A 56,971-nucleotide genomic window follows, 5' to 3' on the forward strand; every position below is an offset into this window, starting at 1 on the left:
GCGCGACGGTCAGTCTGGTCGCCCGTCGTCATGGCATTGCGCCTAACCAGCTGTTCGCGTGGCGCAAGCTTGCATCGCAGGGTGCCTTGGTTGCCACCGCAGCCGAAGAGGAGGTTGTCCCTGCCTCGGAATACCGGGCGCTTCAGGCTCAGGTGAAGGAATTACAGCGCCTTCTGGGCAAGAAGACGATGGAAGGGGAAATTCTCAAGGAGGCCCTCGAAATCGCCAACGGCCCAAAAAAACGACTGCTGCACTCAATCTCGCTGCCGAAGGACGTTTTGCGATGAAGGCGCTATGCGAGACGTTAGGCGTTGCCCGGTCGAATATCGCTGCACGCGCCACAGGCACCCTTTCCAGAGCCCGAGGGAGACCTCCGCTTCCCGACGCTGATCTGGTTGCTCAGATCAAGGCGGTCATTGAAGAAATGTCGACCTATGGTTATCGGCGCGTTCATGCCATTCTGCGGCGCAAGGCCCGTGAACAGGGGCGTTCATGGCCGAACGCCAAACGTGTTTATCGCGTGATGAAGCGGCATGATCTGCTCCTTCAGCGCCATACCGGAGCTGCCGGTGAACGCAGACACGACGGGCAAGTCACCGTCGAGCGCTCCAATACCAGATGGTGCTCCGATGGCTTCGAGATCACGTGCGACAACAAGGAAAAGGTCCGCGTTGCATTTGCGCTCGACTGCTGTGATCGGGAAGCAATCGCTCATGTGGCCACGACAGAAGGCATCAAGAGCGAAGATGTACAGGACCTTGTCATCACGGCGGTAGAAAACCGCTTCGGGCGCATCAATATGCTGGCAGAGCCCATCCAGTGGCTTACCGACAATGGTTCATGCTTCATTGCGAAAAACACCGCGTCCCTGCTCCGGGATATCGGTATGGAACAGTGCAGAACACCAGTGCGCAGCCCGCAGTCAAATGGAATGGCTGAGGCTTTCGTCAAAACATTCAAGCGCGATTATGTCCGGATCAACCCGACGCCGGACGCCGAAACTGTCATGGCTCAACTGCCATCATGGTTCGAGCACTATAACAATCTTCACCCGCACAAGGCTTTAGGATATCAATCTCCACGAGAGTTCCTGAGCCGAAATGCTCAATCCTGAAAATGTCCGGTTTTTAAGGGGCAACTCCACCGGGCTATCGAAGGGATTGTCGAAACTGACACACCAGCCATCATTGTGACTGACAATATGATGCTGTGTAACGGGATGACCAAATGGCTTGCCGGATGGAAAGCGAGAGGATGGCGGAGACCGGATGGGGCGCTAAAGAATGACGGCCTTTGGAAAGCCCTTGATGCAGCGTGTGAAGGGAAGAGTATCTATTGGCTATGGGTGAAGGGGCACTCCGGCGACCCCTTGAATGAACTCGCTGACACCTTGGCGGACCATGCCGCGCTGGGGAAATATCCGAAAGGACAGGCCAGCATCAAGGTGACAAACCCGGAATGGTTCGAAGACCACACGAGCCGGAGTTGATGGAAATCCTCCCACCACAATAGTGTTGCATAATTAGCACTCACCTTAGGAGGAGCAGCGCCCCGGCCATCATGGTTCGGGGCTTTTGCTTTTCCGGGAAACGCCAACCGCAAGCGACAGACGCTAGGAAGCCATGGATTACGCTACAGAAGTTCTAGACAGGAAGACAGGCGAGCTTATTTCAATCAGCCAAGGGGATTGGATGAGAATGAGCGAACTCGCAGAACTGTTATGTTGCGGTCGCCGGGAAATGACGGCCATTCTCAAAGACCTTGATTTCTTACAGCTCGAAGAATCTGGCCGCTATAGCCGCTACAGATTATCAAATTGGGTTATTGCGAAGGGTTGGGGAAGACGACTTCATTGTAAGGGAAGCAAATACCCTTTTGATGTTGTCAGCCCCGATGCCGCTTTCTGGCTCATAGATCGATGGGAGCAGGCCAAATCTAACTATCACGATAGGACGCACAATGCAGATGTTGTTGCAGCCAAGCAGGCTTTGCAACGGTTTCAGCATGATCGTGGTCGCTGGGATATGTCCGTTCAAGAAATGGTCAGTTGGCTTGCCGATCACCTTCCGGAGCTGTCTCAAGAAAAGATTGCTGCCGTCCTAGACGTGACGCAACAGGTGGTTAGCAAGTTCCTCAAGAGGCGTAGCGAGCAACGGGCAATATTCAAAGCTCTGAGGCGGGATTGTCCAGAGCGAAGAAAGATTCCTGCTGCGATAGGCCTCCAATATGAGGGTCACGTTGGTTCAACCTAGTTGTACGGGGTCTATACACAAGAGTACAACCGCTCGAAAAACGCCCCTGACAGCAGCAGCAATATTGACGAACACAACTTCTATTATTGCAGATCGAGGGCGTTTCTAAGAAAAATCGGCCCCTCGTTGTGGATTGATTACATAAGAGAACGTGATCTCGTCTCGGTCATCATTATGTGACGTTGCTCGAATATCGTGGATATGGATGAGTGCATAGAAGCCTCCCATATTTCGCACCACGGCGATCTCCCCCTCTTTGGGCGTCCTTGCACGGTTGGAAAAATCAAACCGCGAAGCATCCTTGATTTCTGAGAAACTGTTGGCACCGTCCGCAATTGCGATTGAGTCAATATCACTTGGGTCACTGTAAATGTGGATCGAAGATGCGCCAGCATTTGACCACTGAATCGTAAAGGCGGTGTCGCCTGAGCCAATCACGTATTTCTGATTATTGGACATGTAGTTCGTGATCACTCGCCCATGCAACCGCTGCGACCGGTACTTTGGCTTCCATGGCCAGTAACTGGCAAAAAGCGTGGCAAGCCCGCCCACAAACACCACGAGTGGCTCCATAGGAAAATCTAGTTGAAGCCAATCCAAGATGAACCAGATCACGGACATAAACATGAACAGTATGAGCAGGGTATTCAGCGTTATGCCCTGACTGCGACTGAGCTTGTAAGAGAGATTTTGGAAGGCCGACATTCTTTGACCTAGAAGCGATACATGTTGGTACTATGGCTTTGCCTTGAGCAGAGAAAGCCCCAACTCAATCACCACCCATCCGCCAACGAAGAGAGGCTGGTCAAAAACCAAAAATCGAAGACGGTTTATGGCATATCCAGTTTGAAAACCGAAATATTTCCTTCTGGCAGGCCCGTGAACTCATTGAGCAAGGCTATGACGTTGCCGCGCTCGCTCAGGCTCACCGCCCAAAGCACTGACCTCCCGACAATCCAGCTCAATTATTCGCACCTGACAGATAGGAAAAGCGACATGACCATTCATTCCACCAGCATCACCGCAGCGCAGCCAATCGTTTCCGTAAAGGACGGCAAGGTGTTCGCTGACAGCCGTGATGTGGCCGAGTTCTTCGGCAAGCGTCATGATCATGTATTGCGGGACATACGGAGCATGGACTTGTCCCCAGATTTGGGGGCATCTTTGTTCCTCCCTACTGCCCTTTTAGATAAGTATGGGCGGGAGATGCCCGCTTTTGACATGACCCGTGATGGCTTCACTCTCCTCGCCATGGGCTTCACCGGCAAGAAGGCTCTCCAGTTCAAGCTCCAGTACATCGAAGCGTTCAACCGAATGGAAGCCAAGTTCAAGACAGCGCAGCCGGTTCCGGCAGACAACCACGGCCTCCTCATGGAGCTGGTCAGTCAGCAGGCTGAAACCAATCGTCTCCTCCGCGCACTGGTCGAAGGCAACCAGTCGGTGACTTCCGCTGTCCAAGCTGTTCAGCAGGCGCTCCCAAAGCCGAAGGATGAGCGGATGCTGTCCGCGAAGGAAGCACAGTAGGAAGCAGTTTGGTGCTGAGTTCTGGCGGTGCTATGGCGAGTGTTGTCACTATTCAGGAGGACTACCGCACATGATGTTTCTGCCGGATTTTCAGATCGCTCAACAGTTCAGCTTACGCGATGTGCGCTATTTATGCACGGACGTGGGGATGAGAGTAGCTGTCGCTATTCAGGTAGATCGCCTCCGATCACCGGATGGCACTGTCATTAATCTTCATGACGCGCAGACTCTTTATGGCGTGAAGGAAGAGGTCATCGATGAGAGTGACATGATGCATTGCTCGCCGGTTACCGGATAAATACAGACTCACTGAGAGCCTTGAAGTAAGCCTGAGGCATTCCCTCATCCCATCGCTATTTCCCTCTCCACGGGCCTCCCTGAGTCGACCTGAGGGGTGCATTGTGCTGTCCTGAGGGTAGCGGCTATTTTCCCGCAAAAATTCGAGGCGGCAATCGATAGAGTGGCAGCGCGCGTACCCCCCGATGCCCCCTAGCCGTGCCTGACCACTCTCTTGACTTGCCTTCAACCCTCTGAGATTCTTAGGGAATTGCCATATTCATGCAGGGGGTTTAGTGCGGAAAAAGGCTGGTATTGATAACCTCGTTAAGCTGACTGAGATTTACCGACTGCTGGAATCGTTCCGGGAGTTGCGACCAGAGATGCCTATGCAGATGGCATCGGTCTTCCTAGTGATCGCCATGAGGCCGGGGGTGCAGCAGTGTGATTTGCCGGACATTATCGGTGTTAGCCAGTCTTCCATCTCCCGCAACGTCACGGCGCTGACTTCACGGACACGCCACGGCTCTCCGGGCTTGAACCTTATCAAGCGCAGCCTTGACCCTGAGGGCGGAAGGTCGCCAGTCATTTACCTGACCGCAGCGGGGAAGCAATTGACTGAGCGGTTGTTGGACGTTGTGTCAGTCCGCAGCGCGGCCTAATCTTTGAATTGTGAAGCTGTCCGATGCGGAGGTTGACTTCCGTGACGGGGAGGTCTTCATTTTTGTGAATTAAATCAACGCGAACGGTCGAAATGTCATTGGTGAATGCCCAAAATTATCTTGAGCGGTTACAAAGATTCGATTTGGCAAAGCTATTGGAGTTAGCAACCGGCCAAGTCATAGAGGAGCAGTTGCGCCCATGGCATGGTACGCAATCAGTCTTGGAAATTTCCGCACCACAGCCTTACTCGGAAGCCCTCAGTTCTCTGCCTGAATTTGATCGGAAGCGAATTGCCGAAGCTATCTGCGCGAGTGAGGTCGAGTTTCTGGCGTTCAACTTTAAAGACTTCAATGTTGCAACGTCAGGCATGCTTCCAGACTATGACCGGCGAGCGTTACTCCCTGAGCTGATTGTGCAACGAGAAGTCATGATTTCGGTTGCGACAGGAGGAAGCCAGATTCAAGACGTGAATGACTATTACAAAGCACGTCAGGTGCGGATTTCCAGCATCGCGAAGGAGTGTGAGTTTGAATATGCAAACGGGTTCTCCGATTTGTGGGACTGGTATCATTATTACAAGGAACATCTCCAATCATATCAAGACCGTAGAACGCACATCAGGCGTTTATTCGAGCCATTAATCTCTTCTGTGACCGCAAAAACAGAGAGATTCTTCGTTCAGATTCGAGAGACCAGTGGGTGGGACCGAGTCGACAGAGCGTTCACCAAAGCTCGACAGCAACTCGAAACCGCCAAAAATGAAGAGGACTTCCAAGCAGTCGGGCTTCTTTGCCGAGAGGCGCTTATCTCACTGGGGCAAGAGGTCTTTGATCCAACAAAACACGAAAGCATCGACGGCGTTGCCCCTAGTAAGACCGATGCCAAGCGGATGCTAGAAGCCTTCCTGCATTATTCGTTCTCAGGAGCAAGCTTCAAAGAAGTGCGAGCGCATGCAAAAGCGTCCATCGATCTGACGCTCAACCTACAGCACAGACGTACAGCCACCAAACGACTGGCAGAGCTATGCCTAGAAGCAACAGGCTCGACCGTTGCCGTTTTCAAGATTCTCTCCACCAGTGATGACGAAGCATAATGTCATTAGGGTGTACCATTAGCGAACCGCGATGCGTGATGGTTCGATAATATGGATTGACAACTCAAATCGAACCGATAAATAAGAGACCACTTAAAACGAACCAACAGGTCTCTTTCATGTTCACTCGCGCTTATCTCCGTGCCTCGACCAAGGAACAGGACGCCTCACGCGCCCGCGCTGATTTGGAAGCCTTCGCTTCTGATCGGGGCCTGACTATCGCCGCTACCTACACAGAGAATGAAAGTGGCGCTTCCCTTCAACGCCCGGAGTTGTTCCGCCTTTTAGCTGACAGTCGCCCCGGAGACATATTGCTGGTCGAACAGGTTGACCGCCTCAGCCGCTTGAATGCTGCTGACTGGGAGCGCCTTCGCTCCGAGATACGACAGCGACAGGTGAAGGTCGTAGCTCTTGACCTCCCAACGTCATGGCAACTCGCCGCTACCGGGAACGATGATTTCACCGCTCGTATGGCCGAAGCTATCAATGGAATGCTGCTGGACATGCTTGCCGCTATCGCTCGCAAGGATTACGAGGACAGACGCAGACGGCAGGCCCAAGGCATCGCCAAGGCAAAGAGCGATGGCAAATACGCTGGACGCCCGGAGAATACAGAGAAGAATGAAGCAATTATCGGGATGCTTCGCGCTGGTCAAAGTTGGAACGCCATTGTGAAGGCGACAGGCTGTTCCCGGTCAACGCTAGCACGGCTAGCCAAACGTTCGGCTGAGCGGAGTATTCACGCGCTTCCGTCTGTGTAGGCGTATCTGCATTTTTTCACGGCGTCTGCTTTTTTCGCGGTTCACACCGAGGCGCAGGTGGTTTCGCCTCTGGCCGCTTCGCCCATACCTTTAGCATCGCATTGACCTTCGGCTGAACACGCCTTCTGGCTTCCTTCCGGTCTACTCCGTGCAACAGAAGGGTTTCATATTCGGTCATCTGGTGCCGCAGGATGCCGTCAATGGTAATGCCCACGGCACGGCCCAGCTTGACACCTTCCCATTCGCGCTCCGAAATCAACCTAGCTATGTGTTCCACCGCGAAATCAGGACAGCCGGGATGCTTTTTTGGATATGGTGCGCTACGACCTCGAAAGGAAAAAAACATAAATTTCCTTCCCGGCCCCTTGCTAATCTTATGCGGTCAGGTCCGCACTTTGAAAAGCGGGTCAATCATTCCAGATTTCCTGCAACGGCTTGTGCATCCAGCTCGGTCGGACTGGGTATCCGGCCAAGTTCAACGCATCGAGCCAACAGATTGGAAAGGATTCTAGCAGCTTGCAAATACCCTTCCTGCAACAATTTCGCGTCTAATGAGGAACCATGAACTGCCTTAGAACGAATACCGTATGCCTTCTTCACATCGTTGAACCACTGCATCTTCTCAGTGTGACTACCATCCATTAGAAGCGCGGTGTAGAGTGCCAATCGGCGGTTCAGCTCGCCATCGACGGAAAGTAAGCCTTCAATTCCCGACCACAGCAGCATTATTCTTGTATCAAAGTCGATAAGTTGTTGGGCATTGCCATAACATCTCATCGCTCGACTAAACAAAGAGTTTCCGATTAGCTTATCGAATTTTTCACGATGCTTGGAGGCCCATGTCAAGGAGCTCTCCGACACCAATTTGAGGGACTCTATCGGTCGAAATACTATCGTGCGGTTTGCCGCCGTCAGAACAGGCTCAGCACCAACAGCATAGCTGTACAACGAAAAACAAGGTGTATGGGTAGCGACTGACAGAAGGTGAAAATCCCAAAGCGCGTTCCAAGCTTTCGCAGTGAGTTCATCTGGACTATCTAAGCTTGCATGAATTTCAATAGCAAAACTCTGAATCTTTTGGCCCGAAATCACTGCAATATAATCAGCGAAGTTCCTGCAACTCTTCGCCACAACGTCAGGTGATAAAACCGGCACTTCTGGCGTAATGACGATACCGGAAGCGAGTTCGTAGGGTTGCTCCAGCCGAATCCCACACCCAGCAATAACGATAGACCGTGTCCCGCTTTTTTGGGCGATCGTGATCATCTAATCTCTCAAACTGAACGTTAAGCCAAACCCATCCTCGGATTACTAATCGGAAAACTTGACCGGCGCTACAAAAAACACTACAAACACAGGAAATCACCGCAGCGAAAAACCCTTTAATTTCAACGGTTAGGTGACGAAACTGTTGTTTCCCGCCGACCGCACCACAATTTTTCATGCAAAAGCCGCCGTGTTTTCCCGGCGGCTTTTGTTTTGATGGAATACCGTCAGCCGTGCAGTTTGGCGGTGATTTCAGCGACACGCTTGCCCTGAAAACGTGCGCCCTCCAGTTCCTGTGCCGATGGCTGGCGCGAACCATCGCCATCTGCCGTCGTCGTCATGCCGTAAGGCGCACCGCCGCGCACCACATCATTGCCCATCTGCCCCTGATAGGCATAGGAAAGCGGCACAATGATCATGCCATGATGCTGCAACTGCCACTGCGCCGAAATCAAGGCCAGTTCCGCGCCGCCATGCTGCGTCGCCGTTGACACCATCACCGAGCCGACCTTGTTGAGCAGCGCGCCCTTGGCCCACAGACCACCGGTCTGATCGAGAAAATTTTTCATCTGCGCGGCCATCATGCCATAGCGGGTCGCGGTGCCCAATATGATGGCGTCATATTCGACCAGATCGTTCGGCGATGCGATGGCTGCGTCCTGATCGACCTTATAATGCGAGGCCTTGGCGACTTCGAGCGGAACCAGTTCGGGCACCCGCTTGATCGTGACTTCCGCGCCGCCTTCGCGCGCGCCTTCTGCCGCAGCCTTGGCCATCTGCTCCATATGCCCGTAGGACGAATAGTACAGCACCAGAACTTTTACCATCTGACGTCTCCGTTTTCGGTTTTGCGGAACCCCTTTTCCGCATTCACTCAACTAGAGAGCATTTTCATTTTGGGAAGATGACCGAACGGAGGAACATTTTGTCTTTTGCGACAAACCGGTTGCGGCGCGGTGCGCCTGAGGCTTAACTGTCGCCAAATTGAAATGGAGTCTGGGCATGACCGACACTTCGCAGCAGGCCGTCAGGGCTGCAATGCTCGCCATTGGCGACGAACTTCTCTCCGGGCGCACCAAGGACAAGAACATCGGGCATCTCGCCGATCTGCTGACCGCCGTGGGCATCGATCTCAAGGAAGTGCGCATCGTGCCGGACGAGGAAGACGCCATTGTCGCCGCGCTGAATGCCCTGCGTCCGAACTTTGATTATGTCTTCACTTCGGGCGGCATTGGCCCGACCCATGACGACATCACTGCCGACGCCGTTTCAAAAGCCTTTGGTGTGCCCTGCATCTATGATGAAAAGGCCATGAAGCTTCTCAACGACAATTATGCGCGGCGCGGTCTGGAATTCACCGATTCCCGCAAGCGCATGGCCCGTATGCCGCAAGGGTCGGAACATATCGACAATCCGGTCTCTTCCGCACCGGGCTTTCATATCGGCAATGTCTATGTGATGGCGGGCGTTCCGTCCGTATTTCAGGCCATGCTGGACAACGTAATCCCCACCTTGCGGACTGGCCGCAAACTCTTGTCACGCGCTGTGCTCTGTCCCTTCGGCGAAGGCGTCATCGGCGCGCCGCTGGCCGAAATCCAGAAGCAGAATCCCGATACGATCATCGGTTCCTATCCGAAATTCGAAAATGGGCGCTTCAGCACCGAGCTTGTGGTGCGCGGCAGCGATCCGCAGAAGATCGATGCGGCAGCTGCCGAAATTGACGCCATGATTGCCGGGCTGGTGGCTTCCGGCGCAAGCTGACCAAACTGGCATATTCGAAAACACTTCCTTTAAGTCTTGCAACCTTTTGCGTGCGCAACTCGTTGCATTCTATGCTAAAATGGAAACACAGCTGGAAGGAGATCGGTCATGACCTACAAAACGGTGGTTGCCTATTCCCGGAGCGAAGCCGAGCTGAAGCGGGTTCTGTCCGCCATCGCGCTTTTGATGCGAAAAGTGCCCGATCTTCATGTCATCGGCCTCTATTCCATCCCCTCTCCCATCGTATATGCCGATCCCAACGGGTTTATCGATCCCGGCATGTTCGAACTGCATGACAAGCAGCACAAGGAACTGTCAGAGCGGCTGAAACATGTTTTTGAAGAAGAGATGCGCCGTCAGGATGCACACTTCGAATTCCGTATCACCCGCTCGGAAACCGGCACCGCTGCCGATGGCGTTCTGACCTCGTGTCTCGGTGCGGAATTGCTGGTGGCAGGCCAGCCGGATCCCGATGATCCAGCCACCAATGACGAAACCGCCGACACGATTGTCTTCAATTCAAGCTGCCCGGTTCTGCTCGTGCCTTATGCACCTGTGATGCGGCCATTGTCGCTCGACCGGATTGTTGTTGCCTTCAATGGCAAGCGAGAAGCGGCGCGCGCCGCATTCGATGCCCTGCCCCTGATGAAACAGGCTGGCCGTACTGAAATCGTATGGGTTGACCCGCCAGAAGCTGAGGGCGAGGACGAAGCGCTCGCCGGTACCGAGCTGGCTGAATCCATTGCTCGCCATGGTATTGAAGTGAATGTCACGCCGCTCGGTTCGAATGGACGCTATGCGCAGGATGCGCTGCGCGAACATATCATCGCGGAGCGTGCCGATCTGCTCGTCATGGGCGCCTATAGCCATTCGCGTCTGCGCGAGCTGGTTTTTGGTGGCGTGACTCGTTCAATGCTCAATGAACTTCCCGTTCTGACACTGTTTTCGCGGTGATATGTCCGCCCATATCGAGCGGGCAATTATCCCCAATTCGTCGCATCAAGCCGCCTCAAGCCATAACAGACTTGCAAGATCGGTGTTTTTGCGGTTATCAGCACTACCCGGCGCTGACTGTGCCGGGTTGAAGAAACCTTTTCATCGTGTTGCAGCCCCTTAACGTGGGCGCAGACGGCGAAAGCAAAGGTCTACACAGTTCAGCGCGCTTGACGGTGGTCATCGCGCATTTTTGGTTTAGCCAGTCTGTGGGCCACAGCCCACGGACTGTTCCATGGAGCGTTTCGATGTCCTTGCCCGATAAAGCCTTTCCCGTATCCTGGGATCAGTTTCACCGCGATGCCCGCGCGCTTGCCTGGCGCATTTCCGGCATGGGGCGCGATTGGCGTGCAATCGTCGCGATTACGCGCGGCGGTCTGGTGCCTGCGGCCATTATATGCCGTGAACTCGGCATCCGCCTTATCGAAACCGTCTGCATTGCCTCCTATCACGACTACACGTCGCAGGGCGAAATGCAGATCCTGAAGGGCATCGGCGAACAGCTTCTGGAAAATGGCGGCGAAGGCGTGATCGTCGTCGACGACCTTACCGATACCGGCAAGACTGCTGCAATCGTCCGTGAAATGATGCCAAAGGCGCATTTTGCAACGGTTTATGCCAAGCCGAAAGGCCGCCCGCTGGTCGATACCTTCGTGACCGAAGTATCGCAGGACACCTGGATCTATTTCCCGTGGGATATGGGCTACACCTATCTGGAGCCGATTGCAGGCGACAAGCGCGGATAAGTTCCAGCATATCGCACCCCGAGACATTCGAAATGCCAGCTCTAACCGGCTGGCATTTTTTATTGGGCACAATTGTTCTGCGTATAAAACCAGCAGGATGGAGGGCTTTTTTAAAAGAAAGAAGGCACTCTCAAAAAACGCAGAAAACGAAAACAGAAAAAAGGATATTTCTGCCGTAATCGCGTGCTATAAGAAAATGGTCGAAATGGCGCTGGTAGCGGTCAGGTTCGGCGTTGAATAGCAACGCGCCCTCCCTGTATTTCAATAGTAGCTTTAAAATAAAGGACTTTTTCGTCCTTTTGTAAGGTCTGTTGCGCATTTGAGCAGTTGTTATTTTGGCGAATCATTCCATTTTAAGGAAAAGAGGGAATTTCGCAGTGAAGACGGTCGCCAAACAACTTATTGCAACGGAAAAGCGTATTCTTACGCCTTCTGGCCGTTTGCAGCAGGTTGCGGCCCTTGTCTATCGTCGCGAAATGGGCGCTCTTCAGGTGCTTGTCATTACAAGCCGCGGTACGGGCCGCTGGATCATCCCCAAGGGCTGGCCGCAAGTCGGTCGCACACTCGCTGAAACAGCCTTGCGCGAAGCTTTCGAAGAAGCAGGCATTCGTGGCGATGTCACGCCCGAACCCATCGGCAGCTTCAATTACTGCAAAATGGATATGCCGCCAGAGCGGATCAACCAGTTTTCGGTCGCGGTTTATGCTGTCCGCTTTACTGGTCAGGAGAAAAGCTGGCCAGAACAAGATCAGCGCATCTGCGAATGGGTGTGCCCGGATGAAGCGGCAAGGCGCGTCGAAGAGACCGAGCTAAAGCAGATTCTTCTGCGCTTTGGTGATTCGGGTATGAGAGTCGCTGCTGAATAGCGGCGTCATTTCTCCATTAACGCTACATATCTAAGCTTGCTCGGCCTATCCGTAGCGTTTCCAGCGGGAAATCTACCTATAGAGCCTCGTGATCACTATCCGCATCGCTCCCGGAACGAAATTCACAGCGTCCTGTGCAAGGCTTCAATCGCTCACAGCAGACTATTTCGAGCTGCCATCTCACGCTTTTTGCTCAGACCCTGCATCAGAGCGTCGTTCGATCCCACTGTTTTTGCGCAATAATTGCCCTCAATGATTGGTTAAAAAGAGGTAAAAGCGTTTTAGCCGGCTTCGTTCACAAAAGCTTCTCTTCTCCCCGTTATCCACATTAGCCCCAGCGCCTTACGCACAATATCTAGCGTTGGACGCCTTACAACAAACCAATGCTTGACGCTCGCAGCCGAGTCGTTTTTTATGAACTTATCGTTGCGTAAGTGGCGTGGCCGGGCGTCTGAATAGCCGGTCTTTCTTTCAGGTTAGTCAAGTTCTGGAACGGGCGTTGCGCTTATTCAGCGTAGTTGTCGCTCCGGGCTTCGTCGTGCCCGATTTCCGGGCCGGACCACCTTTGGAGAAGCAGATGCAGCCACATGACGAAAGAGCGTTAACACTAGATTTAGTATTTGCGCTCATGCTTCTTACAAGATAGAGTATTTTTCGATCTGCTGATTTGTTGGTTTGCAATACCCCTGACGAGGATAGCTCTGGCTGCCTTGGGGTGTTTTGTTATGCGCCGAATGCAGCAGAAGCAGAATTCGGGATCCCGGTTATGTGCCGGAATCCTCACCAAGAAGCCCTTCCTCGCAGGAGGGCTTTCAAACAGAGACGCGGTACAGACAGCAAGTGGCGGGCCATGGTGGAAACTCACCTTTGGCGCTACTATATATAGAACGTTTGGATGGAAAAGATGAAGATCGAACGCCGTTTCACGAAAGAGAATCAGTCGGCCTATGCGGACATCGCGTTTCGGACTGCGACCAGCGAGATCAAAAATCCCGATGGATCCATCGTATTCCGCCTGGAAAACATCAATGTACCGGCTCAGTTCAGCCAGGTTGCAGCAGACATTCTTGCGCAGAAATATTTCCGCAAGGCTGGCGTGCCCGCCCATCTGAAGAAAGTTGAAGAAAACGACGTCCCGTCGTGGCTGTGGCGCTCGGTCGCCGATGAAGATGCGCTGGCATCGCTGCCGCAGAACGAGCGTTATGGCTCCGAGATGGACGCCTGTCAGGTTTTCGATCGCCTTGCCGGCACCTGGACCTACTGGGGCTGGAAAGGCGGCTATTTCGGTTCGGAAGAAGATGCCCTCGCCTTCCGCGACGAGCTTGCCTATATGCTCGCCACCCAGCGCGTCGCACCGAACAGCCCGCAATGGTTCAACACCGGCCTGCATTGGGCTTACGGCATTGACGGTCCCGGTCAGGGCCATTTCTATGTCGACTGGCAGACTGGCAAGCTGACCAAATCCAAGTCGTCCTACGAACACCCACAGCCGCATGCCTGCTTCATCCAGTCCGTCGCCGACGATCTGGTCAATGAAGGCGGCATCATGGACCTTTGGGTTCGCGAAGCGCGCCTGTTCAAATACGGTTCCGGCACGGGCTCCAACTTCAGCCATCTGCGTGGCGAAGGCGAAAAGCTTTCCGGCGGTGGCAAGTCGTCTGGCCTGATGAGCTTCCTCAAGATCGGTGACCGCGCTGCGGGCGCCATCAAGTCGGGCGGCACGACCCGTCGCGCCGCAAAGATGGTCGTTGTCGACATCGACCATCCGGATATCGAAGAATATATCGACTGGAAGGTGAAGGAAGAGCAGAAGGTCGCTTCGCTCGTCACCGGTTCCAAGATCGTCAAGCAGCATCTGGCTGCGATCATGAAGGCTTGCGTCAACTGCGAAGCCGATAATGATGATTGCTTCGATCCGTCGAAGAACCCTGCCCTGAAGCGCGAAATCAAGGCAGCCAAGAAGAACCAGGTTCCGGAAAACTACGTCAAGCGGGTGATCCAGTTTGCGCGTCAGGGCTATACCGATATTCAGTTCAAGACCTACGACACGGACTGGGATTCGGAAGCCTATCTCACGGTTTCGGGCCAGAACTCGAACAACTCCGTCTCGCTGAAGGACGAATTCCTGCGCGCCGTCGAAAACGACAGCGACTGGAACCTGACCGCACGCAAGGACGGCAAGGTCATGAAGACCTTGAAGGCGCGCGATCTTTGGGAAAAGATCGGTTATGCCGCATGGGCCTCCGCTGATCCGGGTCTGCACTACAACACGACCATGAACGACTGGCACACCTGCCCGGTCGCCGGTCCGATCCGCGCCTCCAACCCGTGCTCGGAATATATGTTCCTTGATGATACGGCTTGTAACCTGGCGTCGATCAACCTGCTCACCTATCGCAACAAGGACGGTTCGTTCGACATTGCGGCTTACGAGCACACGGCGCGCCTGTGGACCATCGTTCTCGAAATTTCGGTGATGATGGCGCAGTTCCCGTCCAAGGAAATTGCCCGCCTCTCCTACGAATACCGCACGCTCGGCCTCGGCTATGCCAATATTGGCGGCCTGCTGATGACATCCGGTATTCCTTATGACTCGGATGAAGGCCGCGCCATCTGCGGTGCGCTGACCGCCATCATGACCGGCATTGCCTATGCAACCTCCGCCGAAATGGCGAAGGAACTGGGTACTTTCCCAAGCTATGAGCCGAATGCGGAACATATGCTGCGCGTCATGCGCAACCATCGTCTGGCCGCCCATGGAGAGACTGAAGGTTATGAAGGCCTCGCCGTCAACCCGGTTGCACTGATTGCTGAAGACTGCCCGGATCAGGACCTGATCACCCATGCCCGCGCGGCTTGGGACAAAGCGCTGGAACTTGGGCAGCAGCACGGCTACCGCAACGCCCAGTCGACCGTTATCGCGCCAACCGGCACGATCGGCCTCGTCATGGATTGCGACACGACCGGCATCGAGCCTGACTTTGCGCTGGTGAAGTTCAAGAAGCTGGCCGGTGGTGGCTACTTCAAGATCATCAACCGCGCTGTGCCGGAAGCACTCCGCACGCTCGGCTATTCGGAAAGCCAGATCGCCGAAATCGAAGCCTATGCTGTCGGCCACGGCAACATCAATCAGGCTCCAGGCGTCAATCCTTCGTCGCTGCGCGGCAAAGGCTTCACCGATGAGAAGATCGAAGCCCTGAATGCAGCGCTCAAGAGCGCGTTCGACATCAAGTTCGCTTTCAACAAGTGGACGCTGGGCGAAGATTTCTGCAAGGACGTGCTGAAGCTCACCGACGAACAGCTGAACGATTTCTCGTTTGAAATGCTGCCGGCTCTGGGCTTCTCCAAGAAGGACATCGAAGCTGCGAACATCCATGTTTGCGGCGCAATGACCCTCGAAGGCGCACCGTTCCTCAAAGAAGAAGACTACGCAGTGTTCGATTGCGCCAATCCATGCGGCAAGATCGGCAAGCGTTACCTGTCGGTGGATAGCCACATCCGCATGATGGCTGCCGCACAGCCATTCATTTCGGGCGCGATCTCCAAGACGATCAACATGCCGAACGACGCGACCGTCGAAGACTGCAAGAACGCCTACATGCTGTCCTGGAAGCTGGCTCTGAAGGCCAATGCGCTTTACCGCGACGGTTCCAAGCTCTCGCAGCCGCTCAACGCCGCGCTGATCTCGGACGATGAAGACGAAGATGATGCAGTCGAAGCGCTGATCGAAGCACCAGCCGCGGCCCGCGCCGTTCAGGTGACGGAACGCATCGTCGAAAAGGTCATCGAGAAGATCGTGCATGAGCGCGAAAAGCTTCCGAACCGCCGTCAGGGCTACACCCAGAAGGCTGTCGTTGGCGGACACAAGGTCTATCTGCGCACCGGTGAATTCGGTGACGGACGCCTCGGCGAAATCTTCATCGATATGCACAAGGAAGGCGCTGCTTTCCGTGCGATGATGAACAACTTCGCCATCGCTGTATCGCTCGGCCTGCAATATGGCGTGCCGCTGGAAGAATATGTGGAGGCATTCACCTTCACCAAGTTCGAACCCGCTGGCATCGTCATCGGCAATGACGCGATCAAGACCGCAACGTCGATCATCGACTATGTGTTCCGCGAACTGGCCGTCTCCTATCTGGGTCGCAACGACCTCGCCCATGTCGACACGAGCGATTTCTCGAACACGGCGCTCGGCAAGGGTATCCAGGAAGGCAAGACCAATCTGGTTTCGACCGGCTGGACGCGCGGCTACAAGCCGACACTGGTGACCAATACGACGCCGGGCAGCGAAGCCAAGGGTTCGTCGGCATCAGCACCGCAGGCTTCGAATGTCACGACATTGAAGTCCAGCGCTACTCCGGCTGGTCGCCCGGCGACCATCGGTCTGGTGACGGAAGGTGCAACGGCTTTCAAGCGTGAGTTTGAAGAGCAGACCGCTCCGGTACAGCAGCAGGAAACCTCGGCTGCAACCGAACTGTTCTCCGACAAGGCTGCTGCCGACGCCGCTTCGGCCCGCGCCGAAAGCGCCAACTCGGCAAAGAAGATCGAAGCCGACCGTCGCATCAAATCGATGATGCAGGGTTATACCGGCGATAGCTGCACCGAGTGCCAGAACTTCACGATGGTGCGTAACGGCACCTGCCTGAAGTGTGACACATGCGGCGCAACGAGCGGCTGCAGCTGATCGAACGGCGGCGATAAGGTCTGAGCATTTCGAAGTGATAAAAGAGCGCCCCTCGGGGCGCTCTTTCTGTTTGTGATGAAGGGAAACAGCCCGTACATTCTGCTGTAAAAGCAATGCCATATGTTTTGTGAGTTTCGCTGCGGATAAGGGTTTCAAACGCGCGACTTGTAGGCATACTGGTCTTCAATAATTTGTCGGCTCACTTCGTGGGCCGGCCCTCCCCATTCCGGTTTTGTGAGGACGCGATGAAAGCGATTGTCATCCACGCTGCAAAGGATTTGCGCATTGACGAGCGTGAGCCCGAGACGCCCGGTCCCGGCGAGGTTGAAATCCGTCTCGCCACTGGCGGCATTTGTGGCTCCGACCTGCATTATTACAACCATGGCGGCTTCGGCACCGTGCACGTCAAGGAACCGATGATCCTCGGGCACGAGGTTTCCGGTCATATCGCAGCGCTCGGCGAAGGCGTTTCCGGGCTAGCCATCGGCGATCTGGTCGCCATATCGCCGTCCCGTCCCTGCGGTCACTGCGAATATTGCCTCAAAGGGCTGCCCAATCACTGCTTCAACATGCGTTTTTACGGATCGGCGATGCCCTTCCCGCATATTCAAGGCGCGTTCCGGGAACAGCTCGTCGCGCAGGCGAGCCAATGTGTGAAGGCCGATGGTCTCAGCGCCGGTGAAGCGGCGATGGCTGAACCGCTCGCTGTCACACTGCATGCCACACGCCGCGCGGGGGAGATTTTGGGCAAACGCGTGCTGGTGACCGGCTGCGGCCCGATCGGTACGCTTTCGATCCTGTCGGCCCGTCGCGCAGGCGCGGCGGAGATCGTCGCGGCGGATATTTCCGGGCCAGCGCTGGATTTCGCGCGCAAGGCTGGTGCGGATCGCACGATCAATCTTTCGCAGAACCCGGACGGTCTGGCCGAATTCAGCCAGAACAAGGGTGCATTCGACATATTGTACGAATGTTCCGGCGCAGCATCTGCTCTTGTGGCAGGCATTCAAGCGCTTAAACCGCGCGGCATCATCGTACAGCTCGGAGTCGGCGGCGAGATGAACCTGCCGATCAACACGATAACGGCCAAGGAACTCGATCTGCGCGGTTCTTTCCGATTCCACGAAGAATTCGGTCTCGCTGTAAAGCTCATGCAGGACGGGTTGATCGACGTCAAACCGCTCATCACGCAGACCCTGCCGCTGGCCGATGCGCTGAGAGCCTTCGATATCGCGTCGGATAAAACACAATCGATGAAAACCCAGATTGCATTCAACTAAAGAACTTCAAAATAAGTGCGAGGCAGGTTCAATCGCTTTGTGCTGACCGAACCGCTTCAGGAGGAACTATGAGCGTCCAACTCTTCGATCTGACAGGCAAACGCGCGCTTGTGACCGGCTCTTCGCAAGGGATCGGCTATGCGCTGGCAAAAGGCCTCGCCGCCGCTGGGGCTGACGTCATTCTCAACGGTCGCGATGCGGCCAAGCTGAAGGCGGCAGCCGAAAGCCTCGGAGTGAAGCATACACTGGCCTTCGATGCGACGGACCATGAAGCCGTTCGCGCGGCCGTAGACAAGTTCGAAGCGGATTTCGGCCCCATAGACATTCTCGTCAACAATGCGGGCATGCAGCACCGCACCCCGCTGGAAGACTTTCCAGCCGACGCTTTTGAACGTTTGCTGAAAGCCAATGTCTCCACCGTGTTCAACGTGGGGCAGGCTGTTGCCAGACATATGATCAAACGCGGCGCGGGCAAGATCATCAACATCGCCAGCGTCCAGACGGCCCTCGCCAGACCGGGCATAGCCCCTTATACCGCCACAAAGGGCGCGGTCGGCAATCTCACCAAGGGCATGGCCACCGATTGGGCCAGATACGGCTTGCAATGCAACGCTATCGCGCCGGGATATTTCGACACGCCGTTGAACGCCGCTCTGGTTTCAGATCCTGCTTTCTCCAACTGGCTTGAAAAGCGCACCCCGGCGGGGCGCTGGGGCAAGGTTGATGAGCTTGTCGGCGCCTGCATCTTCCTTGCGTCCAATGCCTCATCCTTCGTCAATGGCCATGTGCTCTATGTGGATGGCGGCATCACCGCCTCTCTTTGAAGATCAAAGACTGTAGCAATTCGCATATAGATGCCGGTCCGTGGATAATTTAACGGGATCGGCATCTCTTAAAAATACTCCCGGCGGTTGATTTGGAGGCCGCACCGCCTTATTTCGCAATAAATCTCGATGATACAATCATCAAAACTGTGGTGGTCGTTGAACGGCAACCATCAACACTCGCGAAAATACGTCTCGGGAAAATCTATTGTCGGAATTCTTTATTGCACATCCGTGGGCGGAGACGCTTACGGCTCTTGGGGGATTGTTTCTCTCCGCATTCATCGCAAATTTTCTGATCAAGGCAATTCTGCTCAAGCTGCTTGACCGGATCGTTCGGAAAACTTCATTCGGTCAGGACGAAGAGCTGAAGCAGCACAGCGTCATCAGCCGTCTGGCTAATATCATTCCTGCCCTGATCATTTCTTCCGGCATTCTGGCGATCCCGGGACTGCCGGATACCGCGATCACGATCATTCGTAATGTTGCGATTGCCTTTATCATTCTGACGCTGGCCTTAGCGGTCACTTCTGCATTCGGTGTGGTCGACACGCTTTATCATAGACGTCCGGAAGCGCGTTATCGGCCCATCAAGGGTTATATTCAGGTCACCAAGCTGGCGGTCTATATCATCGCCGCTGTCCTTATCATCGCAACCCTGCTTGATAAGTCGCCGGTTATTCTGCTTTCCGGTGTCGGTGCAATGGCTGCCGTGCTGATCCTCGTTTTTCAGGACACGCTGCTCTCACTGGTCGCCAGTATGCAGATCGCCTCGTCAAACATGGTTCGCGTGGGAGATTGGATCGAGATGAAGAACCTCGATGCCAATGGTGATGTGACGGAAATCGCGCTTTATACGGTCAAGGTGCAGAATTTCGACAAAACGATCACCACCATCCCGATCCGCAAGCTCATCACCGAACCGATGAAGAATTATCGCGGCATGCAGGAATCGGGCGGTCGTCGCATCAAGCGTGCGCTTTACATCGATCAGAACTCAATCCGTTTCCTCTCCGAGGATGAACGCGCAAGCATGGCATCCGTCGACTGGCTGGCTGATTATCTGCCCAAAAAGGCCAAGGAAATCGCCGAGTGGAACGACAGGCTAGGCGACCGCGCCAAAAATCCCGTCAACACGCGGCGTTTCACAAATATCGGCACGTTCCGTGCCTATGTGGAAAATTATCTGCGCAATCACTCCGGCGTTCATAAGGGCATGACGCTGCTCGTGCGCCAGATGGACCCGACGCCGGAGGGACTGCCTCTCGAAATTTACTGCTTCGCCAACACCACGGTCTGGGCGTCTTTCGAGCAGATACAGTCCGATATTTTCGATCATCTCTATGCGGTGCTGCCCGAATTCGGCCTGAGTGCCTTCCAGAACCCGAGCGGCAAGGATTTCCGCAAGCTGGTGGATTGATTTTGACGTTTGAATCCCGGCTGACACATATGCGGTTTCAAACGTCAAATTCGAAAAATCCGCTAGATACATATAGTTGCTGGTGGTCTTTATGATTCCAACATCTACTCAGTGCGTGAACCGAGGGATGCAAATGTTGGAATCAGACCAATAGTGCTGGCCGAGTAAAGCTTTAGCGAAGAGCCTCCACGACGCGCGCATCAAGGTTTTGGACGCTATAGCCTGAACGGGTGGGCGTCAGCCCCAGACGCACCACGGCCAGATGCATCGATGGAACGATCATGACGGTTTGCCCGTCATGGCCGGACATCCAGAAAGCATCGTCTGGAATGCTGCCCTCGCCCGCCTTGGCCCCGCCTGCCCGCAACCAGACTTGCGCAGAACCGTAACGACCACCTGAAGCCGATGAAGGCTTGCGCATAAACGAAACGAAATCCACTGGCAGAACCTGCTTGCCATCGATTTTCGCCCCGTCTGCCAGAAATGCGCCCAGCTTGGCCCAGTCGCGCGCCGTCGCATACATATAGGATGAGCCGGCAAACACGCCCGAGGCGTCGGTTTCCAATATGGCGCTGGTCATGCCCAGCGGTTCGAACAGAGCGATGCGCGGATAGACGAGTGCCTCATTCCGGTCGTCAAAACTCTCCATGAACAGCTTGGACAGAATATTCGCCGTACCGCTGGAATAGTTGAATTTCGTTCCCGGTTGCGCCTCCAGCGGAAGCGAAGCCGCAAATCCAGCCATATCTTTTTCGAGAAACAGCATGCGCGTAACATCCGCCACCGTTCCGTAATTCTCGTTAAACCGCAGCCCGCTTTCCATGGCCATCAGATTGGCAACGGTAATCTTGGCGCGCTCGTCCTTTTGCCATTGCGGCAAAAGATTGCTTTTGCCCAGATCCATGTGATTTTCAGCAACGCGCATTCCGATCAGCGTCGCCATGACGGATTTGGTCATCGACCAGCCAAGAAGCGGCGTATCGGCGTTGAAGCCTTCTCCATAGGTTTCGGCGACAAGCTGACCATTATGAATAACCGCGACCGCTCGCATGCCGGAGCCCGCCAGTTCCTTGTCCTCGATAACGCTCTGCACCTTTGCGGAGATTGCGATATCCAGCGATGGCGCTGCCGCTGATGCCGCCTCATCGCTAACCATGCTGCGACTATCCGTCGATTGAATATTGGCGCATCCCTGCCCGGGAAGAAACACAGCTTTGCTAGGCGCGAAGAAGCCAAAAATCCGCACCGTTACGGTGTTGGTGTTGTCGTCCACGGCAACATTGAGGAATTTCAGCAGCGGATTTCCGGGTGCCTGAACATCATCCGCGAGAACGGCGTCGGCGTCGCGCTTGGCGATAAAGACATTGGAGCAGACGATCTTGGCCGCATAACCCGTGCCAACCCGCAAAAGCTCCGGTGGGCTGAAACCAAGCCATGCCGCCGCGCCGACTAGCAGCAGAACGACAAAACCAAAGACGGATTGCAGGAGCCGCTTTAAAAATTTCGACATGAAATACCGTCTTCTTTTCAGAGCAAGAACCGCATCCGTTTCGGGACAATGCACTTGCAAAAAACACGTTTAAACGAAGATCAATGTTGCTGCGCAATCAGGATTGCTTCTGATTTTTCTCCAGCAGGATACCTGACAGAATTTCGATTTGCTGCTGCTGTTTCTCAATCAGCCCTCGCAGTTCGTTCGAGCGCAGTTGATCAAACTTCTCATGCAGAGCCATGATTTCGATTTCGGCTTTCAAATTCACTTCATAATCGTGCGACGCGTCCAGCCGGTCCTTGGCCGCCTGCCGGTTCTGGCTCATCATGATGATTGGCGCTTGAACCGCCGCCAGCATGGAGAGAACCAGATTGAGAAAAATATACGGGTAAGGGTCAAAGGCTCTGGTCGCGAGCAAGCTGTTGAACGCCACCCAGACCGCAAGAATGACACCAAAGACAATGATAAAGGTCCACGAGCCGCCAAATTCGGCGACCTTGTCGGCCAAACGCTGCCCGGTGGTTCGCTTTTCGTCGAAGGATTGGTTGATATCTTGCGCGATGGTCTGCCTTTCGGCCAATCGCTTGAGAACGGACTTTTCCCGGGCGGTTAACGTCTCCGGTGATCGCCCCAGATAGCGCAACACCCTATCGAGAACTTCCTGACGAAACTTGCTGGTTTTATCGTCCGCTTCCGACATGCTGCTCTCCGAGTCTGACCACACTGAGTGCATGTTTCAGCGAAACGGAGATACAGTCAATTACTGACGTTTTACAGAAACGATGTGCACGGCTCACCATATGAAAAGGGCGCTCGCGCGCCCCTCATTATTTTATCGATTGGAACTGCCTGGGCCATTCCACCGGCCACCGTGATGCCGGTGATGTCCACGATAGTAATCGCGCTTGTAATGACGGTGCGATTGCCAGCGGTGATCTCTGTAGTGGCGACGATCGGAACGCCAATGATCCCGTCTGTGGTAATTCCGCTTCTTCCAATGCTTATGCGAATGGTAACCGCGATGGTCGCGAACCTGTTCGACATTGGAGGTTACGCCGGGCTTTGCCAGATTGGCCACTGGCGCAGCGGAAGCCGCTCCGGCACCCACTAACAAGCCTACGCCAACAATTCCTGCGATAAGTCCACTAAAGAGCTTCATTTCCTGTACTCCTCTTGATGGAAGCATCATGAAACTTAGCGCATGAACTCAAAATGAACAGCTTTGACTTTTCAACCATCTGTGATCATCTTAATAAAAGCATCAATATTCTTCAAAATATTTTTAGCGCTATAACAATTAGTTACCGAGACGGAAAAGCCAGGAAATACGCAGCAAATATTCGTTACAAATCTTCGATTGAGATAAATGCGGTCCGCTGTAAATTCATCTTCGGCGGCCCAAGCAACCGCCCCGACTGGAAGACACACCAGTCCGTTAAATTGCGTGTTGCCCCAATGACACGCAATTGACATGGGAGACGCCACGCTGCCCTTGTTGAGCGTCTCCCACTCCATCTTCTCGATGCAACCTGAACGGGTTCATTTTTCTGCCGCCTTTATGCAATCATCTCCACACGCGCTTCGTTGCATCAGCGGTGAAGCGCACCCCGGCGTCATTATGCACCAAACACAAACGTCGGGGTTTCTCCTTTTCCTTTCCGCTTCCCTACAGTTTCAGTCAATCTGATCGCGTTTGGCAACGAACGGTGAACCATCCGGCTATTCGTGCGTTACTCCTCTGTCCCCAAAACGCAAAACGGAGGAAATCCCGATGGACTGGAACCGTGTTGAAGGCAACTGGAAGCAGGTTAAAGGCAAGATCCAGGAACAATGGGGCAAGCTCACCGACGACGATCTGGACCAGATCAGCGGTCGTCGCGAACAGCTTGAAGGCAAGATTCAGGAACGGTACGGCATAGCCAAAGACCGCGCCAAATCCGAAATTGACGACTGGTATGACCGCCAGAGATGGTTGTCCTGAACGAAACCCCGCATTAGCGGGGTTTTTCGTGACCCTCCGCCACCTTTAAAAGTTCATCCTTTCAGCCACTCGACTTATACTTGCGACTCAGTTTTTATCCCGCTCCAATTGCTTTAGCTTTGGAATAGATATGAGGGAAACCATGCGGGGATTTATAGTCGCGGCGCTTTTGCTTGCTTCGGCTTCTGCGGCCAGTGCGGCTGAGAAACCAATCGATTCATATTATGCGCGCCTCAGCGCTGCCGATCATTTCAACTCGTCCGGCGAGCGACTGACCACGGCGGCGGCCATTATTCGTCAGGATCGGGCGAATGTTTATGTCTATGGCAAGCGCGATTCCGAAGACGATCTGGATGATTATTTCAACAACAAGGCCAACCGGGCGCGTCTTGAGCGCATGGTTGCCAATGGCAGCTTCTACGGACGCGCAGAGCACGACATTCTGAACGGCACGCCGTTGATTTATGTCGAGATTTACGACGACAGCGTTGTTGTGTCGGTCAAAGGCGACTGACCTTTAGGGGCATTGCCGCTCCGGATCGGACCAGCAACAATTCGTTACAAATATGCAATTGCGCTCTTCAACCGGCGGAATATCGTTCTCAGCGGGTCATATTGCGGCCTGCTGCGTATTTCGTTGAACTGGTATGCAGCTATAGGGAGACGTGGCATGCCCTTGCCGCGCCTCCCTTTTTATATGGCCAACCGAAAGCCTGCTCGCGTTAGACGCTTGAGCCTGTCCAGCTTTCCCGATATCCAATAGTCCTGACCGTTCCGGTCTGATCTGCATCGCAGGGGTATGAAATGTCACGTAAACTGAATGTTGTTGCTTGTGCATTGGCGCTTCCCGCGCTGGCCTCCTGCACGGCGTCGCCTTCAGCCAACGTCAATCCGCCCAAGCCGCCAGTCGACCCCACCCCGATCATCGGCACGTGGTGCAGCAATGACGACAGGCGCTTCACGATTTCGCAGGAGCGGTTCGATAGCCGTGGCATGCAATGCACCGTCATGAAGCTCGATAACTACAAGGGAACGTTCACGCTCAACCTGGTTTGTGGCAGCGACGCTCAACAGGTCAGCGAGAATGTGACGATCACGCCGATAGGCGACGCTCTTGAAATCGTGTTCCTGTCGAAAGGTGTTCGCCATACCCGCGTAAACCGCTGCGGACCTTCGCCCTCGGCGCCGGTTGTCGCTCCAGTGCAATCCGAGCCTGCTCCGCCTCTTCCACCCGTGCAGTAAGCGGTGATTCCGGTAGTGCGTGATGAATTTATGTTGGCGAAACGTTCCGACAGTTAGCCGGCAATGCACTTTCAATAGCCTTAAATTTCCGCATTTCTTGCTCCAGGCGGCCTATTAGGCTTGCACCAGACGACAAATGCATTACCTGTCTCCTGACAAGCGAAAGCGACGATATTTTTCTTCAGGCCAGAGCCGCGCTTTCATCCACTCAGCTCAATCGGAGGCTTCGCCAATGAAGAAAGCTATTCTCATCTGCATCGCGGCATTGTCGGTAGGCGGCTTCGCGGCCACCAACACAGTTATGGCTGCAACCTCTCCCAAGCAGCGCGCCGCCGAAGTGAAAGCGGTCGTAGACGCGGTTTCTCGCGAACTCCCGAAGAACCCGATCAACACAGTCATGTACATCCGCGCCAACAATTTTGAGGTTCTCGCCGGAACCTGCACGGTGCGGGCACATATCGTCTCTTCCAAAGCGACCAAAACCGGCAAGCCTGACAAGATCAAAGTCCGTCTTAACCGGCAGCGGTGCACGCGATAAGGGCGAGTAGTTTCTACACAAGATTGCTTATTGTTAATATTGCGCATTCTGGCGGATCAAGCACATCCGTGAGATAATATTAGCTATGAGAGCTAGAGCGCTGACAAGGACATGGCATACTGCTCTGATCGCGGTCAGGGTGCTCTGTCTTGTTGTGCCAATTTTAGTCGCCCTCACCGCCCTTCTGCTCATTACCAAATATGATGGCGATAGAAATATCGTGACGAATACCGGCGTGCCAGGAGCCACCGCACCGACCGGCAACTGAAGGCTCGTGCAAGCGCATTGACGAGCCATTAGGCGTGCCAACGAGATGAATTCAAAAGAGATTTGAAAATGGTGGGCGCGACAGGGATTGAACCTGTGACCCTTCGCGTGTGAAGCGAATGCTCTCCCGCTGAGCTACGCGCCCTTAGAGCAGCAGATGCGCTCAATCAAGGTGACGCGGATATACGGTCCCGCTCGGGGCAAAGTCAAGCACCCACAATCTCATTTCCCAAAATGATTTTCAGCACTGAAATCAGTTCGGTACGCTTCAACGAAAATGGCGGCTATCGAACGATAACCGCCATATCCAAGACCTGTAAATCCGTGCTGCCACTGAACGCCAGCGGCAGAGCGTCGACTAAAGCGCCGCCAGTCGCGAAGCCGCCGTCTTGTCGGAAGCCTTCTGCATACCAGAGTCGCGGTCATAAACGTCGCCGTAATACCGAATCTGGCCATTCGCATCCGGCCATGCCGTGAAATAGGAAATATAGACCGGCACGGGCTCCGGCACCTTAATGCCACGCTCGTTCTTGCCGAAATATTTCTCCAGATCGCCAACGGGCTTGCCAAGCACGGCGGCAGCCATGTCGCGCGGACGTTCCAGACGAATGCAGCCATGGCTCAGCGCACGCATATCGCGGCTGAAATAGGACTTTGCCGGTGTGTCATGCATGTAGATATCATGTTCGTTCGGGAACAGAATCTTCAGCTCGCCCAATGCGTTGTCCAGGCTCGGCTTCTGACGGATGCCGACATGTGCCTTGCCCGATGCCACAGCGCTCCAGTTGACGGCGCTTGCCGAAACCTTCTTGCCGCCGACATAAACTTCATAGCCATTCCGGTCGAGATAGCTGGTGTCGCGCATCACCTTGGGCAGCATTTCGTTCAGAATAATCGAACGCGGCACACCCCAGGACGGGTTGAACACAACCGTCTGAACCTTGTTGTAGAAGAAGTAGGTCTGGTGGGTCGGCGAGCCGATCACCACATTCATGCCGAGCTTTTCCTGACCGCCTTCGAAATATTCGGCACGGTAGGCAGGCTGGTTGACCATCACATAGCGTGTGCCAAAATCATGCGGCAGCCAGCGCAGGCGTTCCATGGAATAGAGAATGCGGTCACGCTTGACCGATGATTGCTCCCCCTGCAACGCGGAAATCGTGTTGCGTCCAATAACGCCATCGGGCGCGCTGCCGGAAAGCTTCTGATAGTCCTTGATCGCAGAAACCAGTTCCGGATCGTAAAGGCTCGTATCGGCATGAGCCTGCAAGACATCGCGGTGCTTTTCCAGATAGACGGCAGGTGCATGTTTGGTAATGAGCGCGACGATCTTGGCCAACTGATCACTGCTGTCACCCGGACGAATAGCGCCATCGAGAGACACACGAACGGGTTCACCCGTTGGCGCGTCCGTCTCGGACAAAGCCTGCTTCAAAGCCGCATATTGCGCATTGTCGGGCTGGAACCCGTGCAGATAAGCGGACGGATCAGCTTCATCCGCCAGTTTGGCCAGCACAGCTTTCGGATCGACGCGATCACGCGGCAGATCATGGAAACCGCTCAGGCGGTCGGCGATTACACGTCCCTCGCCCGCATCCATCGCATAGCGCAGCGCACGGGCCGACATGCGAACTTCAAACTCGGCCAGCTTCTGCTGACGATCTTCGTTCTGCGCCGGATCGAAATTGTCAGACGGGATCGTTACCGCATATTCATCGGCGTTGAGACCGTCTTCGCCTGCACGTGCGAAAAAGGCTGCAACGGCCTTGGCACGATCAAGCACCTTGCCGTCTGCCGACCACATGAAAGAGCGGTTGGTCGAATAATAGGAAACGATCGCTTCCGCGATTGGTTTTTCCGCCTTCACATCGACTGACTTCAAATAATCCATCGCGGCATCGAAAGCGCGATTGCCAGCCGTTTCGCTCGCCTCTGGCGCCTTTTCCACGCGGATCGGTGACATGCCGGATGTCAGCGGATCAACAGCCGTTGTTGGAGCCGTTGCAGCCGTAACCTGCATGTCGAGCGCCGTGAAATCGATCTTGATCAGCGTTTCCGGCTTGTAATCATAGATTTCCGGTCCCTTGACCGTCACACGCTGTGCTGGAGGCGCGATGCGCGTTGGTGCCTTTGGCGCAGCCGCGGCTGCAGCGCGGGGAGCGACGGCGGCGGGCGGAAGCGGAGCAACAGGCTGCTCGGCCTGCTGACGGCGCTGCTGGAACAGCTCGAAAAGTGAATTCGCTGCCTGCGCCTGCGTAACAGGGAACAAGGCTGATGCAGCCAGAGCCAGTACCATCGCTTTGCGGATATAAGACCCGCTCGTGCGAATTTCCTTTGCATCCATCTGCGCGCGCCGAGAAAACTGCATTTCAACCGCCAAAGTTAGCATGTCCGCCAAAAGGCGAATCCGTCTCAATCATTTCGCGTAGATTTTATGAATCTCGTATAGAAAGTTTTAACGCTAACGCCACTTCTTTCAATTTCTTGCTCTAAATTAATCACAAAACTTTGAGGGAGACGTATTAAAGCAACATGTGGCCTGCAACGGTCGGCCCGTGTTTATCCCATTGCGCAATGTGCCGCAGTGGCTTCCGCTTCTCATCGCGCTAAAAGCCCCTCAGAATTTATCCCGAACGCTACCCAGCAATCCGGGTTGAGCAACATAACGTGCAGGCGGCGATCTCGCGATTTCCGGCCAGCGCGGCAGGCAAGCAAGCGAGGTACCACGATGGCAGAAGCAAGCGCCGCCGATCTTTTTCCTCTTGGCGAAGACACCACCCCTTATCGCAAACTGACCTCCGACTTTGTTTCGGTCGATACGTTCAAAGGCCAGGAAATCCTGACCGTCGACCCGGAAGGTCTGCGTCTTCTTTCTGAAGCGGCATTTGCCGACATCAACCATCTGCTGCGCCCGGGACACCTCCAGCAGCTTGCCAAGATCATGGAAGACCCGGAAGCGACCGACAACGACCGCTTTGTGGCCTATGACCTTCTGAAAAACGCCAATATCGCCGCCGGTGGCGTCCTGCCGATGTGTCAGGATACCGGCACCGCGATCATCATGGGCAAGAAGGGCCGTCGCGTCTGGACCGAAGGCGGCGATGCTGATGCGCTCGGCAGCGGCGTGCTCGACGCCTATAACAAGAAGAACCTGCGTTATTCGCAGCTCGCACCGCTGTCGATGTTCGAGGAAAAAAATACCAAGAACAACCTGCCTGCGCAGATCGACATCTATGAAGAAGGCGAAGACGCCTACAAATTCCTGTTCGTGGCAAAAGGCGGCGGTTCGGCCAACAAGACGTTCCTATATCAGGGTACGCCTTCGCTCTTGACCCATGACCGGATGATCGACTTCCTCAAGGACAAGATCCTGAGCCTTGGCACTGCGGCCTGCCCGCCTTACCATCTGGCAATTGTCATCGGCGGCACATCAGCCGAGATGAACCTCAAGACCGTCAAGCTTGCCTCCACGCGCTATCTCGATAGCCTGCCGACGGAAGGTTCTGAAACCGGCCATGCTTTCCGCGATCTGGAAATGGAAGCTGAAATCCACAAGCTGACCCAGTCGCTGGGCGTCGGCGCACAGTTCGGCGGCAAGTATTTCTGCCATGACGTGCGCGTTATCCGCCTGCCGCGCCATGGCGCATCGTTGCCAATCGGCATCGGCGTTTCCTGCTCGGCAGATCGTCAGGCCAAGGGCAAGATCACCAAGGAAGGCATCTTCCTGGAGCAGCTGGAGACCAATCCGGCGCAATATATGCCGGATATCGACGAAGAAAAGCTGTCGTCGCATGTGGTGAAGATCGATCTCAACCAGCCAATGGCCGAGATCCTGAAAGAACTGTCCAAGCACCCCGTCAAAACACAGCTTTCGCTGACCGGCCCGATCATTGTCGCTCGCGATCTGGCGCATGCGAAAATTCGCGAGCGGCTGGAAAACGGCGAAACAATGCCGGATTATTTCAAGAACCACCCGATCTATTACGCTGGTCCAGCCAAGACGCCTGCCGGTTATGCATCCGGTTCGTTCGGCCCAACCACGGCAGGCCGTATGGATTCCTATGTCGACCAGTTCCAGTCGTTCGGCGGCTCTATGGTGATGCTCGCCAAGGGTAACCGTTCGCGTCAGGTTCGCGAAGCCTGTGGAAGCCATGGCGGTTTCTATCTCGGCTCCATCGGTGGCCCGGCTGCCCGTCTGGCGCAGGACTGCATCAAGAAAGTTGAAGTGGTCGAATATCCGGAACTGGGCATGGAAGCCATCTGGCGGATCGAAGTGGAAGATTTCCCTGCTTTCATCGTCATCGACGACAAGGGCAATGATTTCTTCAAGGAACTCAATCTGGGCTGATCTGGCCCGATTGATCTCCGAAACGAATAAGGGCGGCTGTTAGAGCCGCCCTTTTTGTATCAGGCATTCGCTCCGCCATCGGCGGTCAGCGTGGCACCCGTCACGAAACGCGACTCGGGACCGGCAAGCCATGCCACCAGATTTGCGATATCATCCGGCGAGCCATAGCTGCCCGTCGCGATACGCTCCAGCTGCGGGCCAGAGTGATCGCCGCCAGCAGGGTTCATATCCGTATTGGTAGATCCCGGCTGCACGACATTGACCGTAACGCCCTTGGGGCCAAGATCGCGGGCAAGCCCCTTCGTCAGACCAATCAATGCCGATTTGCTGGCGGCATAGAGGCTAATGCCCGGCCAAGCGACAAGATCAGCCAGATTAGAGCCTATGGTGACGATGCGTCCACCCTCGCCCAGATGCCGCGAAGCTGCGGATATAGCCGCGAACACCGCACGGAAATTAACCGCCATAACCTCATCGAAATCCGCAAGCGTCACCTGATCCAGCGGCGCGGCTTTCCAGATGCCAGCGCTATTGACCAGAATATCCAGACGACCCAGCTCTTTGACCGTCGCTTCAATCGTGGCAGCAATTTCATCGGCGTCACAGTTATCCGCCTTGAATGCGACTGCTCGACCACCTTCGGCAGTGATCGCCGATACGACTGCGTCGGCTTTGTCCTTCGAGCTTACATAGGTGATTGCAACGCTTGCACCGTCTTTCGCCAGTCGTCGCGCAATCGCGGCGCCGATACCGCGACTACCGCCGGTTACGAAGGCCACTTTTCCATCCAAAGGCTTTCCAGACATGAAGGCATCCTTTTCTGTATCGATTGATACATAATAGGTGTCAGGCTTGCCGAATATCGTCAAGAGGTTTATTTAACGATCAATACAAAAAGGAGATTGGCGTGTCGGAACGCGGAAGACCTCGCAATTTTGACCGGGAACAGGCATTGCGCGCTGCGATGTATGTTTTTTGGGAAAAAGGCTTTGACGGTGCATCGCTGTCGGACCTGACAGCCGCGATGGGCATCAATGCGCCCAGCCTTTATGCCGCCTTTGGCAGCAAGGAGGGGCTCTATATGGATGCCCTGTCGCTCTATTCGAACGAGGTCGGCACCGATATCTGGACGCAACTGGAAGAAACGCCTGACGTGAAGCAGGCATTTGAACGGTTTTTGATTGTGAGCGCCGAGACTTTCTCGGTCACCGACAAGCCACGTGGATGCCTGATCGCGCTGGATGCGCTTAACCGTACCCAATCCAGCCAGAATGTCTGCAATGTCCTGAAGGAACGCCGCAACAACAATATTGAGGTGCTGCGCATCCGCCTTCAGCGCAGTATCGATGAAGGTACCCTGCCCGCGACTATCGACACAAGCGCTATCGCCACCTTTTACGCGACGGTGCAGAACGGCATGTCCATCCTCGCCCGCGACGGTGGTAGCGCTGAAAGTCTGGTCGCCGCGGCGCATGGTGCCATGGCGGCATGGGACAGGCTTACCGCCGCGTGACCGGTTTCTGCCCCTATGCCACAGCCCGCAAAGGCACGGGGCCACTCACATAATCTGCAATTTTTCCGGCCACATCGGGGCTGGCTATGATCCGTCGGTGCCCAAGACCATCAGCCCAGTGCAGCCGGACATGAGACCCCGCTTTGGCAACCATTTCCGCACAGCGCGCTGGAACTTCCTTGTCGTCGCGCGCATGAATAACCAGCGTCGGGATCGACAATCGGCGCAGATGCACATCGGTATCGAAATCATGGATCGGTCGCGCGGCAATTTGCTGAACTGTGTCCTTCATCGCCTGACGCACATCAGCGTTCAGGCGAAGTACCTTTCCGAACCCTTCGAAAACGCCATTCATGGAATGCGGTGACGCAATCGTGACCAGCTTGGCGGGACGCCGCTCGCGATAGCAGCCAAGCGGCCCCGCCGCCGCATTGACCACGACCGCGCCACCGAAGGAATGCCCCACCATGGCGTAGAACGGCCCATATTGACGCCATGCGGCATCCACAGCCGCGATAGCCTGAACGAAATGCAATTCGCGTCCCGCCGAAGCGCCGTGTCCTGGCAGATCGAGGGCGACCACCCGCTCACCGCGCGCGACCAGCGCGCTGACGATGGCCATCATATCCGCACTGCGCGAACCCCAGCCATGCACGACGAGCGATGTGCGGGCATTGTGTCGGTCCACGCCTGCGGGTTCGAACAAATAGGTTGCCACAACGCCCCGATCGATAATCAGATCGAGCCTTTTGGCCTTGAGCAACTCTTCGCTCGTCTGTTGCAACTTTTCCGCATAGGCTTTCGTCTTCGGCTTGCGGCTGGGTGTGCGGCAGAAAATCTTGAACGCCGCGCGACCGGCACGTTCCGGCGCGATGTGTCCAAGCACGCCCAGACCGAATCGCGTAACCTGAAGAGATAACGTTGCCATAGCGGGGCCTCAATCATGTTCAATCCTGAACAAATAATTGTACAAGAATGAACAAAATGCAAGACAAGATGCAAAAGCTGCCGTGGGATAATCCGCGCTTCAAAAACTGGATTGCTGTTGCGAGAGCTGGCAAGGCGGTTGAACGTGCGCTGGCACAGGGGCTTGCGCCATTCGATCTGAAGATCGCCGACCTTGATGTGTTGATGAATATTTATCGCCATCCGGGCGAATCGCAGCACGATCTCGCCCGTAGAATTCTGGTTGGGCGGTCCAACATCACGATGTTGCTGCCCAAGCTGGAGAATCGCGGGCTGCTGATGCGCACCGGCGATGCGACCGACAAACGTATCATCCGCTTAACCCTCACACAGGATGGCGAAAAGCTGCTCAGTGAAGCGCTGGCGGTCTATAGCGAGTTGATCGACCGCGTCATGGCACATTCCACCGCATCGCAATGCAACGCTATGGGCGACATGATGCGACGCATCGCGGAAATGCTGGAGAAAGAATGAGGCGTGATTAAAGCATTTCCAGCAAAAGTGCGAAGCGGTTTTGCGTAGGATAATGCGTGAAAACAAATGGATAGAGCGGTTTCGACGATTCCGTAAAAACGGGAACCGCTCTAGCGGTCGCGCTTGAGCCCTTTTTCGGCCAGTTCGTCGAGATAAGTCTGCCAAAGCGTCTCTTTTTCGGTGCCGAGCTTATGCAGATAGGTCCAGGAAAACAGGCCGGTATCGTGCATGTCGTCAAAGGTGATACGCACCGCGTAATTGCCCACCGGCTCGACCTTGATGATCTCGACATTGCGCTTGCCGCCAACCGTAATGCGCTGTTCGGGCGAATGGCCCTGCACTTCTGCCGATGGAGAAAGCACGCGCAGCAGCTCTGCGGTCAGTTCAAATCGCTCGCCGCTGTCAAAAGCCACCGTCAGCAATTTGTGGTCGCTGGAAACGCGCAGTTCGGTCGGCCAGACGTCGCTCATTGCTGTTCTCCATATCAAAGCGCGCTCCGCAATCGTCGGAGCTTGCATGTGATAGGCCGCATGTCAAAATACCGCAAGTGCGTTGAAACTGCTTCAGCCCCGCAAAACTGGACAAGGCGAAGCGGAAGTCCTATTTCATAAGAGCAGGAGGATACTGCGTCGTACCTTATGGAAACAATGGCTTCACAGATGAGAACCTTGCAGGCACAGCCCTTTGTTTCCCCGACCGGACCGATGATCGATCCTTTCGGGCGGACGGTCAGTTATTTGCGCGTTTCGGTGACGGATCGTTGTGATTTCCGCTGCACCTATTGCATGGCGGAGCATATGACCTTCCTTCCCAAGAAGGATCTGCTGACGCTGGAAGAGCTGGAACGGCTCTGCACTGTGTTCATCGACAAGGGCGTGCGCAAGCTGCGCCTGACTGGCGGTGAACCATTGGTGCGCAAGAACATCATGCATCTGATCCGTGGGCTCTCTCGCCATCTGGCATCCGGAGCGCTGGAAGAACTAACGCTGACCACCAATGGCTCGCAGCTTTCGCGTTTTGCCGGAGAACTGGCTGACTGCGGCATCAAGCGCATTAATGTCTCCCTCGATACGCTCAACCCCGAAAAGTTTCACGAGATTACTCGCTGGGGCGATCTTGCCCGTGTACTTGAGGGTATCGATGCCGCGCAGAAGGCAGGCATCCGCGTGAAGATCAATGCTGTTGCCCTGAAAGATTTCAACGAATTCGAAATTCCGGACCTTATCCGCTGGGCCCATGGCCGCGATATGGATATGACACTGATCGAAACCATGCCGATGGGTGAAATCGAATTCGACCGCACTGACCAGTATCTGCCGTTGTCGCGGGTGCGCAGCGACTTGTCTGGTCAGTTCACGATGAACGATATCCCCTATCGCACCGGCGGCCCTGCCCGCTATGTCACGATTGAAGAAACCGGCGGACGTCTTGGCTTCATCACGCCGTTGACCCATAATTTTTGCGAAAGTTGCAACCGTGTTCGCCTCACCTGTACCGGCATGCTCTATATGTGCCTCGGCCAGAATGATGATGCCGATCTTCGCAAGGCGCTACGTGAGAGCGACAGCGATGCATTCCTGAGCCAGGCTATCGACGAGGCTATTTCGCGCAAGCCTAAGGGCCATGATTTCATCATCGACCGCGATCATAACCGGCCAGCTGTGGCGCGCCATATGAGCCTGACCGGCGGATAAAGCGCATTTATACTTTTGAGTGAAAATACTCGCAAATAATTGTCGCGAAATAAACTTTAACACGGTATTGGATTCTAAACTGGATTCTATACCGTGCTGCAGTCAGAGAATTTCCGCGCAAGTATATATATGCTTCTCGCCATGGGTGTTTTCACCATCGGGGACAGCATCACCAAATTCCTTCTCACGGAAATGAACAGCGGTCAGTATATGCTGATCCGCGGCGTCTTCGCGACGTTGATGATCGGCTTTCTGGCCTGGCGACACGGCGCCTTGCGCAAACTTTCTCTCGAACGGATGACGGTCCTGCGCGTGCTGGGCGAAGTGGTTGCGACAGTCACTTACATCGTCTCGCTCGGCCATCTTTCGCAGGCCTTCTGCTCTGCTGTGTTTCAGGCAACACCCTTGGTGGTGACGCTTGGAGCCGCGATCTTTCTCAAGGAGAAAGTCGGCTGGCGGCGCTGGGCCTGTATTCTGATGGGCTTTGTCGGCGTCCTCATCATCATCCGCCCCGGTTCAGCCGGTGCGGCAAGTTTCGCCGCTGTGGCCGTCTTGCTGGCGAGCGTCGGCTTTGCGGCACTACGTGACATTGCCACACGCCGCGTACCGGCCCATGTGCCAACGCTTTATCTTTCCACGCTGACCGCCGGCGCGATTGCCATAACCGGAAGCGTGCTGACTGTCCCCATGGGCGGATGGCAGCCTATCGGCCTTATTCCTGTTGCCGCCATGCTCTGCGCGGCCGTGCTGTTGCTAATCGGATATCACTTCATCATTCTGGCCATGCGTGAAGGTGAAGTGTCCTTCGTCTCTCCGTTTCGCTATTCCAGCCTGCTTTGGGCGATAGGCTTGAGCATAGCGGTCTTTGGCGAAGCGCCGGATAGCTATACAATCATTGGCTCTGTCATGGTCGTCGGAAGCGGTATCTACATGGTCTATCGCGAAAACGCGCTGAAGAAGCGTGAGAAGAACAAGAGCACACTGGCTTCCATTCCAACTGGTCTCGGACCGAAATAATGGTCGATCAGTCAGATATCGCCGGTGCGATCATTGCCGGTGGATTGTCGAGCCGGATGCGCGAAGGCGGAATTGCGGGAGACAAGTTCCTGCAGGTTCTGGGTTCGGACACCATCATCGCCGAAGTTGCCTCGCGGCTGAAACCGCAGGTGGGGCCGCTCTTCATCAATGCCAATGGCGACCCGTCGCGGCTGGCCAGCCTCGGCTCGGCCATTGTTGCTGATATCCCGGCAGAGCATGGTGGCCCTCTGCCGGGCATTCTCACCGCGCTCATCCATGCAAAAGATTCGCTATGGCTGCTGACCGCAGCGGCTGACACGCCGTTTCTGCCTGCTGATCTTGGAAAGAGGCTCCTTGAATGCCAAAGACAGACTGGCAAGGACATCATCCTTGCCAGTTCTTCCGGGCATGTTCATCCCATTTTTGGCCTGTGGCGCACGCAATTGGCGGACCGACTGAAAGACTGGCTTTCGACAGCGGAGAAAGCCAGTGTTCTGGCATTCGCACGCGATGTTGATTTCGAGATGGTAGACTTTCCGCTTGTAACGACCAAGGATCGTTCGGAAACCTATGATCCATTCTTCAATATCAACCGGCCCGATGACCTTGTCGAAGCCCGGCGATTGAATCGACTGAACGGAGATATGCCATGACGCAAAAGCTTTTCGGCATTACGGGCTGGAAGAATTCCGGCAAGACCACCCTGACCGAAAAGCTTGTGCGCTGCCTGACCAAACGCGGCTACCGCATCGCGACAATCAAACATGCGCACCACAATTTCGACATCGATCACGAAGGCACCGATTCATGGCGGCATCGCAAAGCGGGCGCAGCAGAAGTCGCCATCGTTTCAGACCGCCGCTTCGCCATCATGCATGAAAATCTCGACGGGCCGGAAATCTCGCTGCAAGACATCGCGGACAAGCTTGCGCCCTGCGATCTGATTCTCGTCGAAGGCTATAAACGTGAGCCGCACAAGAAAATCGAGCTACGCCGAACTGGCAGTCACGACGGCCCACCGCTCGCCGAAAACGACCCAAGCATCGTCGCGATTGCAACCAATTATCCACAACCGGGCTTGAGCCTGCCGGTCTTCGATATCAATATGGTCGATGAAATTACCGATTTCATCCAAAATGAAATGGCGCTTTGAGCAATTCCCTACCACTTTCCGCCAAAACGTCAGCTTTCACTATTTTGCTGCCACTTTCGGCGGAATACGCTGTGAATTCAGCAATAATTATACGCAAAATTATTACGCAAGCCATCTTGCCTTCCGGTGAAAAGTGGTGGGAATATTGCGATCATGTTGGAGGGCGGCGGCGAAGATGCGAAAAATTATTGCGCAGCCTCTGCTGAACCATCTATTGGTAGCGGCGGGAGGAATGTCTATCGATCGATAATCCTCAATTATAAATTGCAATTGCACGACAAATGGCTGACCAGAACAATAATCAGGGAACCAGCCAGAGTAAACGAGAGGACTAAATATGCGCGTATTGAAGCGTATCGTAGTAGCAGCTTCGGTTGCGACCATTGCAACCATGGCTGGCGGATTGGCCATCGGCGCCGCAAATGCCCAGGAGCCTTTGAAGCTCACCATCGCCACGGAAGGCGCCTATCCCCCCTTCAATTTCATCAAGCCGGACGGCACCCTGTCGGGATTTGACGTGGATATCGCGAAAGCGCTTTGCGATGAAATGAAGGCGCAATGTACCTTCATCACCCAGGAATGGGATGGCGCAATTCCAGCACTTCAGGCTGGCAAGTTCGACGCCTTTATCGCTTCCATGTCCATCACCGATGAACGCAAGAAGCAGGTCGATTTCTCGGGCAAATACTACAATACGCCTCCGGGCATCGTCGCTCCCAAGGATAGCGATATCAAGGGTGTGACCAAGGAAGATCTCGCCGGCAAGACGATCGGCGTTCAGGTTTCCACCACCCATGCCAATTACTCGGAAAAGACCTTTACCGACAGCACGATCAAGGCCTACCCAACCGCTGAGGAATATCGTCTCGATCTGGCCAATGGCCGTCTCGATGCCGCCAATGACGATAGCGTCACGCTGGGTGAATGGCTGAAGACCCCGGATGGCGCATGCTGCAAGATGGTCGGCACCTTCCCGCCAGTTGTTGAAATTCACGGTCCCGGCGCAGGCGTTGCCTTCAAGAAGGGCCGCCCGGAACTGGTTGAAAAGTTCAACGCAGCTATCAAGGCGATCCGTGCCAACGGAAAGTACAAGGAAATCAACGATAAGTACTTTGAGTTCGACGCTTACGGCGCCGAGAACTAAGTTTCTTTGAAGACGTATGCGCCGGTTTGTATCAAACAAACCGGCGCACATCATTTATGGCGGACAGTTCGGTAGAAGCGCTCGAAACAGAGACCACCGGACGAATAAGCGCCCAGAAAAAAGAAAAAAGGCGATGGAACATTACGCCACATTATTGAGTTTCGGCCCTGAAGGTTGGTCGAGAAGTATCGCCTGGGGGCTTCTGGTAACGGTTACTCTCGCAATAGCCACCCTGCCCGTTGGCCTCGTTCTCGGATTTCTGGTTGCTTTGGGGAAGCAATCGACCGAACCGTCAATCCGACTGGCTTCGAATATCTACACGACCATCTTCCGTGGTCTTCCAGAACTTCTGACCCTGTTCCTGGTTTATTTCGGCGCCTCTCTCGGCTTGCAGAAACTCCTGGCACTTTTCGGCGTCAACGCGAATGTCGAGATCAATGCCTTCGCCGCCGGTATGGTGGCGCTCGGTTTCGTTTTCTCATCCTATTCGAGTGAAGTCTTCCTGTCCGCTTTCCGCGCCATTCCGCGCGGGCAGTATGAAGGCGGTTATGCGGTCGGGCTGTCGCACTGGCAGACCATGCGCAAGGTCATCCTGCCGCAGTTGATCCGCATTGCCCTGCCCGGTCTTGCCAATCTGTGGCTGGTGCTGCTGAAAGACACCTCGCTGGTATCGGTGATCACCCTGTCCGACATTATGCGGCAGACATCCATCGCAGCCCGCGTGACCAAAGAACCATTCCTGTTCTTCGGCGTTGCCTGCCTGCTCTATCTCGCTCTTGCGATCATCTCGTCCTATTTCATCAACCGTATCGCCCAATGGGCTGATGCGGGCAGCAACCGGTCGCGAGGCGCATGATCATGAGCGAAGCTGTCACACAAAACAGTGCTGCTGTCATAGCGCCACCGCCGGTCGCCCGCCAATGGACCCGCGCCCGCATTGCAGGTCATATCTTCGTCGGCATCTGGGCTTTGCTCTTCGCTGGTCTGGCCATCTATCTCTACAATGTCTGGCGTATCGATCTCTTCGAGACCTATGGTCCGCGCTACTGGTCCGGCCTTCTGATCACGCTGAAGCTCGTCGTCGTGTCGATCCTTGTCGGCGCAGTGCTTTCGGTCCCAATTGCAGCCGCACGCATGTCGAACAATCGCTGGCTGAAAGCCATTGCGTTTGGCTATGTCTATTTCTTCCGCGGCACCCCGCTTCTGGCGCAAACCTTCCTGATTTATTACGGTTTCGGCACTTTCCGGCCTTTCCTCGAAAGCATCGGCCTGTGGGTGTTTTTCCGTGATGCATGGAACTGTGCGATTCTCGCTTTCTCGCTCAATACTGCTGCCTATCAGGCCGAAATCCTGCGTGGCGCGATCCAGAGTGTTGCCATGGGCCAGTGGGAAGGTGCTGCGGCGCTGGGCATTTCCAAACGTGTGACCTTCTGGAAAGTCATTCTTCCCCAGGCGCTGATCGTTGCCCTGCGTCCATACGGCAATGAAATCATCTTGATGATCAAGGGCTCGGCCATTGTCGCCATCATCACGGTTCTCGACCTGATGGGTGAAACGCGCCGCGCCTATTCCCGCACCTTCGATTTCCAGACCTATCTCTGGGCGGCAGTGATCTACCTGCTGATGGTGGAAGTGCTACGACACATCTGGGATTATCTCGAACGACGGCTGACACGACATCTTGTTCGCTGATTTAATGAGAACGTTCTGAATTAGCCCCCGGCAGCCTTGCAGCTTCCGGGGGCTATCTGTTTAATCAACAGGTGCATTCGCCGCTCGGCTGGATGCATCCAATTCCCGAACCATAGCAATGGGCAATATCATGCTGAAAATCTGGGGTCGCACCAATTCCACCAACGTCAAGAAAGCGCTCTGGATAGCGCAGGAACTTGGCCTTGATTATGAACAATTCGACGTTGGCGGTCAGTTTGGCGGGTTGGATGACCCGACCTTCCTCGCACGCAATCCCAATGGCCTTATTCCGCTTGTCGAAGACGGCGAAACCGTGCTGTGGGAATCGAATGTCATCACGCGCTATCTGGCGGCGACCTATGGCAAGGACAGGCTGTGGATCGAAAATCCGGCCAAGCGGGCGCAGGCGGAAAAGTGGATGGATTGGGCCTCAAATACGCTCTACACCGATTTCAGCAATGTCATGAAGCATATGATCCGCCTGCCCGTAGACAAGCGTGACCCCGCGATCCTGCAACGTAGTCTCGAGGGCCTTGCGCGTTCCATGACGATTGCCAATAGTGGGCTGGACCATTCGCCGTGGTTCTCAGGCGAAGAGTTCGGCATCGGCGACATTCCAGTTGCCTGCTATGCCTATGCCTGGTTCGAGTTCCCCATCCAACGTCCTTCCCTTCCGCAGCTGGAAAACTGGTATGAGCGCCTGAAAGAGCGCCCTGCCTACCGTTCGGCTGTGATGACACCCCTCACCTGATCATACGGTCCATAATCTATCCAGAGGAATGAACGAATGACGACCACTGCAAAAGTAGCCTTTCTTGGCCTGGGCGTGATGGGCTACCCGATGGCTGGGCACCTGAAGAACAAGGGTGGCCACGACGTTACGGTTTTTAACCGCACGACAGCCAAGGCGGAAAAATGGGCGAAAGAATTTGGTGGCAGCTTCGCGGCCACGCCCGCAGAGGCAGTGCGCGATGCCGATTATGTATTCGCCTGCGTCGGCAATGACGACGATCTGCGTTCTGTCACCATCGGCGCGGACGGTGCTTTTTCTACAATGAAAAAAGATGCGATCTTCATCGACAATACGACGGCCTCAGCCGAAGTTGCACGTGAGCTTTCAGAAGAAGCGCAGAAGCGTGGAATTCACTTCATTGATGCACCGGTTTCCGGCGGTCAGGCTGGCGCAGAAAACGGCGTACTGACGGTAATGGTTGGTGCCAGCGAAGCTGTCTTCGAGCGTGCCAAGCCGATTATCGATGCCTATGCCCGTTCAGTCGGCCTGATGGGTCCGGTCGGTTCAGGTCAGCTTGCCAAGATGGTGAACCAGATTTGCATCGCCGGTCTCGTTCAGGGGCTGGCCGAGGGCATTCATTTCGGCAAGAAGGCCGGACTCGACATTGAAAAGCTCATCGCAGTCATTTCGAAGGGCGCTGCCGGTTCTTGGCAGATGGAAAACCGTTCTGGCACGATGAACCAGGGCAAATATGACTTCGGCTTTGCCGTCGACTGGATGCGCAAGGATTTAGGCATCTGCCTTGATGAAGCAGATCGCAATGGTGCGCTTCTGCCTGTCACGGCGCTTGTCGACCAGTTCTACAAGGAAGTGCAAAAGATTGGCGGCAATCGCTGGGATACGTCTTCGCTGCTGGCTCGTCTGGAGCAGAAGTAGTCACCACCTGACATATTCAAAAGAAAAAAGCCCGGCATTTCAGCCGGGCTTTTTGATGCAGTAGATCAATTCTATCAGAACTCGACCTTTGCCATCAGCGAGAGGCCACTGACAAAATCATCGTCGAGCACGCCCTCACACCCCAACAGACTGCGCTTATCGTCGGCAAGCATACCGTCAACCTTTCCTGAGACAAGCCAACCCGCAGCTCCAGCCAGACGAATGTCCATCTTATCACTCGGCTTATAATCTGTGCCAAGAGTGAACAACCGGAGATCTGTCTGTGTGGTGAGGCCCGTGCTTGTGCCACGATCCCAGCTCAAAGACCCGTCGAGAGACCACTGGTCATTGAACTTGTGACCGACACCGCCCCTTAAAGTCCAGCCGTCTTGATAATAGAGGTTGAGGCTTGTGACTCTGGTGCCGGTTGGAAGAACCTTGTTATCAGAAGCGACAAAATCAACCGACGTCACGCTTGACCAATCCATCCATTCTACCGAGCCGAAAGCCAGCCAGCCGGGTGCGATACCCATCTGAAAGTTGAATTCGACGGATTGCGGTGTCGCAACGTCACTGGCCACATTGATCGGTACGCCGCGTCCGGTGATCGGATCCAAGATCAGGTTATCAACGGTACCCTCAAGGCCATACTTGACTTCGGACTGATAAACGATGCTTGCGCGGAGAGCATATTCGGGAATTTCGTAGGCTGCGCCAATACGCCAGCCGAACGACTGGTCTTCTGCATCCAGAGAAGCAGCGCGAAACGGACCACCCGGAATGCTCTCAGGATTCCGGGAAAAATGGGGGATCATCCTGATCTGCTTGCCACGCAGTTCCTGATAGCTTACGCCCCCAAGAATACGGAAATAGCCATTCTCGCCTCCATCAAAACGATAGGAACAGTTCACGCCATAATCATTCGACGTGATTTTCTGTTCGATCGACGTGTAAGAGTGAACTGTTTCAATGCCCGCAGATGTGCTGATACCCCAAGGCTGACGATATTGCGCAGCACAGGCAAAATCGTTGGTCAGATCAAACTTGGCCGAAATCTTCGGCACCCAATAGCCCTTCGCCTCTTCGATACCCTTTTCGAATGGGCGACCTGTCGCCGGGTTGATACCGTCATTCGCGTCACTGGCGGTCGGGCTGCCAATTCTCGTCAATCGACGCTGTGGCACCACATAGATGGCCGATGTATCGACTGCATTCCCCTGATCGAAAAGAATATCAAAATCCTGCAAGCTGGTCTCGAAAGCACCGGCGTGAGCGACAACTGCACTCCCGAGCAGCACCGCCGCAATCCCTCCAATTTTCAAGCCACGTCCGCCCATAAATCTCCCCCCAAGATAGCTTTGGCATTAACGTTGACGCAAACGTAAAACGGGAAGAAACAGGCCCGCAATATCCAACCAATTGCGGGTTAATTGTGCGATCAGAGCACCACAATCAAATTGGTTCACCGACAGAACCCAGACAAACCAAGGTCGGAATTTCGCCCAAACCGCCCTTTTGGGTGATGCTTTCGCTGATCGCGAAAGAGCAACAGCGTCTGTGACAAGCCGAAACATCGCTTCAGTTCATTTTAGAAACTTCTAGAACTGGAGTTTTCCGAAGCCTGTTATGCAAAAAGCCCGGCAGTGCAAACTGCCGGGCTGAAACACTAAGGGCCGGAGCATTGGTTAAGATGCTCCGGCCCTTAACTTAAATTTTTATCAGTTCGATCAGAACTTGACCTTTGCAGTCAGCGAGAGACCGCCGACGAAATCGTTACCGAAGGTACCCTTCGAACCAAGCAGGCTAGGCTCGCCATTGACAACCGTGTCGTCAATCTCGCCCGAGGTCAGCCAGCCAGCAGCACCAGCCAGACGAACTTCAAACTGATCGTTCGGCTTATAGTTGGTACCGAGGCCAAACAGCCAGATGTCGGTCTGCGAGGTCAGGCCAGTGCTCGTGCCGCGGTCCCAGGTCACAGTGCCTGCAACAGACCACTGGTCGTTCAGTTTGTGGCCAACGCCGCCGCTCACAGTCCAGCCATCCTGATAATAAAGGTTCAAGCTGGTGACCCTGGTACCAGTTGGAAGAACCTTGCTATCGGATGCGACAAAATTGACAGCCTCGATGCTGGACCAGTCCGTCCACTTGACCGAACCAAAAGCAAGCCAGTCTGGCGCAATACCAGTCTGAAACTTGAACTCAACCGACTGCGGGGTCGAAACGTCGCTGCCCACATTGATCGGAATGCTCTGGCCGGTGATTGGATTCAGAACCAGATTATCAACGGTGCCTTCCAGCTCATAGTTGATCTTGGACTGATAAACGACGCTGGCGCGAACAGCATATTCAGGAATTTCGTAGGCTGCACCCAGACGCCAGCCAAAGGCGTGGTCATCTACGTCCAGCGAGCCGACGCGAAATGGACCTGCCGGAATGCCGTAAGGATTACCCTGAGGCAAGCCCGGGATCATCTTGGTCTGTTCGCCGTGCAATTCCTGATAGCTCACGCCACCGAGAAGACGGAAATAGCCCTTTTCGCCTGCAGCGAAACGATAAGAACAGTTCAGGCCGTAGTCGTTCGACGAGATTTTCTGTTCGATAGCGGTGTAAGAACGGACCGTATCGATGCCGACATCCGTGCTGATGCCCCATGGCTGGCGATATTGCGCAGCGCAGGCAAGATCAGTGGTCAGATCGAACTTGGCCGACAATTTCGGCACCCAGTAGCTCTTCGCCTCATCAACGCTCGTCTCAAAAGGACGCCCCGTCGCGGGATTGATGCCGCCAGTCATACCGCTGATGGCCGAGCCACGGATATCTTTCAGCTTACGTTGCGGAGCGACAAAGGTGCCGGACGCATCGACAGCATTTCCCTGTTCGAACAGAATATCGAAATCCTGCGAGCTGCGTTCAAAACCACCCGCATGAGCGACAACCGCGCTCCCAAGCAGTACCGCCGCAATTCCCCCTATTTTTAAGCCGCGTCCGCTCATAAATGTCCTCCCAGATAGCAACGGCATTAACGTTGACGCAAACGTAAAACAGGATGAAATAGACCTGCAATATCCAATCATTCGCGGGCCAGTTGCTTGCTTAGAGCGGCCACATCAAAAATGCCTAAAATGTGTTGGATTTTTATGTCTGCTGGAAATATTCCGACAAATAGTGGCCAGAAATTCGCCCAAATTGGCCCTTTTTTGGCCAAATTTTAGCTTTGTTGCGAAAGCGCAACAACATCAAAAAACAATCGAAACGCTGGTTCGATTGGCGTTCAAGCCCCTTGAAACACAACTTTTCCGGGATAAGCAACACAAAAACACCCGGCAGCGTGCACTGCCGGGTGTGTGATTCGCGCTTCTCTTACGTTACGGAACGGGTCAAATCAACCCGCGTCACGGATGCGTGATTCCGCCGTAGCAACCCGTTCGGCAGCTTCCTTGAGTTCAGCCAGACGCTCGCGTTCGGCTTCAACGACCTCTTCCTTGGCGTTGGCGACGAACTTCTCGTTCGATAGCTTCTTCTCGATCCGGTCGATATCAGCAGCAATCTTGCCAGCTTCCTTGGCGAGACGTGCCGATTCAGCCTTGAGATCGATCAGCTTGCCGAGCGGAATGCAGATCGTCGCTTCGCCGAGCAGCATCTGGGCAGCGCCCTTCGGAGCCTGCGCTTCGAAGGCCACGCTTTCGACGCGAGCCAGACGCTTGATCGCAGCGTCGTGACGTTCAAAGCGTTCCGTGGTCGTTGCATTGGCCTCAAGAACGACAACCGGCGCTACTGCACCAGCCGGTACGTTCATTTCGGCACGCACCGAACGGATGCCAGTGACGAGATCAACCAACCAGTTGATGTCGGCAGCCGCATCTTCATCTGCGAAGGAAAGCTCCGGCCAATCAGCCAGTGCCAGAACCGTATCGCGCGTCTTGCCTTCGCCAGCCGTCAGCGTCCAGAGTTCTTCCGTCATGAACGGCATGAACGGATGCAGCATCTTGTAGATCTGATCCAGACAGTAAGCAGCCGTTGCCTGTGCTTCGGCTTTTGCCGCTTCATCGTCGCCCATGAAAATCGGCTTGAGCAATTCCAGATACCAGTCGCAGAACTGGTTCCAGACAAAGCGATAGGCCGCACCAGCCGCTTCATTGAAGCGGTAATTGGCAATGCCCTCGGTAACGGCGCGCGTCGCCTTGGTCAGCTCGGTCAGGATCCAGCGATTGACCGCAAGCTTCGCGTTCTCCGGACGGAAATCTGCATCAAGCTTGACGCCATTCATCTGCGCAAAACGCGTCGCATTCCAGAGCTTGGTGCCGAAATTGCGATAGCCTGCAATACGTGCCGGGTCGAGCTTAACGTCACGGCCCTGCGCGGCCATGATGGCCAGCGTGAAACGCAGCGCATCGGCGCCATATTCGTCCATCAGCTCCAGCGGGTCGATAACATTGCCCTTGGACTTCGACATCTTTGCGCCGTGCTTGTCACGAACAAGCGCATGCAGATAGACCGTATGGAACGGGATTTCCTCCATGAAGTGGAGGCCCATCATCATCATGCGGGCAACCCAGAAGAACAGAATGTCGAAACCAGTCACCAGAACGCTGGTCGGGTAATAGGTTGCGAGTTCCGGGGTCTTGTCAGGCCAGCCGAGCGTCGAGAACGGCCAAAGGCCCGACGAGAACCACGTGTCCAGAACGTCGGTATCGCGTTCGAGCGCAACGTCTTCGCCGTAATGCGCCTTTGCTGCGGCCTTGGCTTCCGCTTCGCTCTTCTCGACAAAGCACTTGCCATCGGGGCCGTACCAAGCCGGAATCTGATGTCCCCACCAGAGCTGACGCGAAACGCACCAAGGCTGGATGTTTTCCATCCAGTCGAAATAGGTCTTTTCCCAGTTCTTCGGCACGATCTGCGTGCGACCGTCGCGAACAGCGGCCATGGCTGGCTTCGCCATTTCGGCTGCGTTCACATACCACTGGTCAGTCAGATAAGGCTCGATCGGCACGCCACCGCGATCACCATGCGGAACGGCGTGGGTGTGATCCTCGATCTTTTCGAGATAGCCGCGCGCGTCCATCAGCTCGACAATGCGCTTGCGAACCGCAAAGCGATCCTGCCCGTCCAGCTCGGCAATCAGCGCCTTCAATTCCGGCGTCAGCTGGAGGCCTTCAAGGAAGTCGATATTGTCTTTCAGCGTGACGGCCGCTGCCGGCGTCAGAATATTGATTGCACGCAGATCATTGCGCTTGCCGACTTCAAAGTCGTTGAAGTCGTGAGCAGGCGTGATCTTGACCGCGCCAGAACCGGCTTCCGGATCGGCGTAATCATCGGCAACAATCGGAATATGACGGCCAACCAGTGGCAGAACGACATCGTTACCAACGAGAGCGTGATAGCGCTCATCCTTCGGATTGACCGCGACGCCAGTGTCGCCCAGCATGGTTTCAGGGCGGGTCGTTGCAACAACGATATAAGTGTGCGGGTCTTCTGAATCGAAGGGCACGTTTTCCAGCGGGTAGCGGAAGTGCCAGAGATGGCCTTTCGTCTCGCGGGATTCGACTTCAATGTCGGAGATAGCTGTCAGAAGCTTCGGGTCCCAGTTGACCAGACGCTTGTCGCGATAGATCAAGCCCTGCTTATAGAGCGAGACGAAAACTTCCAGAACAGCGCGCGACAGGCCTTCGTCCATGGTGAAGCGTTCGCGCGACCAGTCGCACGACGCGCCAAGGCGACGCAGCTGATTGGAGATCATGCCGCCGGATTCAGATTTCCACTGCCAGATGCGCTCGATGAACTTCTCGCGGCCCATGGCATGACGGTTAGGCTCCTTCCGCTCGGCAAGCTGACGCTCAACGACCATCTGGGTTGCGATACCGGCATGGTCCATGCCCGGCTGCCACAGCACATTCTTGCCGCGCATGCGTTCAAAACGAACCATGATGTCCTGGATCGTGTTGTTGAGCGCGTGGCCCATATGCAGCGATCCGGTAACATTCGGCGGCGGAATGACCACGGCAAAAGGATCGGCTCCTGGCTTCGCTCCTGCTCCCGCTTTAAATGCCCCTGCTTCTTCCCAGCGTTCGGCAATTTTCGGCTCTATGGCCGCGGCGTCATAAGTCTTCTCAAGCATGGAATTATCCGGTCTTTTTGCGCAATGAAAGGATTGAGCGCTCAATAGCAACAAACGGGTGATAAATCACTTTAAAAGTGAAAACCCGCCTGCAAGACAGACGGGCTTTTGAACTCAAAGGCCGTTTTATTCAGGCAACACGTCGATTATCGGTCGCCGCGCACCACTCGTTCGATTTCTTCGCGAACAAGCCGCTCCACAAGGGTTGGCAGATTGTTGTCCAGCCAATCCTGCAACATGGGACGCAGAATCTCGGCGGCGATATCGTCAAACGAACGACGCGGCTCTGCACGCACGACGTGGCTCAGATCCTGAAAAGCTGCGGCCACCTGGCGTTCTGCCACTTGTGACAGAATATGGGGAGCCACGGTCGCATTTGCCAGTGGTTCGGATATGGGGGCTGCTGGAGCCTTGGTAGCGACCGGTACTTCCGGAGCTCGTTCCACAACCGGTTCAGCATGCGCCTCGACGGGCTCGTCCAGATCGGGCTCAAGTAACTCTTCAATGGCTTCGGCGATTCCGTCCTCAAGCGAACGGTCAAGCGCTTCCATGGAATTGTCCTCGGCCGCAGTTTCAGGCGCAATTGCGGCGGACGCTTCCTGCAGCACTTCAACCGCACGCCGGTCATCATTTTGCGCGTCGAGGACAATGTCCTCTTCTTCCTCTTCGATTTCCGGTTCGAATGCAGGCGCAGCTTTCACCGGCTCGTCAATCGGTCCGCGCAATACTGGCTCGTCCTTGAGGATATCGCGCATCATGGCCGGCTTCTCAGCCGGTCTTGAAATCGGGGCTTCCGCTGCAGGCTGTTCCTGTGCGGGCGTTGGGCGACGGAACTCAGCCACCTCGCCGCGCAACGGAAAATTCGCCGACGTGGACACAGGGTGGCGGCTAACATCGCTGTCTTCGATAATGCGTCGAATGGAAGCGAGAATCTCTTCCATGGACGGTTCGCGTGATGCGCTGGATGTCTGTGCCATAGCTGTCCATCTTCCCTATTTCAGAATAGAGCAATGCGCGCCCGCAGGGTCGCACATAGTTCTCCTTCTCTGTGTGGAGTGCCTGGTTTCGCGCGGAAAAACCTTCCGCAGCTTCCAAAGCCGCATCCTGCAAAGGACAGAGAATCAATGAATTAAGGGTACCGGACGTTCGGCGATTTGAGAATCCCCGCAAGAACGCTGCGCAATTCAACCCACAGCTTTATCATTTTGTTAAGAATCGACCGCAACAGCCAGCGAATCGCCGTCAAACGAAAACGGCGCCCGAAGGCGCCGTTCAACCTGAAATTCTCGCTGATTAGCGACCATCCGGCGTGCGCAGACCGAACCACTTGTCCTTGACGGCGTCGTAGTGTTCTTCAGGCTTATATTCAGCCACCTGAAGGCCCATCTGCTTGGAGGTCATGCGGCCCGTCGCATTGAGAAGCGCATAGCTGGCGACAACCACATCATGCTCCGACTGGACGAGAGTGATTTCCGCAGCGGTCAGATCGTTCTGGGCGTTCAACACGTCCAGCGTGGTGCGCTGGCCGACCTTGCGTTCTTCTATCACGCCATCCAGTGCGAGCTGGGCAGCGGCTATACCATCGCGGTTTGCCTTGACCGAAGCGCGGGCAGCTTCAAGCTGCGACCATGCCGAACCAATGGCTTCACGAACCTGATCGCGTACGACATCGACTTCAATCCGTGCCTGACCAAGCTGTTCCTTGGACTGGCGAATCTGCGCCGAGGTGCGGCCACCCGTATAAATCGGAATGGTCACGCCGATACCGACCGAAGCGGAATTGCCATCACCTACCGTCGAACCGGCATAGGTATCCAGACGGCTGGCGCCAGCCGACAGACCGACGGTCGGCAGCATTGCGCCTTCCTTGGCCTTCACATTGTAGCCTGCAGCGTTGACAGCATATTGCGTTGCGAGAATGCCTGGGTGTCCGGCCTGTGCGATAGCGTAAGCTTCGTTCGGCGATTTCGGCAGGTTCTTCGCGGCAGCGGCAGCGGCAAGCCTGTCCGGCTGAGCACCGACGATGCGGATATAGGTCGCCTCAGCAGACTTCACGTTGGCACGGGCGCTGTTCAGTTCGGCAACAGCGGTCGAACGGCTGGCTTCAGCCTGTGCAACGTCTGTGCGCGTGCCTTCACCAACATCCAGACGCGCACGGGCTGCACGCACCTGTTCGTTCATCGCAGCCAGATTCTTCTCGCGAAGCACTGCGATGTGACGATTCTGGTAAACGCCCATATAGGCAGCGACAGCGCTATAAAGCGTGTTCTGCTCGTCGTTGCGCATATTTTCGCGCTGCGCAAAAACCTGCGTTTCTGCTGCGGCGACATTGTTCTTGGTCTGGAAACCGTCGAACAGCATCTGGTTCAGCTGGATGCCGACCGTGCCGCTGGTGCGGTAACCGCTCGTCGGCGCGCGACTGCGGCTTACATCATACGTACCAGTAATCTGCGGACGGTAATTCGACTTGGCGATCGCCACGTTTTCGTCCTGAACGCGCACACCTGCGCGGGAAGAATTAAGCGTAGCGTTATTCTTATAAGCCTTGACCAGAGCACCGGAGAGGTTTTCAGACCAGGCGGACTGCCCCGATAAAACGGTGCCGGCCAACAATGCTGCCGCTGCGACCAGTCCTTTGTACGTTTTGAACACCGGGTACCTCATCTTAAGAATAGCCAAATTCAGTAAATCGAACCAATCAGTTCGGGCAACCTTAAATAACCATTAAAATCGGTTATTTCCATCGCCCCGCCCAGAGCATGCACAAAGAAATTCCGCAGCGTTGCAGAATTGTACCAATCCCGAAAATTAGAATTCGAACTGCGGAATCCGCTCGAATCCCGGAAGTGGGCGCACCGCAGTGTTGAACGCAATCCGTCCCGATGCAACACCATTTTCTTTAACGTAAATCCGGGCAACCGAGGCATTTCCACGGCCTTCGACGGCGACGAGACGTCCACCTTCCTTCAACTGCGCGAACAAGGTGTCCGGAACGAAATCCACACCGCCTTCGATCATGATGACATCGTAAGGAGCTTCCGACGGATAGCCGGCGTGCATATCTCCAGAAACAATCACAACATTGTCATAGCCGAGTTCGGCAAGACGAGCGGTCGCAGCGGCAGAAAGCGCAGAATCACTCTCAAGACCGATCACCGAACCAGCCAGATGCGAAAGAATGGCCGAGGAATAACCCGTGCCGCAGCCGATATCGAGCACGACATCGTTCTTGTTTACGCGGGCAAGCTGGATGAGCTTTGCGAAAGGCGACGGCTCCATGAGATAGCGCGGCGCGCCACCTTCGGCTTCGAGCGGCTGATCTTCGTCAATATAGGCAACTGCCTGACGGACGGTCGGCACAAAGGCTTCCCGCGGAACGGCCAGGAAAGCATCGATAACCGCCAGATCGGTTACGTCCGTCGTACGGATCTGATTGTCGACCATCTTTGTGCGAAGATCCTGGAAATCGGCTGCCATAGCCCTCAACCCTTCATTATCGCCTAACGCGATGTTTCATATCACAAAGCACTCTGCAGCGTTGGTCCAAACCTCGCTGCGAGTGCACCATAAACGAGATTTGCCGTTGATGTGGCAAAAATCGCCGGTGCAGTCAATGAAACAGCTGCGAAACACCCGCATTTGCGGCACTTGAACTCACCGGAATGAACCTTTGCGGTCCGGCTTCCGTTACGGAAAGAAAATGCCGGAAAGCGAGGCTTCCCGGCACGTACATCCTGCTTTGCATTGGCGCAAGCACCCGCAAAATCACATTATTGAGCATTTGCAGCCGGATAACCGGCAGCCGCCAGCGCGGAAACAACCGCATCTCTGGATGCATTGCCACCGAATTCGACTTCCTTGGCGTCGAGGTCGATTTCAATCGGCGCTGTCGCATCGAGCTTGCGCAGAGCGGCAGTCACACTGTCGGCGCAGCCGCCGCATTTCATCTTGGGAACGGAAAACTTCATCATTGACTGACTCCACACCTGAACATTTCCAGAAAAACGCACCGATACGGGCTGGAAATGTTTATAAACAAAGAGATAGAGCGATTTTCGAGATTTCACCTCAAGACAATCGCTCCAACCAAAAGCATCCTGCACCTTTCCATCGTGGTAAGGTCAAGCGCTAAAAATGCTTTCTCTGAACAGTGCTGTTCCGGTGATCACTCCTAAAGAGGCGACCAGAAAATCAGGTCGCCTTCGGAAGATTAGGGGGCTTCACAGGCTTCCGGCACGCTCTTTTCAAGCTCCAGTTCCGATTTGCTCAGCGATCCGGTCATGATCTCAATCGGCTTGAATGGCGGCTCTTCCTGCATGGCGGGATTGGTAAGGTGAATCGTGTAGCAACCGCCGAAGACTTCCTTCTTGCCATCATTGCTCTCGGCTTCAATAGCTAGCGGCTGGCTCCAGTAAATCTGGCCTGCACCCGGGTCCGGCTCGGTCTTGCGCAAGGCGACCTTGACGCTCTTGGTATTCTCATAGCCCTTCACGAAGGTCTTGAAGTCGGGTTCCCGCCCTTCTTCCGAGTAATAGCCGTAAGCGCGCGTATATTCCTTGCGGTTGATCGCATTATAATAGGATTCGATCAGCGCCTGCGGCGAAGATCGGTCATCGCGATATTCCGGCACGGTAACACCATTGGCGGCGTCCTGCGTCTGTTCAGACGGCTTTGTCTCTTCTACAGGCGCTTTTGTTTCTTCAGCCTGATCCTTTTTCTCGGCTTCAGGCTTTTTCTGCGCCGTCGGTTCAGCGCTTTCCTTCGATGCGGGCTTCTGCGCTTCCTTCGCGGCAGGCTTGGGCGCCTCCTGTGCATAGGCTTGCGGGAGAGCAACGGACAGGCCGAGCGCGCTCACGAAAACAGCCAGCCTCAGAGATTTCATCCGATCAATCGACATTCATACCTCCTCTTTCCCCAATACCCGCCAGCCGGACACGCGGCCTGCGCTCTCGATTTGGTGTCTTGCGGTAATGATGTTACAACACTAACTATAGTGAAAACGTGGCAGCGAGGTTTGAAACTCGCTGGTTTCACACGAGATTGGTTGATTCTCGCCCGTGAAGCCACAGCCTCAAGGCCACTGCATAGTACCGGAAGAGAAGAACCATGGGCCGTTTCGCAGTCATGACGCTAACCGAAGCCGCAGCAAATCGCGTTCGCGAAATTGTTGAGTCGCGCGAAGGCGCGCTGGGCATTCGTGTCGGCGTGAAAAAAGGCGGCTGTGCAGGCATGGAATATACCATCGATGTCGCCAGCGAAGCGAAAGCCGGTGATGATGTTGCCGAGAAAGATGGCGCCAAGGTCTTTATCGCCCCGGAAGCCGTTCTTTTCCTGCTCGGAACCCAGATGGATTTCGAAGTGACGACGCTCCGTACCGGTTTCGTGTTCAACAATCCGAACCAGACCTCTGCCTGTGGCTGTGGTGAATCGGTTGAACTGACCCCTGCCTCGGCAGAAAGCCTCCGCCAGATGCAGGGCGCGGCCTGACCTGTTCCACGAGGATAGTCTTCCGAAGGAATCTCCCCAATGGATGACGAAACCCTCCGCGATTTGTTGCAGGATTTCGGCCCGATCAGCATCCGCCGCATGTTCGGCGGCAAAGGCATTTATCATCAGGGACTGATCTTCGCGCTTGTCGTTCGCGATGAACTGCTTTTCAAAGCCGACGAATTGACCATCCCGCGTTTTATCGACGCCGGATCGGTGCAATGGACCTATGAAGGACGCAAGGGCGGCGATCCCATTGGCATGCCCTATTGGAGCGTGCCGAGCGAAGCCTTCGATGATCCTGAAATCATGACCGAATGGGCCCGCCTCGCCTATGAAGCGGCTCTGCGCAGTGGCCGGTCCAAACCCCAAAAGAAATCGGCCGCGAAGCGATCCCCCACGGCCGAATAATAAAACTAACAGTGCTTTCCGCCTACATGCCCGTTGGAATGAGCATGAAAGCAGGAATGTCGTTGCCAAAACCAACCGGCGACGGACCATCATCATCGCGATCACGGCGGCGCTTATGCTGGTCGTGCTGCGGCTTGCCACGACGTTCGTCGTTGGAAGCGCGGATCGCATCGCGGCGGTCGTGGGTTTCGATAACGGGCTGCGGCTGTTCCGCCGGATCGAGCGCTTCGGTTGAAGCTACCTTTTCCTTTGGCTTGTCCATGCTCTTGTCCCGCCCCTTATCTTTACCCTTGTTATCTCTTTGCGAGTCTTTGCCCTTGCCGCGCGCATTCTTGCCCTTGCGCGGCTGATCGTCAGCCTCGTCGGACGGTGCAAGCGTGGACAGATCGCCATCGACCCATTCAATTTTCTCACCGATCATGTTCTCAATCGCGGCAAGATATTTTGTGTCCGATGGCGTGACGATCGTGAACGCCTTGCCGGAGCGGCCAGCGCGACCCGTACGGCCAATGCGGTGGACATAGTCTTCCGAATGGATCGGAACATCGAAATTGAAGACGTGGCTGACATCCGGAATGTCGAGGCCGCGTGCTGCCACATCGGAAGCGACCAGCAGTTGCAGCTTGCCTTCCTTGAAGTTGGCTAACATCGTCATGCGGGCGCGCTGGTCCATATCGCCGTGCAATGCACCGGCGTTGAACTCATGACGCACCAGCGAACGGAACAATTCCGACACATCCTTCTTGCGATTGCAGAAGATGATCGCATTCTTGAGCGTGTCGCCTTCGGCGCGGATGAGATCGCGCAGGGCAGCGCGCTTGTCCCAATCTTTCCTGCTCGACTTGACCAGACGCTGCGTCACGGTCTTTGCCGTGGACGAAGCCTTGGCCACTTCGACACGCGTTGGCGAATGCAGGAACTGCTCGGTGAGCTTGGTAATTTCCGGCGGCATGGTCGCCGAGAAGAACAGCGTCTGACGCGTGAACGGAATCAGCTTGCAGATGCGTTCGATATCCGGAATGAAGCCCATGTCGAGCATACGGTCGGCTTCATCGATGACCAGAATTTCAACGCCGGTCAAAAGCAGTTTGCCGCGTTCGAAATGGTCGAGAAGACGACCCGGCGTGGCGATCAGAACGTCTGCGCCGCGCTCAAGCTTGCGCTCTTGCTCGTCGAACGAAACGCCGCCGATCAGCAGAGCAACATTGAGGCGGTGATTGACGCCGTATTTGACGAAATTCTCTTCAACCTGCGCAGCAAGCTCACGGGTCGGCTCAAGAATGAGCGTGCGCGGCATGCGGGCGCGAGCCCGGCCCTTTTCCAGCAGCGTCAGCATCGGCAGAACGAAAGAAGCCGTCTTGCCCGTTCCCGTCTGGGCGATGCCAAGCACATCCTTGCGCTCGAGCGCGGGCGGTATAGCGCCTGCCTGAATGGGTGTGGGCGCGGTGTATCCAGCCGCTTCTACAGCAGCAAGCACTTTCGGGGAAAGACCGAGTTCGGCAAATGTCGTCAATGGAGGCGCAGCTCTCTGGTTCGGAAACGTGTTCCGCCCATCCTGTCATTGCAGCCGCGTCATCCGGCGCAGGAACCAAAGCAGAAAAGGCGTCTGCAACGCATCTAGCGTTTTCTTGCAGCATCGCCTACGTCCGCAGCGTGCAAAAGTCAACCAAAATACCAACATCCGATATCAAATTGCTTTGATATTCCTGCTGATAACGACAAATGACGCCAATCTACGTCTTTTCTAATCGAATTAAATCAAATTGATGACAATTAGAGGATTGTCAGCCACGGTAGTTTGACAACATTGCTTGTACGTAATCTTACTCGAAAACCTGTCGACTATTCAGATCAATGCCGGAATTGTTCTGTCAGAATTCGCTCGTCCCAGGAGTGGTTCTTATCAAACAGAATAGCCACCTGACTGTTCGGCGCCTCGCGGACCGTAACCGAAGTTACAGACTTCACCTCATTATTGTCGGCGACGGCATTGACCGGACGCTTTTCCGTTTCCAGCAAATCCATGCGAACAGTCACATGCTTGGGCAGCAATGCGCCGCCCCAGCGACGCGGGCGGAAGGGGCTAACCGGCGTCAGCGCCAAAAGTGGCGCTTCCAATGGCAGAATCGGCCCCTGCGCCGAGAGATTATAGGCCGTTGAGCCAGCAGGCGTCGCAACCATCACGCCGTCACAGACCAATTCTTCCAGCCGCACTTTACCGTCAATCGATATGCGCACCTTTGCCGCCTGATAGGACTGGCGGAACAGCGAAACTTCGTTAATTGCAAGCGCCTCGACCGGAGCAGAATTTTCGGTCTCTGCAATCATCACAAGCGGGCGGATTGTTTCCATCTGCGCGGCCAGAATGCGCTCGCACAGATTATCAACGCTGAACTCATTCATCAGAAAGCCAACAGACCCGCGGTTCATGCCATAAATCGGCGTACCGCTATTCATGAAATCCCGCAGCGCCTGAAGCATGGTGCCATCACCACCGAGCGCAACAATAATGTCGGCATCTTCGCCCGACACGTGCCCGTAGCGATTCACAAGATCTTTCTGGGCCGCGAGTGATTCTTCGGTCCCGGACGAGAGAAAATGAAGCGCGAGTGATTTGTCGTTCATGTCTACTGTCTCGCTCCCCGGCTCAACCCTGATAAGTTTGCCATGTCCTCATCGCGGTCTATTGGCTATCACATGAAAAACCCTGTTGCCATGACCTCTTTGCGATGATTTTTCGTTTTACAGACGCGTCATTTATGCTAATCGAGCGCAGACCGTATAGCGGAAGCGATTTGCAACCAAAAGCGGTTCGATACACACTGTATCGTGAAGAGCCCTTATAGCTCAGTTGGTAGAGCACCTGATTTGTAATCAGGGGGTCGGGAGTTCGAGTCTCTCTGGGGGCACCATTATTTTCTCTGGCAAGAGATATTTCCATTTATTTTCAAGAAGTTGAACGAGTTTCGATTCGGAACCGTCTCTCACTTTGCGTCACAAGCTGACCATGGATTCTACTGGCGAACCAGAAACGCCCTCCTCACCGTTATGACATCTCGGCGTCTGCTTTAGCGTTCTTTGGGCACTCCTGTCCCTTTCCTCATCAGCTCTCTCATGTGGGCGAGAACAAGATAGGATCGCAAATGGCAAATGCCGGCTCATGTCTTGTCTAATCACGCTGGGATGTCTGGTTCTGACCCAATACGGCACACGCATTGCGTTTAAAAGTTGCAGCTAAAACACCTAGGCGATATGGCCAGCGCCGGGCAGCCTAAGCAATTGCCCGCCCCCGCGAGAGGCACGGTTTCTACACACTCGTGTCTCTCGCTCCACATCGTGAAATTAAGGGAAGACCGTCG

Annotated in this window: 55 protein-coding genes and 2 tRNA genes; 35 read left to right on the forward strand and 22 right to left on the reverse strand. The window is 55.0% G+C overall.

What is annotated here, in order from left to right:
- The 3 genes from ACTJKP_RS20925 to ACTJKP_RS20935 all read left to right on the forward strand — a co-directional run.
- Nucleotides 1-1,114 (forward strand): IS3 family transposase gene (locus ACTJKP_RS20925; protein WP_440630270.1). Its coding sequence is split into 2 segments (ribosomal slippage), with 1,115 coding nucleotides annotated over them: nt 1-231 and nt 231-1,114; the frame shifts between segments, so codons are not numbered across the junction. This gene is flagged as partial in the annotation.
- 45 nt (nt 1,115-1,159) lie between these two features.
- Nucleotides 1,160-1,489, forward strand: a complete 330-nt coding sequence (locus tag ACTJKP_RS20930; RefSeq protein WP_440632051.1) for an RNase H family protein — start codon at nt 1,160-1,162, stop codon at nt 1,487-1,489.
- 208 nt (nt 1,490-1,697) lie between these two features.
- Entirely contained in the window at nt 1,698-2,252 is a 555-nt protein-coding gene (locus tag ACTJKP_RS20935) for a hypothetical protein (RefSeq protein ID WP_440632014.1), read from the forward strand.
- Between the two features lie 105 nt (nt 2,253-2,357).
- Here the strand turns inward: ACTJKP_RS20935 and ACTJKP_RS20940 are convergent, their stop codons facing one another.
- A complete protein-coding gene (locus ACTJKP_RS20940; protein WP_440632015.1) occupies nt 2,358-2,957 on the reverse strand; it encodes a hypothetical protein in 600 nt (199 codons plus the stop codon).
- 21 nt (nt 2,958-2,978) lie between these two features.
- On the opposite strand from ACTJKP_RS20940, the gene ACTJKP_RS20945 reads away from it, so the two are divergent.
- The 5 genes from ACTJKP_RS20945 to ACTJKP_RS20965 all read left to right on the forward strand — a co-directional run bounded on the left by ACTJKP_RS20945 (nt 2,979) and on the right by ACTJKP_RS20965 (nt 6,569).
- Nucleotides 2,979-3,776, forward strand: a complete 798-nt coding sequence (locus tag ACTJKP_RS20945) for a Rha family transcriptional regulator (RefSeq protein ID WP_440632016.1) — start codon at nt 2,979-2,981, stop codon at nt 3,774-3,776.
- Between the two features lie 70 nt (nt 3,777-3,846).
- The gene (locus tag ACTJKP_RS20950) at nt 3,847-4,074 is read left to right on the forward strand and encodes a hypothetical protein (protein WP_440632017.1); all 228 of its coding nucleotides are present in this window, start codon (nt 3,847-3,849) and stop codon (nt 4,072-4,074) included.
- 274 nt (nt 4,075-4,348) lie between these two features.
- Nucleotides 4,349-4,714 (forward strand): hypothetical protein, encoded by a 366-nt coding sequence (locus ACTJKP_RS20955; protein ID WP_440632018.1) that lies wholly within the window; start codon nt 4,349-4,351, stop codon nt 4,712-4,714.
- A gap of 92 nt (nt 4,715-4,806) precedes the next feature.
- Nucleotides 4,807-5,808: a hypothetical protein gene (locus ACTJKP_RS20960; RefSeq protein ID WP_440632019.1), complete on the forward strand. Its 1,002-nt coding sequence runs from the start codon at nt 4,807-4,809 to the stop codon at nt 5,806-5,808.
- A 119-nt stretch (nt 5,809-5,927) separates the two neighbouring features.
- Nucleotides 5,928-6,569: a recombinase family protein gene (locus ACTJKP_RS20965; protein ID WP_440632020.1), complete on the forward strand. Its 642-nt coding sequence runs from the start codon at nt 5,928-5,930 to the stop codon at nt 6,567-6,569.
- Between the two features lie 16 nt (nt 6,570-6,585).
- On the opposite strand, the gene ACTJKP_RS20970 is transcribed toward ACTJKP_RS20965, so the two are convergent.
- The 3 genes from ACTJKP_RS20970 to wrbA form a co-directional block, all read right to left on the reverse strand.
- Nucleotides 6,586-6,915: a DUF2293 domain-containing protein gene (locus ACTJKP_RS20970; protein WP_440632021.1), complete on the reverse strand. Its 330-nt coding sequence runs from the start codon at nt 6,913-6,915 to the stop codon at nt 6,586-6,588.
- 65 nt (nt 6,916-6,980) lie between these two features.
- Nucleotides 6,981-7,835, reverse strand: a complete 855-nt coding sequence (locus ACTJKP_RS20975) for a hypothetical protein (protein ID WP_440632022.1) — start codon at nt 7,833-7,835, stop codon at nt 6,981-6,983.
- A gap of 227 nt (nt 7,836-8,062) precedes the next feature.
- On the reverse strand, nt 8,063-8,662 hold the full coding sequence (gene wrbA / locus ACTJKP_RS20980; RefSeq protein WP_078340453.1) for an NAD(P)H:quinone oxidoreductase type IV: 600 nt from the start codon (nt 8,660-8,662) through the stop codon (nt 8,063-8,065).
- Between the two features lie 175 nt (nt 8,663-8,837).
- On the opposite strand from wrbA, the gene ACTJKP_RS20985 reads away from it, so the two are divergent.
- The 8 genes from ACTJKP_RS20985 (at nt 8,838) to ACTJKP_RS21020 (ending at nt 20,409) form a co-directional block, all read left to right on the forward strand.
- On the forward strand, nt 8,838-9,596 hold the full coding sequence (locus ACTJKP_RS20985; protein WP_440632023.1) for a competence/damage-inducible protein A: 759 nt from the start codon (nt 8,838-8,840) through the stop codon (nt 9,594-9,596).
- 108 nt (nt 9,597-9,704) lie between these two features.
- A complete protein-coding gene (locus ACTJKP_RS20990; protein ID WP_138785152.1) occupies nt 9,705-10,550 on the forward strand; it encodes a universal stress protein in 846 nt (281 codons plus the stop codon).
- 287 nt (nt 10,551-10,837) lie between these two features.
- The gene (gpt, locus tag ACTJKP_RS20995) at nt 10,838-11,335 is read left to right on the forward strand and encodes a xanthine phosphoribosyltransferase (protein WP_078340451.1); all 498 of its coding nucleotides are present in this window, start codon (nt 10,838-10,840) and stop codon (nt 11,333-11,335) included.
- Between the two features lie 377 nt (nt 11,336-11,712).
- Nucleotides 11,713-12,201: an NUDIX hydrolase gene (locus tag ACTJKP_RS21000; RefSeq protein ID WP_078340450.1), complete on the forward strand. Its 489-nt coding sequence runs from the start codon at nt 11,713-11,715 to the stop codon at nt 12,199-12,201.
- Nucleotides 12,202-13,105: 904 nt separating this feature from the next.
- The gene (locus ACTJKP_RS21005; protein ID WP_440632024.1) at nt 13,106-16,888 is read left to right on the forward strand and encodes a vitamin B12-dependent ribonucleotide reductase; all 3,783 of its coding nucleotides are present in this window, start codon (nt 13,106-13,108) and stop codon (nt 16,886-16,888) included.
- 245 nt (nt 16,889-17,133) lie between these two features.
- Entirely contained in the window at nt 17,134-18,165 is a 1,032-nt protein-coding gene (locus ACTJKP_RS21010) for an L-idonate 5-dehydrogenase (RefSeq protein ID WP_440632025.1), read from the forward strand.
- Nucleotides 18,166-18,233: 68 nt separating this feature from the next.
- The gene (locus tag ACTJKP_RS21015) at nt 18,234-18,989 is read left to right on the forward strand and encodes an SDR family oxidoreductase (RefSeq protein ID WP_440632026.1); all 756 of its coding nucleotides are present in this window, start codon (nt 18,234-18,236) and stop codon (nt 18,987-18,989) included.
- A 208-nt stretch (nt 18,990-19,197) separates the two neighbouring features.
- Nucleotides 19,198-20,409: a mechanosensitive ion channel family protein gene (locus ACTJKP_RS21020; protein ID WP_440632027.1), complete on the forward strand. Its 1,212-nt coding sequence runs from the start codon at nt 19,198-19,200 to the stop codon at nt 20,407-20,409.
- A gap of 172 nt (nt 20,410-20,581) precedes the next feature.
- On the opposite strand, the gene ACTJKP_RS21025 is transcribed toward ACTJKP_RS21020, so the two are convergent.
- From ACTJKP_RS21025 to ACTJKP_RS21035, 3 genes are all read right to left on the reverse strand, one after another.
- Nucleotides 20,582-21,919: a serine hydrolase domain-containing protein gene (locus tag ACTJKP_RS21025; protein WP_440632028.1), complete on the reverse strand. Its 1,338-nt coding sequence runs from the start codon at nt 21,917-21,919 to the stop codon at nt 20,582-20,584.
- A gap of 97 nt (nt 21,920-22,016) precedes the next feature.
- On the reverse strand, nt 22,017-22,601 hold the full coding sequence (locus ACTJKP_RS21030; RefSeq protein ID WP_440632029.1) for a DUF1003 domain-containing protein: 585 nt from the start codon (nt 22,599-22,601) through the stop codon (nt 22,017-22,019).
- Between the two features lie 530 nt (nt 22,602-23,131).
- Nucleotides 23,132-23,416, reverse strand: coding sequence for a hypothetical protein (locus tag ACTJKP_RS21035; RefSeq protein ID WP_440632030.1), 285 nt, complete (start codon nt 23,414-23,416; stop codon nt 23,132-23,134).
- A 256-nt stretch (nt 23,417-23,672) separates the two neighbouring features.
- Here ACTJKP_RS21035 and ACTJKP_RS21040 point away from each other — a divergent pair, with 256 nt between their 5' ends.
- The 4 genes from ACTJKP_RS21040 to ACTJKP_RS21055 all read left to right on the forward strand — a co-directional run bounded on the left by ACTJKP_RS21040 (nt 23,673) and on the right by ACTJKP_RS21055 (nt 25,662).
- Nucleotides 23,673-23,882 (forward strand): CsbD family protein, encoded by a 210-nt coding sequence (locus ACTJKP_RS21040; RefSeq protein WP_078340441.1) that lies wholly within the window; start codon nt 23,673-23,675, stop codon nt 23,880-23,882.
- 142 nt (nt 23,883-24,024) lie between these two features.
- The gene (locus tag ACTJKP_RS21045; protein WP_078340440.1) at nt 24,025-24,396 is read left to right on the forward strand and encodes a hypothetical protein; all 372 of its coding nucleotides are present in this window, start codon (nt 24,025-24,027) and stop codon (nt 24,394-24,396) included.
- A gap of 290 nt (nt 24,397-24,686) precedes the next feature.
- Entirely contained in the window at nt 24,687-25,124 is a 438-nt protein-coding gene (locus ACTJKP_RS21050) for a hypothetical protein (RefSeq protein WP_440632031.1), read from the forward strand.
- A gap of 232 nt (nt 25,125-25,356) precedes the next feature.
- A complete protein-coding gene (locus ACTJKP_RS21055; protein WP_440632032.1) occupies nt 25,357-25,662 on the forward strand; it encodes a hypothetical protein in 306 nt (101 codons plus the stop codon).
- Between the two features lie 337 nt (nt 25,663-25,999).
- On the opposite strand, the gene ACTJKP_RS21060 is transcribed toward ACTJKP_RS21055, so the two are convergent.
- Together ACTJKP_RS21060 and ACTJKP_RS21065 are read right to left on the reverse strand one after the other, a co-directional pair.
- Nucleotides 26,000-26,074 (reverse strand) — tRNA-Val (locus tag ACTJKP_RS21060).
- 213 nt (nt 26,075-26,287) lie between these two features.
- Entirely contained in the window at nt 26,288-28,273 is a 1,986-nt protein-coding gene (locus ACTJKP_RS21065; protein WP_440632052.1) for a L,D-transpeptidase family protein, read from the reverse strand.
- A 384-nt stretch (nt 28,274-28,657) separates the two neighbouring features.
- Here ACTJKP_RS21065 and ACTJKP_RS21070 point away from each other — a divergent pair, with 384 nt between their 5' ends.
- Nucleotides 28,658-30,277, forward strand: a complete 1,620-nt coding sequence (locus tag ACTJKP_RS21070) for a fumarate hydratase (protein WP_440632033.1) — start codon at nt 28,658-28,660, stop codon at nt 30,275-30,277.
- A 59-nt stretch (nt 30,278-30,336) separates the two neighbouring features.
- Here the strand turns inward: ACTJKP_RS21070 and ACTJKP_RS21075 are convergent, their stop codons facing one another.
- Nucleotides 30,337-31,083, reverse strand: coding sequence for a 3-oxoacyl-ACP reductase family protein (locus ACTJKP_RS21075; protein WP_440632034.1), 747 nt, complete (start codon nt 31,081-31,083; stop codon nt 30,337-30,339).
- 101 nt (nt 31,084-31,184) lie between these two features.
- Here ACTJKP_RS21075 and ACTJKP_RS21080 point away from each other — a divergent pair, with 101 nt between their 5' ends.
- Complete coding sequence (locus tag ACTJKP_RS21080) at nt 31,185-31,790, forward strand: TetR/AcrR family transcriptional regulator (protein WP_440632035.1); 606 nt, start codon at nt 31,185-31,187, stop codon at nt 31,788-31,790.
- A gap of 13 nt (nt 31,791-31,803) precedes the next feature.
- Here the strand turns inward: ACTJKP_RS21080 and ACTJKP_RS21085 are convergent, their stop codons facing one another.
- Complete coding sequence (locus ACTJKP_RS21085) at nt 31,804-32,718, reverse strand: alpha/beta fold hydrolase (protein ID WP_440632036.1); 915 nt, start codon at nt 32,716-32,718, stop codon at nt 31,804-31,806.
- Nucleotides 32,719-32,765: 47 nt separating this feature from the next.
- On the opposite strand from ACTJKP_RS21085, the gene ACTJKP_RS21090 reads away from it, so the two are divergent.
- Nucleotides 32,766-33,230: a MarR family winged helix-turn-helix transcriptional regulator gene (locus tag ACTJKP_RS21090; RefSeq protein ID WP_440632037.1), complete on the forward strand. Its 465-nt coding sequence runs from the start codon at nt 32,766-32,768 to the stop codon at nt 33,228-33,230.
- A 110-nt stretch (nt 33,231-33,340) separates the two neighbouring features.
- Here the strand turns inward: ACTJKP_RS21090 and ACTJKP_RS21095 are convergent, their stop codons facing one another.
- A complete protein-coding gene (locus ACTJKP_RS21095) occupies nt 33,341-33,700 on the reverse strand; it encodes a gamma-butyrobetaine hydroxylase-like domain-containing protein (RefSeq protein ID WP_440632038.1) in 360 nt (119 codons plus the stop codon).
- A 189-nt stretch (nt 33,701-33,889) separates the two neighbouring features.
- Here ACTJKP_RS21095 and moaA point away from each other — a divergent pair, with 189 nt between their 5' ends.
- The 9 genes from moaA (at nt 33,890) to ACTJKP_RS21140 (ending at nt 41,599) form a co-directional block, all read left to right on the forward strand.
- Nucleotides 33,890-34,924 (forward strand): GTP 3',8-cyclase MoaA, encoded by a 1,035-nt coding sequence (gene moaA / locus ACTJKP_RS21100; protein ID WP_440632053.1) that lies wholly within the window; start codon nt 33,890-33,892, stop codon nt 34,922-34,924.
- 129 nt (nt 34,925-35,053) lie between these two features.
- Complete coding sequence (locus tag ACTJKP_RS21105) at nt 35,054-35,941, forward strand: DMT family transporter (protein WP_440632054.1); 888 nt, start codon at nt 35,054-35,056, stop codon at nt 35,939-35,941.
- Nucleotides 35,941-36,594, forward strand: a complete 654-nt coding sequence (gene mobA / locus ACTJKP_RS21110; protein WP_440632039.1) for a molybdenum cofactor guanylyltransferase MobA — start codon at nt 35,941-35,943, stop codon at nt 36,592-36,594. The genes ACTJKP_RS21105 and mobA overlap by 1 nt, the downstream gene beginning before the upstream one ends.
- Entirely contained in the window at nt 36,591-37,094 is a 504-nt protein-coding gene (gene mobB / locus ACTJKP_RS21115) for a molybdopterin-guanine dinucleotide biosynthesis protein B (RefSeq protein ID WP_440632040.1), read from the forward strand. Before mobA ends, mobB begins: the two co-directional genes overlap by 4 nt.
- A 337-nt stretch (nt 37,095-37,431) precedes the next feature.
- A complete protein-coding gene (locus ACTJKP_RS21120; protein ID WP_440632041.1) occupies nt 37,432-38,238 on the forward strand; it encodes an ABC transporter substrate-binding protein in 807 nt (268 codons plus the stop codon).
- Between the two features lie 133 nt (nt 38,239-38,371).
- Complete coding sequence (locus tag ACTJKP_RS21125) at nt 38,372-39,094, forward strand: ABC transporter permease (RefSeq protein ID WP_199054075.1); 723 nt, start codon at nt 38,372-38,374, stop codon at nt 39,092-39,094.
- A gap of 2 nt (nt 39,095-39,096) precedes the next feature.
- Entirely contained in the window at nt 39,097-39,930 is an 834-nt protein-coding gene (locus tag ACTJKP_RS21130; RefSeq protein ID WP_078340428.1) for an ABC transporter permease, read from the forward strand.
- A gap of 130 nt (nt 39,931-40,060) precedes the next feature.
- Nucleotides 40,061-40,681 carry a glutathione S-transferase family protein gene (locus ACTJKP_RS21135; protein ID WP_440632042.1) on the forward strand — a complete coding sequence of 207 codons (621 nt, stop codon included), beginning with the start codon at nt 40,061-40,063 and terminating at the stop codon, nt 40,679-40,681.
- A 36-nt stretch (nt 40,682-40,717) separates the two neighbouring features.
- Nucleotides 40,718-41,599, forward strand: a complete 882-nt coding sequence (locus tag ACTJKP_RS21140; RefSeq protein ID WP_078340427.1) for an NAD(P)-dependent oxidoreductase — start codon at nt 40,718-40,720, stop codon at nt 41,597-41,599.
- Between the two features lie 74 nt (nt 41,600-41,673).
- Here the strand turns inward: ACTJKP_RS21140 and ACTJKP_RS21145 are convergent, their stop codons facing one another.
- From ACTJKP_RS21145 to ACTJKP_RS21180, 8 genes are all read right to left on the reverse strand, one after another.
- Nucleotides 41,674-42,936, reverse strand: a complete 1,263-nt coding sequence (locus tag ACTJKP_RS21145) for an OmpP1/FadL family transporter (protein ID WP_440632043.1) — start codon at nt 42,934-42,936, stop codon at nt 41,674-41,676.
- A gap of 390 nt (nt 42,937-43,326) precedes the next feature.
- A complete protein-coding gene (locus ACTJKP_RS21150; RefSeq protein ID WP_440632044.1) occupies nt 43,327-44,673 on the reverse strand; it encodes an OmpP1/FadL family transporter in 1,347 nt (448 codons plus the stop codon).
- A 308-nt stretch (nt 44,674-44,981) separates the two neighbouring features.
- Nucleotides 44,982-47,714 (reverse strand): valine--tRNA ligase, encoded by a 2,733-nt coding sequence (locus tag ACTJKP_RS21155; protein WP_440632045.1) that lies wholly within the window; start codon nt 47,712-47,714, stop codon nt 44,982-44,984.
- Between the two features lie 146 nt (nt 47,715-47,860).
- Complete coding sequence (locus ACTJKP_RS21160) at nt 47,861-48,691, reverse strand: PopZ family protein (protein WP_440632046.1); 831 nt, start codon at nt 48,689-48,691, stop codon at nt 47,861-47,863.
- A 316-nt stretch (nt 48,692-49,007) separates the two neighbouring features.
- A complete protein-coding gene (locus tag ACTJKP_RS21165; RefSeq protein WP_440632047.1) occupies nt 49,008-50,378 on the reverse strand; it encodes a TolC family outer membrane protein in 1,371 nt (456 codons plus the stop codon).
- 144 nt (nt 50,379-50,522) lie between these two features.
- A complete protein-coding gene (locus ACTJKP_RS21170; RefSeq protein ID WP_280994032.1) occupies nt 50,523-51,191 on the reverse strand; it encodes a protein-L-isoaspartate O-methyltransferase family protein in 669 nt (222 codons plus the stop codon).
- Nucleotides 51,192-51,484: 293 nt separating this feature from the next.
- Nucleotides 51,485-51,685: a heavy-metal-associated domain-containing protein gene (locus ACTJKP_RS21175; RefSeq protein WP_078340422.1), complete on the reverse strand. Its 201-nt coding sequence runs from the start codon at nt 51,683-51,685 to the stop codon at nt 51,485-51,487.
- A gap of 239 nt (nt 51,686-51,924) precedes the next feature.
- Nucleotides 51,925-52,611, reverse strand: a complete 687-nt coding sequence (locus ACTJKP_RS21180; protein WP_440632048.1) for a hypothetical protein — start codon at nt 52,609-52,611, stop codon at nt 51,925-51,927.
- A 209-nt stretch (nt 52,612-52,820) separates the two neighbouring features.
- Between ACTJKP_RS21180 and sufA the strand changes: the two genes are divergently transcribed.
- A complete protein-coding gene (gene sufA / locus ACTJKP_RS21185; protein ID WP_078340420.1) occupies nt 52,821-53,201 on the forward strand; it encodes a Fe-S cluster assembly scaffold SufA in 381 nt (126 codons plus the stop codon).
- A 39-nt stretch (nt 53,202-53,240) separates the two neighbouring features.
- Nucleotides 53,241-53,612 (forward strand): TfoX/Sxy family protein, encoded by a 372-nt coding sequence (locus ACTJKP_RS21190; protein WP_440632049.1) that lies wholly within the window; start codon nt 53,241-53,243, stop codon nt 53,610-53,612.
- Between the two features lie 22 nt (nt 53,613-53,634).
- Here the strand turns inward: ACTJKP_RS21190 and ACTJKP_RS21195 are convergent, their stop codons facing one another.
- A complete protein-coding gene (locus tag ACTJKP_RS21195; RefSeq protein WP_078340418.1) occupies nt 53,635-55,125 on the reverse strand; it encodes a DEAD/DEAH box helicase in 1,491 nt (496 codons plus the stop codon).
- A 338-nt stretch (nt 55,126-55,463) separates the two neighbouring features.
- Nucleotides 55,464-56,237 carry an NAD kinase gene (locus ACTJKP_RS21200; RefSeq protein ID WP_440632050.1) on the reverse strand — a complete coding sequence of 258 codons (774 nt, stop codon included), beginning with the start codon at nt 56,235-56,237 and terminating at the stop codon, nt 55,464-55,466.
- A gap of 211 nt (nt 56,238-56,448) precedes the next feature.
- On the opposite strand from ACTJKP_RS21200, the gene ACTJKP_RS21205 reads away from it, so the two are divergent.
- Nucleotides 56,449-56,524: transfer RNA gene (locus tag ACTJKP_RS21205), tRNA-Thr, on the forward strand.
- Nucleotides 56,525-56,971 lie beyond the last annotated feature (447 nt).

The sequence above is a fragment of the Brucella sp. 22210 genome (assembly GCF_052045675.1).
Taxonomy (GTDB): domain Bacteria; phylum Pseudomonadota; class Alphaproteobacteria; order Rhizobiales; family Rhizobiaceae; genus Brucella.

Excerpts from the sequence above, each read along its gene's own strand:
- ACTJKP_RS21005 (WP_440632024.1), top strand. The coding sequence starts at position 13,106 with ATGAAGATCGAACGCCGTTTCACGAAAGAGAATCAGTCGGCCTATGCG.
- ACTJKP_RS21095 (WP_440632038.1), bottom strand. The coding sequence starts at position 33,700 with ATGAGCGACGTCTGGCCGACCGAACTGCGCGTTTCCAGCGACCACAAA.
- ACTJKP_RS21065 (WP_440632052.1), bottom strand. The coding sequence starts at position 28,273 with ATGGATGCAAAGGAAATTCGCACGAGCGGGTCTTATATCCGCAAAGCG.
- ACTJKP_RS21130 (WP_078340428.1), top strand. The coding sequence starts at position 39,097 with ATGAGCGAAGCTGTCACACAAAACAGTGCTGCTGTCATAGCGCCACCG.
- ACTJKP_RS21105 (WP_440632054.1), top strand. The coding sequence starts at position 35,054 with ATGCTTCTCGCCATGGGTGTTTTCACCATCGGGGACAGCATCACCAAA.
- ACTJKP_RS20990 (WP_138785152.1), top strand. The coding sequence starts at position 9,705 with ATGACCTACAAAACGGTGGTTGCCTATTCCCGGAGCGAAGCCGAGCTG.
- moaA (WP_440632053.1), top strand. The coding sequence starts at position 33,890 with ATGAGAACCTTGCAGGCACAGCCCTTTGTTTCCCCGACCGGACCGATG.
- ACTJKP_RS21175 (WP_078340422.1), bottom strand. The coding sequence starts at position 51,685 with ATGATGAAGTTTTCCGTTCCCAAGATGAAATGCGGCGGCTGCGCCGAC.
- ACTJKP_RS20940 (WP_440632015.1), bottom strand. The coding sequence starts at position 2,957 with ATGTCGGCCTTCCAAAATCTCTCTTACAAGCTCAGTCGCAGTCAGGGC.
- ACTJKP_RS21140 (WP_078340427.1), top strand. The coding sequence starts at position 40,718 with ATGACGACCACTGCAAAAGTAGCCTTTCTTGGCCTGGGCGTGATGGGC.
- ACTJKP_RS21085 (WP_440632036.1), bottom strand. The coding sequence starts at position 32,718 with ATGGCAACGTTATCTCTTCAGGTTACGCGATTCGGTCTGGGCGTGCTT.
- ACTJKP_RS21030 (WP_440632029.1), bottom strand. The coding sequence starts at position 22,601 with ATGTCGGAAGCGGACGATAAAACCAGCAAGTTTCGTCAGGAAGTTCTC.
- sufA (WP_078340420.1), top strand. The coding sequence starts at position 52,821 with ATGGGCCGTTTCGCAGTCATGACGCTAACCGAAGCCGCAGCAAATCGC.
- ACTJKP_RS21025 (WP_440632028.1), bottom strand. The coding sequence starts at position 21,919 with ATGTCGAAATTTTTAAAGCGGCTCCTGCAATCCGTCTTTGGTTTTGTC.
- ACTJKP_RS21170 (WP_280994032.1), bottom strand. The coding sequence starts at position 51,191 with ATGGCAGCCGATTTCCAGGATCTTCGCACAAAGATGGTCGACAATCAG.
- ACTJKP_RS21135 (WP_440632042.1), top strand. The coding sequence starts at position 40,061 with ATGCTGAAAATCTGGGGTCGCACCAATTCCACCAACGTCAAGAAAGCG.
- mobB (WP_440632040.1), top strand. The coding sequence starts at position 36,591 with ATGACGCAAAAGCTTTTCGGCATTACGGGCTGGAAGAATTCCGGCAAG.
- ACTJKP_RS21055 (WP_440632032.1), top strand. The coding sequence starts at position 25,357 with ATGAAGAAAGCTATTCTCATCTGCATCGCGGCATTGTCGGTAGGCGGC.
- ACTJKP_RS21165 (WP_440632047.1), bottom strand. The coding sequence starts at position 50,378 with ATGAGGTACCCGGTGTTCAAAACGTACAAAGGACTGGTCGCAGCGGCA.
- ACTJKP_RS21050 (WP_440632031.1), top strand. The coding sequence starts at position 24,687 with ATGTCACGTAAACTGAATGTTGTTGCTTGTGCATTGGCGCTTCCCGCG.
- mobA (WP_440632039.1), top strand. The coding sequence starts at position 35,941 with ATGGTCGATCAGTCAGATATCGCCGGTGCGATCATTGCCGGTGGATTG.
- ACTJKP_RS21125 (WP_199054075.1), top strand. The coding sequence starts at position 38,372 with ATGGAACATTACGCCACATTATTGAGTTTCGGCCCTGAAGGTTGGTCG.
- ACTJKP_RS21045 (WP_078340440.1), top strand. The coding sequence starts at position 24,025 with ATGCGGGGATTTATAGTCGCGGCGCTTTTGCTTGCTTCGGCTTCTGCG.
- gpt (WP_078340451.1), top strand. The coding sequence starts at position 10,838 with ATGTCCTTGCCCGATAAAGCCTTTCCCGTATCCTGGGATCAGTTTCAC.
- ACTJKP_RS21035 (WP_440632030.1), bottom strand. The coding sequence starts at position 23,416 with ATGGAGTGGGAGACGCTCAACAAGGGCAGCGTGGCGTCTCCCATGTCA.
- ACTJKP_RS21145 (WP_440632043.1), bottom strand. The coding sequence starts at position 42,936 with ATGGGCGGACGTGGCTTGAAAATTGGAGGGATTGCGGCGGTGCTGCTC.
- ACTJKP_RS21090 (WP_440632037.1), top strand. The coding sequence starts at position 32,766 with ATGAACAAAATGCAAGACAAGATGCAAAAGCTGCCGTGGGATAATCCG.
- ACTJKP_RS20960 (WP_440632019.1), top strand. The coding sequence starts at position 4,807 with ATGTCATTGGTGAATGCCCAAAATTATCTTGAGCGGTTACAAAGATTC.
- ACTJKP_RS21075 (WP_440632034.1), bottom strand. The coding sequence starts at position 31,083 with ATGTCTGGAAAGCCTTTGGATGGAAAAGTGGCCTTCGTAACCGGCGGT.
- ACTJKP_RS21010 (WP_440632025.1), top strand. The coding sequence starts at position 17,134 with ATGAAAGCGATTGTCATCCACGCTGCAAAGGATTTGCGCATTGACGAG.
- ACTJKP_RS21015 (WP_440632026.1), top strand. The coding sequence starts at position 18,234 with ATGAGCGTCCAACTCTTCGATCTGACAGGCAAACGCGCGCTTGTGACC.
- ACTJKP_RS20945 (WP_440632016.1), top strand. The coding sequence starts at position 2,979 with ATGTTGGTACTATGGCTTTGCCTTGAGCAGAGAAAGCCCCAACTCAAT.
- ACTJKP_RS21155 (WP_440632045.1), bottom strand. The coding sequence starts at position 47,714 with ATGCTTGAGAAGACTTATGACGCCGCGGCCATAGAGCCGAAAATTGCC.
- ACTJKP_RS20985 (WP_440632023.1), top strand. The coding sequence starts at position 8,838 with ATGACCGACACTTCGCAGCAGGCCGTCAGGGCTGCAATGCTCGCCATT.
- ACTJKP_RS21180 (WP_440632048.1), bottom strand. The coding sequence starts at position 52,611 with ATGTCGATTGATCGGATGAAATCTCTGAGGCTGGCTGTTTTCGTGAGC.
- ACTJKP_RS21120 (WP_440632041.1), top strand. The coding sequence starts at position 37,432 with ATGCGCGTATTGAAGCGTATCGTAGTAGCAGCTTCGGTTGCGACCATT.
- ACTJKP_RS21190 (WP_440632049.1), top strand. The coding sequence starts at position 53,241 with ATGGATGACGAAACCCTCCGCGATTTGTTGCAGGATTTCGGCCCGATC.
- ACTJKP_RS21070 (WP_440632033.1), top strand. The coding sequence starts at position 28,658 with ATGGCAGAAGCAAGCGCCGCCGATCTTTTTCCTCTTGGCGAAGACACC.
- ACTJKP_RS20950 (WP_440632017.1), top strand. The coding sequence starts at position 3,847 with ATGATGTTTCTGCCGGATTTTCAGATCGCTCAACAGTTCAGCTTACGC.
- ACTJKP_RS21040 (WP_078340441.1), top strand. The coding sequence starts at position 23,673 with ATGGACTGGAACCGTGTTGAAGGCAACTGGAAGCAGGTTAAAGGCAAG.
- ACTJKP_RS20975 (WP_440632022.1), bottom strand. The coding sequence starts at position 7,835 with ATGATCACGATCGCCCAAAAAAGCGGGACACGGTCTATCGTTATTGCT.
- ACTJKP_RS21200 (WP_440632050.1), bottom strand. The coding sequence starts at position 56,237 with ATGAACGACAAATCACTCGCGCTTCATTTTCTCTCGTCCGGGACCGAA.
- wrbA (WP_078340453.1), bottom strand. The coding sequence starts at position 8,662 with ATGGTAAAAGTTCTGGTGCTGTACTATTCGTCCTACGGGCATATGGAG.
- ACTJKP_RS20970 (WP_440632021.1), bottom strand. The coding sequence starts at position 6,915 with ATGTTTTTTTCCTTTCGAGGTCGTAGCGCACCATATCCAAAAAAGCAT.
- ACTJKP_RS20935 (WP_440632014.1), top strand. The coding sequence starts at position 1,698 with ATGAGCGAACTCGCAGAACTGTTATGTTGCGGTCGCCGGGAAATGACG.
- ACTJKP_RS21150 (WP_440632044.1), bottom strand. The coding sequence starts at position 44,673 with ATGATTGGATATTGCAGGTCTATTTCATCCTGTTTTACGTTTGCGTCA.
- ACTJKP_RS20965 (WP_440632020.1), top strand. The coding sequence starts at position 5,928 with ATGTTCACTCGCGCTTATCTCCGTGCCTCGACCAAGGAACAGGACGCC.
- ACTJKP_RS21160 (WP_440632046.1), bottom strand. The coding sequence starts at position 48,691 with ATGGCACAGACATCCAGCGCATCACGCGAACCGTCCATGGAAGAGATT.